This window comes from Variovorax sp. 05L425, assembly GCF_056397705.1.
The window spans coordinates 1-51,179 of record NZ_JBFTNY010000034.1; the positions used below are offsets into that span (position 1 = coordinate 1).

At 63.3% G+C, this 51,179-nt stretch carries 48 protein-coding genes and 1 tRNA gene; 17 read left to right on the forward strand and 32 right to left on the reverse strand.

The window, feature by feature from the left end:
* Window positions 1–319: 319 nt before the first annotated feature.
* From queF to yaaA, 4 genes are read right to left on the reverse strand one after another with little or no spacing between them, the layout of a single operon-like run.
* Complete coding sequence (gene queF, locus AC1DN9_RS27055) at window positions 320–1,177, reverse strand: NADPH-dependent 7-cyano-7-deazaguanine reductase QueF (protein ID WP_478105091.1); 858 nt, start codon at window positions 1,175–1,177, stop codon at window positions 320–322.
* Window positions 1,174–2,067, reverse strand: a complete 894-nt coding sequence (locus AC1DN9_RS27060) for an alpha/beta fold hydrolase (RefSeq protein WP_478105093.1) — start codon at window positions 2,065–2,067, stop codon at window positions 1,174–1,176. The genes queF and AC1DN9_RS27060 overlap by 4 nt, the downstream gene beginning before the upstream one ends.
* 40 nt (window positions 2,068–2,107) lie before the next feature.
* On the reverse strand, window positions 2,108–2,953 hold the full coding sequence (locus AC1DN9_RS27065) for a 2OG-Fe(II) oxygenase (protein ID WP_478105094.1): 846 nt from the start codon (window positions 2,951–2,953) through the stop codon (window positions 2,108–2,110).
* The gene (yaaA, locus tag AC1DN9_RS27070; RefSeq protein ID WP_478105095.1) at window positions 2,950–3,759 is read right to left on the reverse strand and encodes a peroxide stress protein YaaA; all 810 of its coding nucleotides are present in this window, start codon (window positions 3,757–3,759) and stop codon (window positions 2,950–2,952) included. The genes AC1DN9_RS27065 and yaaA overlap by 4 nt, the downstream gene beginning before the upstream one ends.
* A gap of 169 nt (window positions 3,760–3,928) precedes the next feature.
* On the opposite strand from yaaA, the gene AC1DN9_RS27075 reads away from it, so the two are divergent.
* Together AC1DN9_RS27075 and galU are read left to right on the forward strand one after the other, a co-directional pair.
* On the forward strand, window positions 3,929–6,799 hold the full coding sequence (locus tag AC1DN9_RS27075; protein WP_478105097.1) for a valine--tRNA ligase: 2,871 nt from the start codon (window positions 3,929–3,931) through the stop codon (window positions 6,797–6,799).
* Window positions 6,800–6,888: 89 nt separating this feature from the next.
* Window positions 6,889–7,779 carry a UTP--glucose-1-phosphate uridylyltransferase GalU gene (galU, locus tag AC1DN9_RS27080; RefSeq protein WP_478105098.1) on the forward strand — a complete coding sequence of 297 codons (891 nt, stop codon included), beginning with the start codon at window positions 6,889–6,891 and terminating at the stop codon, window positions 7,777–7,779.
* Between the two features lie 11 nt (window positions 7,780–7,790).
* Here the strand turns inward: galU and AC1DN9_RS27085 are convergent, their stop codons facing one another.
* Genes AC1DN9_RS27085 through cysM form a run of 5 tightly spaced genes read right to left on the reverse strand, consistent with a single transcriptional unit; the run spans window position 7,791 to window position 11,809 of the window.
* Window positions 7,791–8,888, reverse strand: a complete 1,098-nt coding sequence (locus AC1DN9_RS27085; protein WP_478105100.1) for an SGNH/GDSL hydrolase family protein — start codon at window positions 8,886–8,888, stop codon at window positions 7,791–7,793.
* 2 nt (window positions 8,889–8,890) lie between these two features.
* Window positions 8,891–10,114, reverse strand: a complete 1,224-nt coding sequence (locus AC1DN9_RS27090; protein ID WP_478105101.1) for a glycosyltransferase family 61 protein — start codon at window positions 10,112–10,114, stop codon at window positions 8,891–8,893.
* 1 nt (window position 10,115) lies between these two features.
* On the reverse strand, window positions 10,116–10,343 hold the full coding sequence (locus AC1DN9_RS27095) for a sulfurtransferase TusA family protein (RefSeq protein ID WP_478105102.1): 228 nt from the start codon (window positions 10,341–10,343) through the stop codon (window positions 10,116–10,118).
* A 26-nt stretch (window positions 10,344–10,369) separates the two neighbouring features.
* On the reverse strand, window positions 10,370–10,900 hold the full coding sequence (locus AC1DN9_RS27100) for an NUDIX domain-containing protein (RefSeq protein WP_478105104.1): 531 nt from the start codon (window positions 10,898–10,900) through the stop codon (window positions 10,370–10,372).
* 6 nt (window positions 10,901–10,906) lie between these two features.
* Window positions 10,907–11,809: a cysteine synthase CysM gene (cysM, locus tag AC1DN9_RS27105; protein WP_478105106.1), complete on the reverse strand. Its 903-nt coding sequence runs from the start codon at window positions 11,807–11,809 to the stop codon at window positions 10,907–10,909.
* Window positions 11,810–11,849: 40 nt separating this feature from the next.
* On the opposite strand from cysM, the gene AC1DN9_RS27110 reads away from it, so the two are divergent.
* Window positions 11,850–11,934 (forward strand) — tRNA-Leu (locus AC1DN9_RS27110).
* 43 nt (window positions 11,935–11,977) lie between these two features.
* On the opposite strand, the gene AC1DN9_RS27115 is transcribed toward AC1DN9_RS27110, so the two are convergent.
* The 4 genes from AC1DN9_RS27115 to AC1DN9_RS27130 form a co-directional block, all read right to left on the reverse strand.
* Window positions 11,978–12,763, reverse strand: a complete 786-nt coding sequence (locus tag AC1DN9_RS27115; RefSeq protein ID WP_478105108.1) for a methyltransferase, TIGR04325 family — start codon at window positions 12,761–12,763, stop codon at window positions 11,978–11,980.
* A 170-nt stretch (window positions 12,764–12,933) separates the two neighbouring features.
* Window positions 12,934–13,230: a hypothetical protein gene (locus AC1DN9_RS27120; RefSeq protein ID WP_478105109.1), complete on the reverse strand. Its 297-nt coding sequence runs from the start codon at window positions 13,228–13,230 to the stop codon at window positions 12,934–12,936.
* Window positions 13,231–13,237: 7 nt separating this feature from the next.
* Window positions 13,238–13,492: a hypothetical protein gene (locus tag AC1DN9_RS27125; protein WP_478105111.1), complete on the reverse strand. Its 255-nt coding sequence runs from the start codon at window positions 13,490–13,492 to the stop codon at window positions 13,238–13,240.
* Window positions 13,493–13,577: 85 nt separating this feature from the next.
* Entirely contained in the window at window positions 13,578–14,507 is a 930-nt protein-coding gene (locus tag AC1DN9_RS27130) for an SDR family oxidoreductase (RefSeq protein ID WP_478105113.1), read from the reverse strand.
* Between the two features lie 38 nt (window positions 14,508–14,545).
* Here AC1DN9_RS27130 and AC1DN9_RS27135 point away from each other — a divergent pair, with 38 nt between their 5' ends.
* Together AC1DN9_RS27135 and AC1DN9_RS27140 are read left to right on the forward strand one after the other, a co-directional pair.
* A complete protein-coding gene (locus AC1DN9_RS27135) occupies window positions 14,546–15,610 on the forward strand; it encodes a CDP-6-deoxy-delta-3,4-glucoseen reductase (protein ID WP_478105114.1) in 1,065 nt (354 codons plus the stop codon).
* A gap of 41 nt (window positions 15,611–15,651) precedes the next feature.
* Window positions 15,652–16,623, forward strand: a complete 972-nt coding sequence (locus AC1DN9_RS27140; RefSeq protein ID WP_478105116.1) for a Bug family tripartite tricarboxylate transporter substrate binding protein — start codon at window positions 15,652–15,654, stop codon at window positions 16,621–16,623.
* A 29-nt stretch (window positions 16,624–16,652) separates the two neighbouring features.
* Here the strand turns inward: AC1DN9_RS27140 and AC1DN9_RS27145 are convergent, their stop codons facing one another.
* The 8 genes from AC1DN9_RS27145 to AC1DN9_RS27180 all read right to left on the reverse strand — a co-directional run bounded on the left by AC1DN9_RS27145 (window position 16,653) and on the right by AC1DN9_RS27180 (window position 25,713).
* A complete protein-coding gene (locus tag AC1DN9_RS27145) occupies window positions 16,653–17,369 on the reverse strand; it encodes an ABC transporter ATP-binding protein (RefSeq protein ID WP_478105118.1) in 717 nt (238 codons plus the stop codon).
* A 1-nt stretch (window position 17,370) separates the two neighbouring features.
* Window positions 17,371–18,141: an ABC transporter ATP-binding protein gene (locus AC1DN9_RS27150; protein ID WP_478105120.1), complete on the reverse strand. Its 771-nt coding sequence runs from the start codon at window positions 18,139–18,141 to the stop codon at window positions 17,371–17,373.
* Window positions 18,142–18,158: 17 nt separating this feature from the next.
* Window positions 18,159–19,340, reverse strand: a complete 1,182-nt coding sequence (locus tag AC1DN9_RS27155; RefSeq protein ID WP_478105121.1) for an ABC transporter permease subunit — start codon at window positions 19,338–19,340, stop codon at window positions 18,159–18,161.
* A 10-nt stretch (window positions 19,341–19,350) separates the two neighbouring features.
* On the reverse strand, window positions 19,351–20,280 hold the full coding sequence (locus AC1DN9_RS27160; protein ID WP_478105123.1) for a branched-chain amino acid ABC transporter permease: 930 nt from the start codon (window positions 20,278–20,280) through the stop codon (window positions 19,351–19,353).
* A gap of 259 nt (window positions 20,281–20,539) precedes the next feature.
* Window positions 20,540–21,832, reverse strand: a complete 1,293-nt coding sequence (locus tag AC1DN9_RS27165; RefSeq protein WP_478105124.1) for a replication-associated recombination protein A — start codon at window positions 21,830–21,832, stop codon at window positions 20,540–20,542.
* Window positions 21,833–21,868: 36 nt separating this feature from the next.
* A complete protein-coding gene (gene lolA, locus AC1DN9_RS27170; protein ID WP_478105125.1) occupies window positions 21,869–22,501 on the reverse strand; it encodes an outer membrane lipoprotein periplasmic chaperone LolA in 633 nt (210 codons plus the stop codon).
* A 22-nt stretch (window positions 22,502–22,523) separates the two neighbouring features.
* On the reverse strand, window positions 22,524–24,908 hold the full coding sequence (locus AC1DN9_RS27175) for a DNA translocase FtsK (protein ID WP_478105127.1): 2,385 nt from the start codon (window positions 24,906–24,908) through the stop codon (window positions 22,524–22,526).
* A 130-nt stretch (window positions 24,909–25,038) separates the two neighbouring features.
* On the reverse strand, window positions 25,039–25,713 hold the full coding sequence (locus AC1DN9_RS27180) for a Crp/Fnr family transcriptional regulator (RefSeq protein ID WP_478105128.1): 675 nt from the start codon (window positions 25,711–25,713) through the stop codon (window positions 25,039–25,041).
* A gap of 163 nt (window positions 25,714–25,876) precedes the next feature.
* Between AC1DN9_RS27180 and trxB the strand changes: the two genes are divergently transcribed.
* The 3 genes from trxB to rpmG all read left to right on the forward strand — a co-directional run bounded on the left by trxB (window position 25,877) and on the right by rpmG (window position 27,534).
* On the forward strand, window positions 25,877–26,827 hold the full coding sequence (gene trxB / locus AC1DN9_RS27185; protein ID WP_478105157.1) for a thioredoxin-disulfide reductase: 951 nt from the start codon (window positions 25,877–25,879) through the stop codon (window positions 26,825–26,827).
* A 288-nt stretch (window positions 26,828–27,115) separates the two neighbouring features.
* On the forward strand, window positions 27,116–27,349 hold the full coding sequence (gene rpmB, locus AC1DN9_RS27190) for a 50S ribosomal protein L28 (RefSeq protein ID WP_088955402.1): 234 nt from the start codon (window positions 27,116–27,118) through the stop codon (window positions 27,347–27,349).
* Window positions 27,350–27,360: 11 nt separating this feature from the next.
* Window positions 27,361–27,534 carry a 50S ribosomal protein L33 gene (gene rpmG, locus AC1DN9_RS27195; protein WP_007830291.1) on the forward strand — a complete coding sequence of 58 codons (174 nt, stop codon included), beginning with the start codon at window positions 27,361–27,363 and terminating at the stop codon, window positions 27,532–27,534.
* A gap of 131 nt (window positions 27,535–27,665) precedes the next feature.
* Here rpmG and AC1DN9_RS27200 read toward each other — a convergent pair whose 3' ends face one another.
* From AC1DN9_RS27200 to AC1DN9_RS27210, 3 genes are all read right to left on the reverse strand, one after another.
* Window positions 27,666–28,880 carry a DesA family fatty acid desaturase gene (locus tag AC1DN9_RS27200; protein WP_478105130.1) on the reverse strand — a complete coding sequence of 405 codons (1,215 nt, stop codon included), beginning with the start codon at window positions 28,878–28,880 and terminating at the stop codon, window positions 27,666–27,668.
* 130 nt (window positions 28,881–29,010) lie between these two features.
* Window positions 29,011–30,282, reverse strand: coding sequence for an RsmB/NOP family class I SAM-dependent RNA methyltransferase (locus AC1DN9_RS27205; protein ID WP_478105131.1), 1,272 nt, complete (start codon window positions 30,280–30,282; stop codon window positions 29,011–29,013).
* Between the two features lie 27 nt (window positions 30,283–30,309).
* Window positions 30,310–32,169, reverse strand: coding sequence for a M48 family metalloprotease (locus AC1DN9_RS27210; protein WP_478105133.1), 1,860 nt, complete (start codon window positions 32,167–32,169; stop codon window positions 30,310–30,312).
* A gap of 35 nt (window positions 32,170–32,204) precedes the next feature.
* Between AC1DN9_RS27210 and AC1DN9_RS27215 the strand changes: the two genes are divergently transcribed.
* Window positions 32,205–32,441: a DUF1653 domain-containing protein gene (locus tag AC1DN9_RS27215; RefSeq protein WP_478105134.1), complete on the forward strand. Its 237-nt coding sequence runs from the start codon at window positions 32,205–32,207 to the stop codon at window positions 32,439–32,441.
* A gap of 102 nt (window positions 32,442–32,543) precedes the next feature.
* Here the strand turns inward: AC1DN9_RS27215 and purN are convergent, their stop codons facing one another.
* A complete protein-coding gene (purN, locus tag AC1DN9_RS27220; RefSeq protein WP_478105135.1) occupies window positions 32,544–33,131 on the reverse strand; it encodes a phosphoribosylglycinamide formyltransferase in 588 nt (195 codons plus the stop codon).
* Window positions 33,132–33,275: 144 nt separating this feature from the next.
* On the opposite strand from purN, the gene AC1DN9_RS27225 reads away from it, so the two are divergent.
* The 3 genes from AC1DN9_RS27225 (at window position 33,276) to AC1DN9_RS27235 (ending at window position 37,059) form a co-directional block, all read left to right on the forward strand.
* Window positions 33,276–34,457 (forward strand): acyl-CoA dehydrogenase family protein, encoded by a 1,182-nt coding sequence (locus tag AC1DN9_RS27225; RefSeq protein ID WP_478105137.1) that lies wholly within the window; start codon window positions 33,276–33,278, stop codon window positions 34,455–34,457.
* Between the two features lie 24 nt (window positions 34,458–34,481).
* Window positions 34,482–35,597: an acyl-CoA dehydrogenase family protein gene (locus AC1DN9_RS27230; protein ID WP_478105138.1), complete on the forward strand. Its 1,116-nt coding sequence runs from the start codon at window positions 34,482–34,484 to the stop codon at window positions 35,595–35,597.
* A gap of 82 nt (window positions 35,598–35,679) precedes the next feature.
* A complete protein-coding gene (locus tag AC1DN9_RS27235) occupies window positions 35,680–37,059 on the forward strand; it encodes an alpha/beta fold hydrolase (RefSeq protein ID WP_478105139.1) in 1,380 nt (459 codons plus the stop codon).
* On the opposite strand, the gene AC1DN9_RS27240 is transcribed toward AC1DN9_RS27235, so the two are convergent.
* Complete coding sequence (locus AC1DN9_RS27240; protein WP_478105140.1) at window positions 37,053–37,634, reverse strand: HNH endonuclease; 582 nt, start codon at window positions 37,632–37,634, stop codon at window positions 37,053–37,055. The two genes, AC1DN9_RS27235 and AC1DN9_RS27240, sit on opposite strands and share 7 nt — an antisense overlap.
* Window positions 37,635–37,799: 165 nt before the next feature.
* Here AC1DN9_RS27240 and AC1DN9_RS27245 point away from each other — a divergent pair, with 165 nt between their 5' ends.
* The 4 genes from AC1DN9_RS27245 (at window position 37,800) to AC1DN9_RS27260 (ending at window position 44,038) form a co-directional block, all read left to right on the forward strand.
* A complete protein-coding gene (locus AC1DN9_RS27245; RefSeq protein ID WP_478105142.1) occupies window positions 37,800–38,837 on the forward strand; it encodes a bifunctional riboflavin kinase/FAD synthetase in 1,038 nt (345 codons plus the stop codon).
* A 107-nt stretch (window positions 38,838–38,944) separates the two neighbouring features.
* A complete protein-coding gene (gene ileS / locus AC1DN9_RS27250) occupies window positions 38,945–41,788 on the forward strand; it encodes an isoleucine--tRNA ligase (RefSeq protein WP_478105143.1) in 2,844 nt (947 codons plus the stop codon).
* Window positions 41,788–42,285, forward strand: a complete 498-nt coding sequence (gene lspA / locus AC1DN9_RS27255) for a signal peptidase II (RefSeq protein WP_478105144.1) — start codon at window positions 41,788–41,790, stop codon at window positions 42,283–42,285. The genes ileS and lspA overlap by 1 nt, the downstream gene beginning before the upstream one ends.
* A 94-nt stretch (window positions 42,286–42,379) precedes the next feature.
* Window positions 42,380–44,038 carry a Na/Pi cotransporter family protein gene (locus AC1DN9_RS27260; RefSeq protein WP_478105146.1) on the forward strand — a complete coding sequence of 553 codons (1,659 nt, stop codon included), beginning with the start codon at window positions 42,380–42,382 and terminating at the stop codon, window positions 44,036–44,038.
* A 27-nt stretch (window positions 44,039–44,065) separates the two neighbouring features.
* On the opposite strand, the gene AC1DN9_RS27265 is transcribed toward AC1DN9_RS27260, so the two are convergent.
* From AC1DN9_RS27265 to AC1DN9_RS27285, 5 genes are all read right to left on the reverse strand, one after another.
* A complete protein-coding gene (locus tag AC1DN9_RS27265; RefSeq protein ID WP_478105147.1) occupies window positions 44,066–45,049 on the reverse strand; it encodes a quinone oxidoreductase family protein in 984 nt (327 codons plus the stop codon).
* A gap of 24 nt (window positions 45,050–45,073) precedes the next feature.
* Window positions 45,074–45,871 carry an SDR family oxidoreductase gene (locus tag AC1DN9_RS27270; RefSeq protein WP_478105149.1) on the reverse strand — a complete coding sequence of 266 codons (798 nt, stop codon included), beginning with the start codon at window positions 45,869–45,871 and terminating at the stop codon, window positions 45,074–45,076.
* A 16-nt stretch (window positions 45,872–45,887) separates the two neighbouring features.
* The gene (locus AC1DN9_RS27275; protein WP_478105150.1) at window positions 45,888–46,796 is read right to left on the reverse strand and encodes a DMT family transporter; all 909 of its coding nucleotides are present in this window, start codon (window positions 46,794–46,796) and stop codon (window positions 45,888–45,890) included.
* Between the two features lie 2 nt (window positions 46,797–46,798).
* Window positions 46,799–48,412 carry a gamma-glutamyltransferase family protein gene (locus AC1DN9_RS27280; RefSeq protein ID WP_478105151.1) on the reverse strand — a complete coding sequence of 538 codons (1,614 nt, stop codon included), beginning with the start codon at window positions 48,410–48,412 and terminating at the stop codon, window positions 46,799–46,801.
* Between the two features lie 151 nt (window positions 48,413–48,563).
* Window positions 48,564–49,535 (reverse strand): Bug family tripartite tricarboxylate transporter substrate binding protein, encoded by a 972-nt coding sequence (locus tag AC1DN9_RS27285; RefSeq protein ID WP_478105153.1) that lies wholly within the window; start codon window positions 49,533–49,535, stop codon window positions 48,564–48,566.
* A gap of 96 nt (window positions 49,536–49,631) precedes the next feature.
* Between AC1DN9_RS27285 and AC1DN9_RS27290 the strand changes: the two genes are divergently transcribed.
* Window positions 49,632–50,546 (forward strand): LysR family transcriptional regulator, encoded by a 915-nt coding sequence (locus AC1DN9_RS27290; protein WP_478105154.1) that lies wholly within the window; start codon window positions 49,632–49,634, stop codon window positions 50,544–50,546.
* A gap of 81 nt (window positions 50,547–50,627) precedes the next feature.
* On the opposite strand, the gene AC1DN9_RS27295 is transcribed toward AC1DN9_RS27290, so the two are convergent.
* Window positions 50,628–51,179 (reverse strand): tripartite tricarboxylate transporter permease (locus tag AC1DN9_RS27295; protein ID WP_478105155.1); only part of this gene is annotated, 552 nt, incomplete at its 5' end.

Sequence of the window (51,179 nt, forward strand, 5' to 3'; positions counted from 1 at the left end):
CAGCGAAGCCCTCTATTATTACACGCTTTTCAGAAGATCTGAAAAACTTTTTAAGCTTTTCTTTTCCCCCCTCCGCTCACCTCAACCTCGCTCCGAAGAACTCCTTCGAGATCCGTGTTTAGCGGAGCCTGCGATTATGACACGGTTTTCAGAAGAATCGAAAAACTTTTTAAGTTTCCTTTTTCTCCCTCTCCGCCTGACCCAACGACTTTACCCCGAAGAGCCCGTCAAGATCCGCATTCAGCGGAGCCTCAGATTATGGCACTACTTTTCCCCTCACGGCAATATGCCCCGAAACTTCTTTCCCTGGAACCAGTATCTACTGGCGTGCGGTGCGCACGTTCTCAGGCAGCGCCTGAGGCCAGCTTGTGCGGAACGGATTGATGTCCAAGCCACCGCGGCGGGTGTAGCGCGCATAGACAGCGAGTTTCGTCGGACGACAGTGGCGCCAGACATCCATGAAGATGCGCTCAGCACAAGGCTCGTGGAATTCATTGTGGTCGCGAAAGCTCACGATATACCCCAGTAGACCAGCCTGGTCTATCGGCGGGCCACTGTAGCGGATCTGTACGCTGCCCCAGTCCGGCTGTCCCGTCACGAGGCAATTACTCTTGAGGAGCCGGCTGGTGAGCATCTCCGTCACTGGCGCCTGCGTGAGGTCGCTAGAGAGTAGCTCGGGCGCCGGCTGGTACTGCGTGCACTCGATATCGAGCCGGTCAAGGTCGAGGCCATTCAGCTCGTGCACCGGGAGCTGATCGAACACGGCGGGCGCCAGCAGCTTCACGCCAATGCTCGCGGTGCGATCGCTGCCACGCCAGACTGCTTCGCTCAGGTCCGCGCGCAGACGCTCCCGAACGCCCTCCAGGTCGGCAAACACCGTGCTGTTGAAGCTGTTCAGATACAGCTTGAACGACTTGCTTTCGATGATGTTGGGCGTTTCGCAGGGCACCGTGAAGTGAGCAATGGCCAGCTGCGGCTTGCCACGCGTATTGAGCCAGCTTAGCTCGAACGCCGTCCAGAGATCGGCACCAAAGAACGGCAGCACATTGCCACCAATGCCCATGGATTCACGTTGCGCCGCGCGCGGAATGGGAAACAGCAGGCTCGCGTCATAGCGATCGACGTAGGCCGAAGCGTGGCCCAACTGCGACTGTTCCGGAGTGTTGTCGAGGCTCATGGGCGTGTCTCGGCTGTCTGTAGAAAGGGAACCATGTGGCCCAGAAGTATCCGGACCACTTGAGGTGGCAAATCGTGCGCCATGCCGGGTACGGCGACGAAGCGGGCGCCAGGTATGCGCCGCGCGGTGTCCTCGCCGCAAGCCATGGGAACCAGCGGATCGGCGTCGCCGTGCAGCACCAATGACGGGCTGGAGATGCGCGGCAGCACCGCAACGCGATCGCCGTCCGCACCGATCGCCAGCATCTGCCGCACGACGCCTGTCGGGCGGTACGCGCGACGCAATGCGCGAGTGATGCGATCCGTCACCGCGCGGTCGTCCTGCGGGTACGCCGGGCTCGAAATCAGCCGCACCAGCCCCAAGCTGTGCGCGACTAGAGCGGCCTCCGTCCTGCTGGCCGGCCGTCGCATCAGCGCAGCTGCCACGTCAGGGCGCGGCCCGGGGAGATGACGTCCCCCACTCGAACTCATGATGCTCACGAGACTCGCCATGCGCCTTGGCGCACTGGCCGCCAGGCGCTGGGCGATCATCCCGCCCATCGAGGCCCCGACGACGTGGGCGCGCTCGACCCCGAGTGCATCGAGCACCCCGAGCGCGTCGTCGGCCATGTCCTGAAGAGAATAGATCGAACGCACCGGCAACCCGATGCGTTGCCGGATACCCTGCCAGATCAGGTTCCCGGTTCCTGCTTCGTCGAAGCCCTGACTGAGTCCGATGTCGCGGTTATCGTGACGCACGACCCGGAATCCGGCATCGACCAGCGACTGCACGAACTCCTCCGGCCAAGCGAACAGCTGCATGCCGAGACCCATGATGAGCAGGACGACCGGACGACCTTCGCCGCCTGTATCTTCCACCTCGATCTGAATGCCGTTCGCTGTGATTTTCATGGCGCTGTCGGCGAGCCCTGCGGACGCCGTAAGTAAAGGGTCAGATGAATTCGCGTTCGCGCAGCCACTTGGTTGCGACCCACTTTTCGCCCGAGAGCACCGGCGCACCGCCATGCAAGGTCCGCGTGGCAGGATCAGGCCGCTCGTAGCTGAAGAACACCCCGGTTCCCCGCTTGGGCGCGACTTCGAGTCCGACGTCGGGGAAAGTTGTCGCCCCGCCCTGTTCGGGCTCCTGCAAGTACATGACGAGGGTGGCCACGCGCTGCCCGCCTCGTCGAAGAATGACCGGCGTACCGGGCTCGCCCGGGTCGAAATAGTCGTAGTGCGGACGGTACTGAGCACCCGGCGCGTAACGAAGGATCTGCAGGCCTTCGCCGAATTCGAGCGGCCATTGCAACAGCTTGGCGATGCGCTGCTCCAAGCGGGCCACCACAGGGTTCTCGCCGCGCTCGAAGAACATGCCGTCACTGGTTCGGTCGACATTGAGCGCTTCCCCACCGGTCTGGGTCTCGACCGTGAGCGAGCGCGCCAGACGCTGGCGTGCGGCGGCGATCAACGCCTCGCACTCTTCGTCGGACACCAAGTCGCCGAACACAATCACGCGTGGATTGCGCATGGTCTGAAGCACCTGGACACGACGATCGCCAGCGTCGACGTAAAGCGGCGCAGCCGACAGGTCAGGGCCGGGCATGGCCTTGCCTGGCTCGGGAACCGCCGCAATGCCGGCCACTTTCATCTCGACCTCTGACAGCGCGGCGTCTGCCGCGTCGTCGTGCCAACCAGCCGCCCGCATGGAGGCACGCAAGCTCGGTACCGAATGGCCGACCGCCAGCTGCGTGGCGATCCATTCGCGCAATTCCGGGCTGATCGCCTGTCCGTGACTCATGATGATCTCCGTCGAAAAACGAGCCGGTCGGGTTTCGACGCGGCGACGTCGAAACCATAGCCTTCGAGGTCGAACTTCTCCAGCGCCTTGGGCGTGGCCGCCTTGTGAAGGATGGCCCAGCGCGCCATGAGACCGCGCGCCCGTTTGGCGAAGAAGCTCACGATCTTGTAGCGCCCCGGATCGCCCTTGGCGCCGGTGCCGCCTTTCCACTCTTCAAAGACGCACTCGACCACGCGTGCCTTGAGCACGCTCTGATCGACCGACTTGAAATATTCCTGCGAAGCCAGGTTGATGACAACCGGTGTGCGATCAGCGGCAAGCCGCTCATTCAGATGGTCGGAGATACGCGTTCCCCAGAAGGCGTACAGGTCTTTGCCATGACGATTGGCAAGCTGCGTTCCCATTTCGAGCCGGTACGGCTGCAGCAGATCCAGTGGGCGCAGCACACCGTAGAGCCCACTCAGGATGCAGATATGGTCCTGCGCCCAGGCAAGGTGGGTCGGGCTCAGAGTCTTCGCGTCGAGCCCGCCGTAGACGTCGCCGTCAAATGCCAACGCGGCCTGTTTCGCGTTTTTGGCTGTCCCCCTGGACGCCCAGGCCCCGTAGCGCGCCACGTTGAGCGCGGACAGCTTGTCGGACAAATGCATGAGGCCCGCAATGTCCTGAGGGGACTTCTCGCGCAGGATCCTGATGAGTTCCGCCGCCGGGCTTCTCGGTCCTTCAAAGCGCGGCTGCGTGTTGGGTAGGGTTTCGGGCACCGGGGTTTCGTAATCGAGAGACTTGGCAGGGGAGAGCAAAAACAGCATCGTTGAATTATCTGCGGCGCGACGGAAGGCCGCGAAGGGCATCGAGTGCGCCCTGCCCGCCAACGACGAGGCGCCCCATCGAGCACGCCACTCTCTGCTGTCGAATAAAATCCCATCACTTCCACCCACAAGCGGCATCCTGCGGGATGCCGTTCGTCTTTGTACCGCCATGAGCGAAACCTTGCCCCAACCCGGCCTCGAGAGCCTTTCCAAATCCTTCGAACCAGCCGCCATCGAGGCGCAATGGGGCCCCGAATGGGAGCGGCGCGGCTATTCGGCCGCCGGCTTCCGGGGCACGCAGAAACCCAAGGAAGGCGCGCCCTCCTTCGCAATCCAGCTTCCGCCGCCGAACGTCACGGGCACGCTGCACATGGGTCATGCGTTCAACCAGACCATCATGGACAGCCTCGCACGGTATCACCGGATGGCCGGCGACAACACGCTGTGGGTGCCCGGCACCGACCACGCGGGCATCGCGACGCAGATCGTCGTGGAACGCCAGCTCCAGGAACAGAAGATCAGCCGCCACGATCTGGGCCGCAAGAACTTCGTTGCCCGCGTCTGGGAATGGAAGGAAAAGTCGGGCAACACCATCACGAACCAGATGCGCCGCATGGGCGACACGGTCGATTGGAGCCGCGAATACTTCACCATGGACGACAAGCTCTCGAAGGTCGTCACGCAGACCTTCGTGCAGCTCTACAACGAAGGCCTGATCTACCGCGGCAAGCGCCTGGTGAACTGGGACCCGGTGATCAAGACGGCGGTGAGCGACCTCGAAGTCGAGAGCGAGGAAGAAGACGGCTCTCTCTGGCACATCGCCTATCCGCTGGAGGACGGTTCCGGCTCCCTTACGGTAGCGACCACCCGCCCGGAAACCATGCTGGGCGACGTCGCGGTGATGGTGCATCCCGAGGATGAGCGCTACAAGCACCTGATCGGTCACCGTGTCAGGCTGCCCCTGGTCGACCGGCTGATTCCCGTGATCGCCGATGACTACGTGGACAAGGAATTCGGCACCGGCGTGGTCAAGGTCACGCCCGCGCACGACCACAACGACTATGCCGTGGGCTTGCGCCACGGCCTTCAGATCATCGGTGTGTTGACCCTTGACGCCACCATCAACGACAACGCGCCCGCGAAGTACCGCGGCCTCGATCGGTTCGTGGCACGCAAGGCCGTCGTGGCCGATCTCGACGCGCTGGGGCTGCTGGTCGAAACCAAGAAGCACAAGCTCATGGTGCCGCGCTGCGCGCGCACCGGCGCGGTCGTCGAGCCGATGCTGACCGACCAGTGGTTCGTCGCCATGACCAAGCCCGACGGCAACGGCCAGTCCATTGCACAAAAGGCCATCGACGCAGTCCGCTCGGGCGAGGTGACATTCGTCCCGGAAAACTGGGTCAACACCTACAACCACTGGATGGAGAACATCCAGGACTGGACCATCTCTCGCCAACTGTGGTGGGGCCATCAGATCCCCGCGTGGTACGACGAAGACGGCAAGGTCTATGTAGCGAACAACGAAGCGGAAGCGCAAGCGCAGGCACCGGGCAAGACCCTCACACGCGACGAGGACGTGCTCGACACCTGGTACTCGTCCGCTCTTGTGCCCTTCTCCTCGCTCGGCTGGCCCGAGAAGACGCAGGATCTCGATCTGTACCTGCCTTCGACCGTGCTTGTCACTGGTTACGACATCATCTTCTTCTGGGTCGCCCGGATGATCATGATGACCAAGCACTTCACTGGCAAAGTGCCGTTCAAGCACGTCTACATCCACGGCCTGGTCCGCGACTCGCACGGCAAGAAGATGAGCAAGTCAGAGGGGAACGTGCTCGACCCGGTCGACCTGATCGACGGCATCGTGTTGCCCGAACTGCTCGAGAAGCGCACGCAAGGGCTGCGCCGCCCGGAGACCGCGCCGACCGTCCGCAAGAACACGCAGAAGGAATTCCCGGACGGCATTCCGGCCTTTGGCGCCGACGCGCTGCGTTTCACCTTCGCTTCACTTGCTTCGCTGGGCCGCAGCATCAACTTCGACGCCAAACGCTGCGAGGGCTACCGCAACTTCTGCAACAAGCTCTGGAACGCGACCCGCTTCGTGCTGATGAACTGCGAAGGCCATGACTGCGGCCTGAGGGAACACACGAAGGAAGAATGCGCCGTCGGCGGTCCCGCGCACGGCTACCTCAAGTTCAGCCAGGCCGATCGCTGGATCGCGTCCCAGTTGCAACGCGTCGAAGCGGATGTCGCCAAGGGATTCGAGGAGTACCGCCTCGACAACGTTGCCAATGCGATCTACCAGTTCGCATGGGACGAGTTCTGCGACTGGTACCTGGAGATCGCCAAGGTGCAGATCCAACAAGGCGAGGACGCGCAGAAACGCGCGACGCGCCGCACGTTGATCCGAACACTCGAAACGCTGCTGCGTCTCGCACACCCGGTCATTCCGTTCATCACCGAAGAACTCTGGCAAAAGGTGGCACCGGTCGCCGGCCGCGCAGGCGAATCGGTGATGACGGCTGCCTATCCGAAGAGCCAGCCGGAAAAGATCGACGAGGCGGCCGAAGCGCACGTCGCGCGCCTCAAATCGGTGGTGGACGCCTGCCGGACGCTGCGCGGCGAGATGAACGTGTCACCAGCGACGCGGCTTCCGCTTTACGCAGTCGCCGACGACGACGCCGGGAGCGCGTTCCTGCGCGAAGCGGCCCCTGTGCTCCAGGCGCTGGCGAAGCTCAAGGAAGTGAAGGTTTTCGACGACGAGACCGCTTGGGCCGCCGCTGCGGAAGCCGCGCCGGTGGCTGTGGTCGGCGGGGCCCGTCTCTGCCTCCACATGGAAATCGACAAGGCGGCGGAAAAAGCCCGCATCGGCAAGGAGCTTGCTCGCGTCGAGGGCGAAATCGCCAAGGTCAACGGCAAGCTGGGCAATGAAGCCTTCGTTGCCAAGGCACCTCCTGCGGTGATCGAGCAGGAGCGCAAGCGGCTGGCAGACTTCAGCGCCACGGTCGAGCGGCTGCGCGATCAGCTTGTCCGCCTCGGCTGACAGACGAAAGGTATCGAGGGATTTAGTATCAAGGCCTAGCGTCTCGTACGCCGCCCTTTTCCGATTTACTTCGAATTCATCCAAAGCACATGTCCAACTCCCCGACGCGCATTCGCAAGGCCGTGTTTCCTGTCGCAGGCTTCGGCACCCGCTTTCTGCCGGCAACCAAGGCCCAACCCAAGGAAATGCTCCCGGTGGTGGACAAGCCCTTGATCCAATACGCGGTCGAGGAAGCGTATGCCGCGGGCATTCGCGACATGATCTTCGTGACCGGACGCAACAAACGCGCGATCGAGGACCACTACGATGCCGCCTACGAACTCGAATCCCAGCTAGAAGCCAGCGGAAAGAAGGAACTGCTCGCGATCGCGCGGTCGGTCATGCCCGACGACATGACCTGTTCCTACGTGCGCCAGCCGCGCATGCTGGGACTCGGACACGCCGTGCTCTGCGCGGAGCATCTGGTCGGCAACGAACCCTTTGCGGTGCTGTTGGCCGATGACCTGATGGTCGGCCCTGAAGGCGGCGAACCCGTGCTGGCACAGATGACAAGCGCTTTCGCCAAATTGGGAGGATCGTTGCTGGCCGTGCAGGAAGTGCCGTTGGAGCACGTCAGGCGCTACGGCATCGTGGCCGGCGATGCGGTCGAAGACGGCCTGATCAAGGTCAACCGGATGATCGAAAAGCCGAAGCCCGAGGACGCGCCTTCGCGCCTCGGCGTCGCGGGCCGCTACATCCTTACGCCCGGTGTGTTTGCCGAGATCCGCAACCAACCCAAGGGCGCGGGCGGCGAAATCCAACTCACCGATGGCATCGCCGCGCTGATGGCGAAGGAATCGGTCTATGCCTATTCCTACCAGGGCACGCGCTACGACTGCGGCAGCAAGGAAGGCTTTCTGCAGGCATCGGTCGAGTTGGCATTGGCGCACCCCGAAGTCGGGGCGTCATTCCGCGAGTACCTGAAGACCCTGGAGCTCTGAGCGGCGCTGCGCTACTGGGCGGGTACCGCGAGACGCAGCACGAAGGCTGCGACCTCGTCATCGCTGATCGGCGTCAATGGCAATTTGAAGTCCTGGCGCAGTTGCTCGACGAACGACTGCGCCCAGAGCGCGTTCCACGCGAGCCCACCATGAGTATCCTGCACCAGCGCGTTGTGCGGATCATCCCCGAACGTATTGGTGACCGCCAGCGTTTTGCCGATCACGATGGTGTTGTGATAAGGCTTCTTGGGCGAACTGTGCGCAAACCAACGCTTCTCGGCCCAGGCTGCGTCGTCGAAGAAGCTCATGTTCGGAAAGGCCTCGACCACCTTGCGCAGCTGGTTGTTGAACAGGGCATTGGCCGCCTTGAGATTGGCGATCTCCTCGTCCGATTGCCAGCGATCGGTGACGGAGGGATCATCGGAATCGTTGGCGAGCCCCACCACCATGATGCGCGTGGACGGATGGGATGCGCGAATCCGCGCCACTGACTCGCGAATCTGGGTGGCGCAGAAGTCCGCCACGCTGCGCACTTCCGGAGCGTCCGGATGCTGTGCCTGTAGATCGAGCAAAACGTCCCAATCGTTGACACCGATGCGGATCACCACGATGCCGTTTTTCCAGAGCTCCGGGTCGCGGTCCATCATGCTGATCAAACGGGGCACCTGGTGAAATCGCTGCCGCATGCCGACGCCGAGCAAGTTAGTGCAACTGGCGCCGGAATTCGCGAAGTTGTAGAGATAGTCCTGCTTTCTCGGGGCCCGGCCGCCGCTCATTCCGACCAGTTCGCGAGCCCAGGCCACGTCAGGCGGGAATCCCCAATCGACCCAAGGCCCGAGATCAAGCTCCCTGCCGCGCAGCCGCGCGATGATCTCGGTCCATTGGAAGGTGTTCGACCGGAACGCCCCGCCGCGATCCGCAGACCCTGGCGGAAAGGAGATCTGGTCCTGATAGGAGTGACTACCGGAATCACCGACCACCGCCAAGGGGATCGCGCCAGGGCTGGATGGCCGCGCATCACGGCCGGCATCTCCCTGTGGCCACCATGCGAGAGTCAGTAGGCCAGCCGTAGCGAGGACGAAAGCGCCGCCGACGAGCAGCAGCTTCACGCTCATGCAATTGCCCTCGTCCTGACGAGCCCAAGCTCGGTCTCTAGCAAGCGCTGCACGGCCGGGAGGTCAGCTTCCAGCCAGTCGTCCTCGTGGGCTTCGTTGCTGCAGAGGAAATGGTGGCGTTGACCGAGCCCGCAGGCCAGCGAATGAAAGTAGTTGCCCGGGTTGTTGGTTGAGTAGAGGGCGACGAGATCGATGTCGCCTGAGAAAAAGATGGTGCCGAGCCCGGCGCCGTGCGGTCCAACGACGATCTCCGCCCGGTGAAACAGCGCGACCTGCTCCTCGAACGGGAGCTTTTCCAGCTGAACGCTGCGAAAGCCGTAGTCGGCGAGCAGCTCGACCAGCGCATCCTCGTTGCGGACGCGGCGATGGCCCGCGTTGCGCCGGCTGATGTAGAGGCGCTCTGTCTTCATATGCGTCGCCGGCAGACCCAGGCGCTTGAAGATCGGACCGCGGATTGCGTCGTAGTAGTCCTGCGGCAATACACCCATGCACAGGCCCGAAATCATGGAAGCCCAGACAAAGCGTTCCGGCTGTATCCAGGGATCGGTCTCGGGATCAAGGTATACGAGGTGGAAGTTCGGCGGCAGGCTGGACTCCAGCGCAAAGCGCTGAAAGCCGAGCACCGTCGACGGCATGCAAACAGTGAGCGGCTGGCCCGCCATCGCCTGCTCGAGGGTCCGGAGCTTGGGCAGGCAGTCGATCATCCAATGCCAGAAGTTCTCGGAATTGCAATAGGCGAGTGTGGTCCAGGCGCCCTCGACCCGCCGCACCGACCTGGGGCGGCGCTTGCGGAAGGCGGGATAGAGGAAGCGCCGGTGCTCCATGCCCTTGTCCGCGATCAACTTGAAATCGTTGGTGCACACCATGCCGCTGCGCACGAATACGTTGGCGTCGGGTATCTCGCAGACAAAGACATCGGGCCGATCGAACCAGCCGTCGTTGTAGTACTGGGCCACTCGTGCGAACGGATCCTTGTCGCCGGTGCCGATCTGGACCCGAGCCGCGGGCAGCATCACGCGCACGTCGCGGACACCGCCTCCCTTGGCAGCCTCTTCGTCCGCAAGCACGTAGCGGCCGATGAACTTCCTGGGAAAGATGGCGACCACGACGTCGATCGCGACGTTGCGGAGGAAATTGACGACTACGTAGGCGCGCGGAAAGTCCTTGTGAAGCCGGTCCCGGACCGCAACTTCGAATCGACGAATGACCGTCGCGGCCATGTCACCGACGCCGCAACACGTGGATGAATTCGTCTCCGACAGTCTGCTGTTCGATCAGGTCATTGCCTGTCTGGCGCGCAAAGGCCTGAAAGTCGCGCACCGAACCGGGGTCGGTGGCCACGACCCTCAACAGTTCGCCGCTCACCATTTCGTTGAGCGACTTCTTGGCCTTGAGGATGGGCAAAGGGCAATTGAGCCCACGGGCGTCGAGCTCTTTGTGGATCTGCATGGCCATTCCTTGAAAGTCCAACGATTTTAGGAGGCCGGTCTCGGCCATTCCATGAACTGGGGCTCATGCCCTCGCGTGCGCAGCCAGTCGGCCAAGGCGTATCCCGTGCCGGCCGGCCAGCAGCGCAGCGCGGGAAGGTCGTACAGGCGATAGTCCACCAGCTCGGGCGACAGCATCACCTCGCCATCCGCCATCGCATGGTAGGCAATGATGACCTGGTTCATGCGCTGGAAGTCGTAGACGCCGACGAGATTTAGCTCGCTTGCGTCGAGGTTGGTTTCTTCCTTGATCTCGCGCGCGATGCCTTCCTGCGGCGTTTCGCCGGCTTCCATGAAGCCCGTGATCAGCGCATACATCTTGTGAGGCCAGGCCGCGTTGCGCGCAAGGAGCACCTGGCCGCGGTATTCGATGATCGCGGCCAGCACGGGGGTCGGATTGTTCCAGTGCGTCCAATCGCAGGCGGGGCAACGCAGGCGCGACTTCGGGCCGCCATCCTCTCGGGCTTCGATCCAGGTCAGGGGCGTCGCGCAAGAGGGGCAAAAGCGGGGCTCGTTCATCGCGGTTCAGGCCGGAAAGACGCCGGTCGACAGATAGCGGTCGCCACGATCGCACACCACGAAAACGATGGTTGCGTTCTCGACCGTCTTCGCGATCTCGAGCGCGGCCCAGAGCGCGCCCGCTGCCGAGATGCCACCGAAGATGCCCTCTTCCCGTGCGAGCCTGCGGCACATCTCTTCGGCGTTGTCCTGGCTCACGTTGACCACCTGGTCGACGCGGCTCGGGTCGTAGATCTTGGGCAGATATTCCTGCGGCCACTTGCGGATGCCGGGAATGCGTGAGCCCTCTTCGGGCTGCGCGCCGACGATTTGCACCGAAGGATTCTTCTCCTTGAGAAACCGGGACACGCCGGTGATGGTGCCCGTGGTGCCCATCGCGCTCACGAAGTGCGTGATACGCCCGCCTGTATCGGCCCATATTTCGGGCCCCGTCGTCTCGTAGTGGATGCGGGGGTTGTCAGGATTCGCGAACTGGTCGAGCACCCGGCCCTTGCCTTGTTGCACCATCTGCTCGGCCAGGTCGCGCGCGTATTCCATGCCGCCGCTCTTCGGTGTCAGGACCAACTCGGCGCCGAAGGCCTTCATGGTCTGCGCGCGTTCGACCGACAGGTCCTCCGGCATGATCAGCACCATGCGGTAGCCCCTGATGGCCGCCGCCATCGCGAGCGCGATGCCGGTGTTGCCGGAAGTGGCCTCGATCAGGGTGTCGCCGGGCTTGATCTCCCCGCGCTCCTCGGCGCGCTTGATCATTGACAGTGCCGGCCGGTCCTTGACCGACCCGGCGGGGTTGTTGCCTTCGAGCTTGCCAAGGATCACGTTGCCGCGCTTCACGTTCGCGTTCGCGTCAATGCGTTGCAGCGCAACCAATGGCGTTCGACCAATCGCGTCTTCAATCGTCGGATATTGCATGGAAGGCACTGTGCCATAATTTCGGGCTTCCCTCCTCCCTGCCCGGGTGGTGAAATTGGTAGACGCAGGGGACTCAAAATCCCCCGCCGCAAGGCGTGCCGGTTCGATTCCGGCCCCGGGCACCACGGCGCTACGCCCTGGTTCGGACACATTCCCCACGTCAATGACTCAGGCCGCGTTCGTCTGCAAGTCGAAGCAGCAACCGGCGTAGTACGCCTGGTCGCCGCCCTCTACGAAGGGCACCTCGATCGACTTCCCCTCGTTGCGCCAGGCGTCGCGCCGCACGTAGCCCGATTGCACCAGGTCGGCGATCAACTCGTCGTACTTCTGGATCCGGTAAGGCGTGAATCCAAAACCGATGCTGTGGACCGTGAAGATCGTGCGATCGGGATGCACCGTCGTCGTATTGAGGATGATGCGCTTGGGCTTGACTGGCAAGGCAGCCAGGATCTCCGGCATGCGCTCGGGCAGGAACTGCAGGCAGCCCGCAATGAAAAGAATATCGAAGCCGCTGGCTTCCTTGTAGTCGGTGGTGAAGCTCAGTTCGTCACCAATGCCGCGTTCGGCGGCGATCTCGCGGCCGGCCTGGATCACGCCCTCCACATCGCAGGTCCTCCAGTGCATGCCGGGGGGGTAGTGCAGCATGCGCCGGAAGGCGTGGTACTTGATGGCCGCGTGACCGCCGAGGTCGAACACGGTACGCAACCCGTTCTCGAATGAACGGGTCAACCAGAACAAGGCCGGGTAGTCATAGAAGAAGACCTGCGGCGTGAAGAGACGCCTGGCTTCCGCGACATTGTCGAAACCGATCGGCTTTGACGTTGGCGCCGCCGCCAGCGCGGCGTCAAAACTTTCATACGACCCCATGAACAGGTGCTGGTCGACGTTGTCGACAAACTTGCGACGGTACGCTGATTCGCGCAGGCGGCGCAGCGGCGGGAGGTTGGCCAGCATCTTCGAACCTTTGGGTCCGCTTCCGGACCCTCAAATGAATGTGAGCATCAGAAATTTTTGTCAATTTCTGAAAGCATTCATCTTACAAAGAGCGTTTGTAGGTCGCAATCGAAATTCCCCATGGCAAGGGGCCTATGCAGCTTGGCAGATCCGTCCCGCCGAGGAGGCCTTCAAATCGGCGCTTCGGCAGCGCGCCCCACGCGGCGCTCGCGCTCCACCCAGTTGAAAAGCGGCGTGGCCATCAAGGTCGACAGGATCGCCATCAGAACCAGGATCGAAAACAGGCCGGGCAAGATGACGCCGGCCTGAAGCCCGATGTTGATGCGCAGCTTTTCGGTCAGCGCGCCGCGCGGCAGCACCGCACCCAGGAGAAAGCCGCCGAAGACGGCATGGATGCCGATCGCATCCATCGCGAAGGCGCTGAGGCTGAAAAGGGCGAGCACGAGCGCGAGAAGCGACGCGCTCAATGGCGCGTCAGGGCGCACCACCGCGAGAATGCACCACGCTGCCGCATCGTCGATTGCGCCGGCAGTCAGCGCGAGCCGACACCGAGGCGGCACTGCGAAAGCGGCTCTTGAAATGATCGGCGCGGAATTCGGTGCCGACGAGGAACATGTACATCCCCACGCCCAACTGCCCGCCCACATAGAGCATGCCCAGCGTCTCCTTGGGAAAGAGCGCGCGCTGCATCTCAGGAAAGAAAAGCCCGAAAAGCGATGGGCCGAGCAAGACCGCGCCTTTGGGTTGTGGATGTGCTTGCAGGAAGCCCGCGATTTTGCCTCTATCGCGGCGGCACGACTTCCCTGACGTAGGCTCAGGCGCCGGATTGAAGCCCTGACATCACCGTCGAATAGCGCAACCCGACGCGCAACTCTCGCTTGAGACGCGTGTTGTCGAGGCGCCGCGATTCACCCATGAAGCTCAGTAGCGACAGAGGAAGCTGCGCCCGTGCCTCTGCGCGGCCGATGCGCGGCGGGCGGGGAAGACCGTAGATGCCGGCCGCAAGGTCGACGTAGTCACCCATCTTGAGTTCGCTGTCATCGCTCGCATGAAACACGCGCTGAGGGCCGCCCCGCCACAACGCGGCAACGCAGGCGCGCGCCAGATCGTCGGCGTGAATGTGATTGGTGAACACGTCGTCTTCCGCGCGCAATACCGGTGTGCCTTTCAGGAGCCGCTCTCGCGGCGTACCGCCTTCGCGGTCGGGTGCATAGATGCCTGGGATGCGCAGGATGCGCGTCGACACGCCCGCCCGTCCGAGCCACCGCACAGTGCGTTCGGCATCGACGCGCCGGTGCGCGCGCGGCGTGTCGGGGCGCACCGCGCGCGTCTCGCTGATTCGCGCGCCGCCGCAATCGCCATAGACGCCGCTGGTCGAACCGTAGACGAAGGATGAAGGAAGCGAGCGCAGACGCAGCGCGTGCGCAAGCGCCAGCGTGCGAGGATCACGCCACCATTGCGCCCCCTCGGCGCGTGGCGGCGGGGCAAGGTGAAGTACGCGGGTCGCAAGGCCCGAGATGCGACGCAATGTGGCTGCAGCATCTAGATCCGCCACGAGCGGTGCAATGCCGTTCTGTCGCAGCAGGGGCACGCGCCCAGGCGAAGAAGTCAACGCGATCAGATTCACGCGCCCCCGGAGCAGGCGCGCAGCCCGAAGGCCGATGTCGCCGCAACCGACAACAAGCACGCGCTCCCGCCGGAAGCGCGAGGGCCTCGCGCCCAGGGGGCTGTTGATTGAGGGCAAAATCCATCTCCCTTTTGAAGTAGTAGCGAAGAATAACCATGACCAGCGCAGCGCCGAGCGAATCGGGCTTTCACATCACGGTAGAGCCCAGCGGACGCCATTTCGACGCTCATCCGGACGAAACCATTCTCGCGGCCGGCATCCGCCAGGGCATCGGACTGCCTTATGGGTGCAAGGATGGCGCATGCGGCTCGTGCAAATGCAAGAAGCTATCGGGCAAGGTCACGCTGGGGCTGCACCAAAGCAAGGCCCTTAGCGCCGAAGAAGAAATGGCAGGCTTCATTCTCACCTGCTGCGCACGCGCGGAAAGCGACGTGGTGCTCGAATCCCGCCAAGTGACGGAAGCAGGTGCCTTTCCGATCCGCAAGATGCCGGTGCGCGTCCTCGCGCTGACAAGGAGATCCCATGACGTCGTGTTGCTGCGCCTGCAGTTACCTGCCGGCGAGCCGCTGCAATTCCATGCGGGCCAGTACATCGAGTTCATCCTTCGCGACGGCACGCGCCGCAGCTATTCGATGGCCAATGCGCCGCATACGCTGCTGGAGCCGGGCACGGGTATCGAGTTGCACATCAGGCATCTCCCGGGCGGCAAGTTCACCGACCACGTGTTCGGCGCCATGAAAGAGAAGGAGATCCTTCGCGTCGAAGGCCCCTATGGCAGCTTCTTCCTCCGCGAGGAATCCGACAAGCCGCTGGTCTTTCTCGCTTCAGGGACCGGATTCGCGCCAATCAAGGCCGTGCTCGAACACATGAAGCTCAAGGGCATCGAGCGGCCGGTGACCCTGTATTGGGGCGGCCGCCGCCCCGAGGACCTCTACATGGACGACTGGATCCGTGCGCAGATCGCGGAGATGCCCCGTCTGCGCTATGTGCCGGTGATCTCGAACGCGGTGCCGGAGGACAACTGGCGAGGACGAACCGGGTTCGTCCACCGGGCAGTCATGGAAGACTTCAGCGACCTCTCGGGCCATCAAGTCTATGCGTGCGGCGCGCCCGTCGTCGTCGATTCCGCGAAGCACGACTACGTGGCCGAGCGCGGACTGCCCGAAGAGGAATTTTTCGCCGACGCCTTCACGACAGAGGCGGACAAGGCGGTGCCCTGACGCCCACCCGACCGAGAAACCAACCCAGCAAAAACGGATTCATGAACGCCAGACACTTCCTCCTCACGCTCGTCTCCACGGCAGCTATCCTCGTCACAGCACAAGCGACTGCCCAGCAGCGCCCGATCCGCCTTGTCGTCCCTTACGCAGCAGGCGGGCCGATCGACGTCACGGCGCGCATCCTGGCCGAGCGCGTGAAGGACTCGCTGGGCCCCGTCATCGTCGACAACAAGCCTGGTGCGGGCGGCAACATCGGCGCGGACATCGTGGCCAAGGCCCCGCCCGACGGCCTCACGATCGGCATCGCCGCGACGGCGACGAATGCGGTCAATCCCTGGCTGTACGCCAAGATGCCTTACAACGCCGCCACGGATTTCGCGCCCATCACCCAGATGGTCCGCGTGCCCAACGTGCTGGTGATGAATGCGCAGACCGCGCAACGCCTGAAGATCAACAACCTCGCCGACCTGATCGCCTATGCGAAGGCCAACCCTGCAAAGCTGAACTACGGCAGCGGCGGCAACGGGAGCGCCGGACACCTGGCCGGCGAGATGTTCAAGAAGGAAGCGGGCATCTTCGCGGTGCACATTCCTTACAACGGCGGCAATCCGGCGCAACTGGCATTGATCTCGGGGCAGGTCGATTTCAACTTCGACAACCTCGCGACTGCGGCGCCGAACATTCGCTCGGGAAAGCTCAAGGCCATCGCCGTGACGACCGCCGAGCGCAGCATTGCCTTGCCGGACGTGCCGACAGTCGCCTCGACGCTGAAGGGTTTCTCGGTGGACACCTGGTGGGGCCTGGTCGCTCCGGCCGGCACGCCGCCAGAAGTGGTGGCCAAACTCAATCACGCTTTCGTCGACGCGCTCCATGCGCCTGAGACCAAGAGCAAGTTCGGGTCTCTGCTGGCCGAACCTGTCGCAAGTACTCCCGAACAGTTCGGCGCCTTCATGAAGAGCGAACTCGCGAAGTACGAGAAGGTCGTCAAGTCCACCGGCGCACAGGTGGATTGAGCTGATCGCCCCTCCGGGGGCGATCAGCGTTATTCGCCGAGGTAGGCTGCGCGGACCTTGGGGTCGCTCAACATCACCTTGGCGTCGCCGCTCATGGTGATCAGGCCCGACTCCATCACGTAGCCGCGATCGGCCAGCTGCAATGCACGGCTGGCGTTCTGCTCGACCAGCAGCACAGTGACGCCCTGGTCGTAGACCTGCTTCACGACCTCGAAGATCTTGTCGACCATGATCGGCGACAGGCCCATCGATGGCTCGTCGAGCAGCAGCACCTTCGGCCGCGCCATGAGCGCGCGTCCCATCGCGAGCATCTGCTGTTCGCCGCCGGACATGGTCCCGGCGAGTTGCGTTGCCCGTTCCTTGAGACGCGGGAAAGTCGCAAAGACACGCTCGATGTCCTTCGCAATTTCCGCCTTGTCCTTGCGAATGTAGGCACCGATCTGCAGGTTCTCCGTGATCGACATGCGCGCGAACACGCCACGGCCTTCGGGCACCATCACGAGGCCCTCGCCGACCAGGTCCCACGCGCCGCGACCCTTGATGCTCTTGCCCAGGAACTCGATGTCACCGGCAAGAAACGGCAGCGTCCCGGTGATCGCCTTCATGGTGGTGGTCTTGCCGGCGCCGTTGGAGCCGATCAGCGAAACCAGTTCGCCCTCGCGCACCTCGAAATCCACGCCTTTCACGGCCTGGATGCCGCCGTACGCGACCTTCAAGCCGCTGATTTTCAAGAGGGTTTGCGCCATCTCAGTGTGCCCCCGTGCCGAGGTAAGCCTCGATCACTTTCTCGTTTTTCTGTACATCCGCGGGCGTTCCCTCGGCAATCTGTTTTCCGTAGTCGAGCACCGTAACGCGGTCGCACAGGCCCATCACCAGCTTCACATCGTGCTCGATCAGCAGGATGGTGCGATCGTCCTTGCGGATGCGATCGATCAGTTCGCGCAACTGCACCTTCTCGGTCGCGTTCATACCTGCGGCGGGCTCGTCGAGCGCGATCAGTTGCGGATCGGTGGCGAGTGCGCGCGCGATTTCCAGTCGGCGCTGATCGCCGTAACTCAAGGTTCGCGCCTTGTAGTCGGCAAACTTGCCGATGCCGACGTAATCAAGCAACTCATGCGCGCGCTTGGCGATCGCGGCCTCTTCGGCCTTGAAGCCGCCGGTGCGGAAGATCGCACCGAACAAACCCGAATGGGTACGGATGTGGCGACCCACCATCACGTTCTCGAGCGCGGTCATCTCCGCGAACAACCGGATATTCTGGAAGGTACGCGCAATGCCGGCCTTGGCAACCTCGTGCACAGCGGTCGGCTGATAGGGCTTGCCGGCCAGTTCGAACGTGCCGCTGTCGGGCGTGTAGAGACCGGTGATGACGTTGAAGAAAGTAGTCTTGCCCGCGCCGTTGGGGCCGATCAGTCCGTAGACTTGGCCGCGCTCGATTTTCATGCCCACATCGGACAGTGCCTGGAGGCCCCCGAATCGCTTCGAAATGCCTTGGACGTTGAGGACGGTGTCGCTCATGTTCGTTCTCCCATCCCTCACGGATTGATCGACATCGGGCGCGAGGCCACGCCCGGGACTTCGTCGGACGGGACTTCAACCCCCGGTGCCGCGGCCGGCATGCCCGACGCGGGAGCCATGCCCTTGCGCGCCAAGGACTTGCCGTGCTCTGGCGACGGCCAGAGTCCGCGCGGACGCACCAGCATGATGATGATCATCGCGAGCGCAACGAAGAGTTGGCGCAGGATGGAGGCATCAAGCCGGCCGTCGGTCATCGCCTGCAATGGGCCCGCCACGTAACGCAGCACCTCGGGCAGTGCCGACAGAAGCACCGCGCCGAGAATCACGCCCGGCAGGTGCCCGATGCCACCCAGCACGACCATCGCGACGATCATCACGGACTCGCTGAGGGCGAAGGACTCGGGCGACACGAAGCCTTGGAAGGCGGCAAACATCGAACCTGACACACCGCCAAAGCTCGCGCCCATGCCGAAGGCCAGCAGCTTCATGTTGCGCGTGTTGATGCCCATCGCCTTGGCGGCGATTTCATCTTCACGGATCGCCATCCACGCGCGGCCGATGCGCGAAACCTGCAACCGGTGCGAGATCAGGATGGTGACAAGCACCAGCGCCAGGAAGAGGTAGTAGTAGAGCGTGACCGAAGAAATCGTGAAGCCGTTGAACTTCAACGCCTTGCCAAGGTTCAGCCCCCAGAAATGGACAGGCTCAATGGCCGTGATGCCCTTCGGCCCGTTCGTGATGTTGAAGGGCTGATCCAGGTTGTTCAGGAACACGCGGATGATCTCGCCGAATCCGAGCGTCACGATCGCGAGGTAGTCACCGCGCAGCTTGAGCGTGGGTGCGCCGAGCAGCACACCGAACGTCGCGGCGAGGCCTAAGCCCAGCGGTACGACGATCAACAGCGAACTGTTCAGGCCGTTCGGGAACATGGCCTTGAAGGCCGGGAAGGTCTCGCTCAGGTGCGGCGACTCCAAGAGCGCATACATGTAGGCCCCGATGGCGAAGAAGGCCACATAGCCGAGGTCGAGCAGGCCGGCGTAGCCGACGACGATGTTCAAGCCCAGCGCCAGCATCACGTAGAGGAGCGCGACGTCGGCGATGCGGACCCAGGCATTGCCCTGGGACTGCAGCAGCAGCGGAAGCACCAGCAGTGCGATGGCCGCGATCACGATGATCAGGAGATTCTTGCCTTGTTTCATGGCTTTCTCCTCAGGCACGGTCCGCCACACGCTCGCCGAGCAGGCCCGAGGGCCGCAGCGTGAGCATGATGATCAGCACGACGAACGCGATGATGTCGCTGTATTGGCTGCCCAGCACGTCGCCAGTCAGCGCACCGAGATAGCCTGACCCGATGGCTTCGATCACCCCGAGCAGGATGCCGCCCACCACGGCACCGGCGAGGTTGCCGATGCCGCCGAACACCGCGGCCGTGAAGGCCTTGAGACCGGGAATGAAGCCCATCGCGTGCTGCGCGATGCCGTAGTTGGAGGCATACATGACGCCGGCGATCGCCGCCAGCACGGCGCCGATGATGAAGGTGGCCGAAATGACCATGTCGGGGCGGATGCCCATGAGCGCCGCCACCCGCGGGTTCTCGGCAGTAGCCCGCATCGCGCGGCCCAGTTTGGTGTAGTTGACCAGCCAGGTCAGGATCGCGAGGCAAACGGCGGTAACGCTCAGGATCATGACCTGCGTCGGCGAAATCACGGCGCCGCCCAAATGGATCGGTGTTGTCGAAAGCAGGTTGGGGTAGGCCTTGTTGGTCGGCTTCCAGATGATCATCGCGAGCGTCTGCAGCAGGATCGACACGCCGATCGCGGTAATGAGCGGTGCCAGCTTGGGGCTGTTGCGCAGCGGCCGGTAGGCAACCTTCTCGATGACGAAGTTGAGCGCGGCGGCGACCACGCAGGCAATGATGAGCGCGACGATCAGGATGAGCCACCCCGGCGTGCTCGGCATCGATTCCCGCATGAGTCCGATGATGGTCCAACTGGTCAATGCCCCGACCATGAGCACTTCACCGTGTGCGAAATTGATGAGATTGATAATGCCGTACACCATCGTATAGCCCAAGGCTATCAAGGCGTACATGCTGCCCAGTACCAGACCGTTGATGATCTGTTGCAGCAAGATGTCCATAACGAGGATTCCCTTTTTTTGTGGTGGCACCCTTGAGAGGTGCCTCGGCTGACCCGGCGTCCTGAATTGACGCCATAGGCTTCACTTAGCAAAAAACCCGCCAGCATGTGTCGACGGCGGGTTTGTGGGCGGAATTTTAGTCACGGCGGAACGCCGATTTGGTGCATTTACGATCGGGTTTTCCCGCTGGCGCAAGCGCTTCGGACGTCGGAAGCGCAGAAGATTTGCATAAGGGTATAGCCCCTCCTCACTCTACGTATCAGTGGCCAGCGTCGTTGTTGCGTCGGCGCAGTTCACGCAATTTTTCGGCGATGCGGATTTCGAGTCCGCGTTCGACTGGTCGGTAGAACGGCGGCGGGTCGAGACCGTCGGGCATGTACCTTTCGCCGGCTGCGAATCCGCCGTCCTCGTCATGGGCGTATCGGTAGCCCTTGCCATAGTCGAGTTGCTTCATCAGGCGCGTCGGGGCGTTCCGCAAATGCATCGGCACCGGGCGCGTGCCGTCCGACTTGATCAAGGCCTTGACCTCGTTGTAGGCCTTGTAGACCGCGTTCGACTTCGGAGCGATCGCCAGGTAGACCACGCACTCGGCCAGCGCGAGTTCACCTTCGGGCGTCCCGAGACGCTCGTAGACCTCTGCGGCATCGAGCGCCAGGCGCAATGCGCGAGGGTCGGCCAGCCCTATGTCCTCGCTGGCCATGCGCACGAGTCGGCGTGCCATGTATCGGGGATCAGCGCCTCCGTCGAGCATGCGCACGAACCAGTAGAGTGCAGCATCCGGATCGCTTCCGCGCACAGACTTGTGCAGCGCGGAAATGGTGTCGTAGAACTGCTCGCCGCCCTTGTCGTAGCGGCGCATGCGTTCGCCGAGAACGCGCATCAGCCAATCGTCGGTGATGTTGTCGAGCGACTCTGAGCCGGCTGCAATCGATAGCGTTTCGAGTGTGTTGAGGAGCCGCCTCGCGTCGCCGTCAGCGTATGCGATCAGCCGGTCGACGGCCTTCGCCTCGATCGCCGGCACCGCCTGGATGTCCTGTGCGCGCGTCACGATCTGCTTGAGATCGTCCTCGCTGAGCGGCTGCAGCACGTAGACCGCCGCCCTCGACAGCAAGGCAGAGTTCACCTCAAACGAAGGGTTCTCGGTGGTCGCGCCGATGAAGGTGAAAAGGCCCGACTCCACGTGAGGCAGGAAGGCATCCTGCTGGCTCTTGTTGAATCGATGCACCTCGTCGACGAAGACGATCGTGCGCCGCTGCTCAAGGCCATCGCGTGCCGCGATGGCCCGATCGACCGCATCGCGAATGTCCTTCACGCCGCCGAGCACGGCACTGATGCTGAGAAATTGCGCATCAAACGCATCCGCCATCAGCCGCGCAATGGTCGTCTTGCCTACTCCAGGCGGTCCCCACAGGATGCACGAATGCGGTTGTCCGGATTCGAAGGCGATGCGCAGCGGCATGCCGGGGCCAAGCAGATGCTGTTGCCCGATGACCTCGCCCAAAGTCTTGGGGCGAAGGCGTTCTGCGAGAGGTTGATGCGTGGAGGTAGCCATCGAAGAGCCGCCCGCCGGTCCGGCGGGTCGCGGACGTTACTGCCGTACCACGTCGGCGCCCGCAGGCGGCTTGAACACGAAGGTGCCGGCCGGAAGCGACGGGTTGACCTCGACTTTGCCAAACTTCAGCACCGACCGTTGACCGAAGCTGTCGAGGATTTCGAGGGCCGCCAGTGCGTCGCCCTGAAAGCCGATCTGCACGCTCTGGAGTTGGCCGTCCTTGTTCTTGGGGGTGGCCTTGACCCATTGCAATCCGTCGCGCTCGGGCGCACCTTCGAGAGCGAAATCCGCCTGAAGAGCTCGAAGATCGGGGGCGGCCGCGATCAGCGCTGCCGGCGTCGATCCAAGGGCTTGCGACTGTTTGCGCTGCGTGACCTGGTTGAGATCGGCGTCGTAGAGCCAGAGCGTCTCTCCATCGGCGACGATGCTCTGGACGAAGGGCTTCTTGTAGTCGAACCTGAATTTGCCCGGCCGCTGGAATTCGAAGGTGCCGGTAGAGACCTTGTCCCGCGAAGCAACACCTTCCTTCGGCGGCGAGGTCACGGTCTGGGTGAATTCGGCACGCCCGGACTTGGCAGTCTTCACGAACGCCTCGAGGCTTTCCATCCCGCCGGCCCATGCGCCTGCAGCCAAGAGGGTCAGCGCCACACCTGCAATCAACTTCTTCATCGACATACTCTTCTGTGCGGGCTCATTCGGTGCGTGCGGGCACGAGAATCTCGCGCTGGCCGCTGCCGCTCATCGCGCTGACGAGCCCGGCATTCTCCATGTCCTCGACCAGCCGCGCTGCGCGGTTGTAGCCGATCTTCAGGTGACGCTGGACCAGCGAGATGCTGGCTTTGCGGTTCTTCAGCACGACCTCGACCGCCTGGTCGTACATCGGGTCTTTTTCGCCGCCTTCGCCGCCGCCTTCGCCCAGCATATCGCCGTCGCCGTCGACCGTGCCGCCTTCGAGCACACCCTCGATGTAGTCCGGCTCACCCTGCGACTTCAGGTAGGCAACGACGCGATGGACTTCCTCGTCGCTGACGAACGCGCCATGAACGCGGATCGGCAGTCCGGTGCCGCTCGGCATGTACAGCATGTCGCCCATGCCCAGCAGCGCTTCCGCGCCCATCTGGTCGAGGATCGTCCGCGAATCGATCTTGCTCGACACCTGGAACGCGATACGCGTCGGAATATTGGCCTTGATGAGACCGGTGATCACATCCACGCTGGGCCGTTGCGTCGCCAGGATCAGGTGAATACCCGCCGCGCGTGCCTTCTGCGCCAGTCGCGCGATGAGTTCCTCGATCTTCTTGCCGACGACCATCATCAAGTCTGCGAGTTCGTCGATCACCACCACGATATGGGGCTCGCGTGCGAGCGGCTCAGGGCTGTCGGGCGTGAGGCTGAAGGGGTTGTAGATGAACTCCTCGCGCGCCTTCGCCTCGTCGATCTTGGTGTTGTAGCCCGCCAGGTTGCGCACACCCAACTTGCTCATGAGCTTGTAGCGGCGCTCCATCTCGGCCACGCACCAGTTGAGCCCGTGGGCGGCCTGCCGCATGTCGGTCACCACCGGCGCCAAGAGATGCGGAATGCCTTCGTAGACCGACATTTCCAGCATCTTCGGGTCGATCATCAGAAGCCGAACGTCGCGCGCCTCGGCCTTGTAGAGCAGGCTCAGGATCATCGCGTTGATGCCGACCGACTTGCCCGAGCCGGTCGTGCCGGCCACCAGCACGTGCGGCATCTTGGCGAGATCGGCCACCACCGGATTGCCGACGATGTCCTTGCCGAGGCCCATGGTGAGCATCGACTTGCCTTCGTTGTAGATCTGCGAGCCCAGAATTTCGCTCAGCCTGATCGACTGCCGCTTGGCGTTCGGCAGTTCGAGCGCCATGTAGTTCTTGCCGGGAATCGTCTCGACCACGCGAATCGACACCAGCGACAGCGAGCGCGCAAGATCCTTCGCGAGATTGACGATCTGCGAGCCCTTCACGCCGGTGGCTGGCTCGATTTCGTAGCGGGTGATCACCGGTCCGGGCGAAGCGAGCACGACGCGCACGTCCACACCGAAGTCCTTCAGCTTCTTCTCGATCAGGCGTGAGGTCATCTCCAGCGTGTCGGCCGAGACGGTCTCCTGTCGTGCCTGCGCGGCGTCGAGCAGATCCACTTGCGGCAATTTACTGTCGGGCAACTCGCGGAACAACGGCTTCTGCCGCTCTTTCGCGACCCGGTCGCTCTTGGGCACTTCCGCGAGTGCGGGTTCAATCTGGACTGGGGGCGAAGGCGCGCGTCGCTTCGGGCGTGGGACAGCCCGCAGTTCCGCATCGGGTGCTTCGGCATCATCACCCTGGTCAATCGATGCCAGTTCTTCGCGCTCGCGCACGGCCTTCTTGCCCATGGCGATGTCTTGCGCGATTTCACGCCTCTCGCGGCGTGACTCGAACAGCGAATAGAGGCGGGACCCGATGCGCTCGGCGATCTGCCCCCAGGAAAACCGGAACACGAGCGCCGACCCGATCACACCGCCGGCAATGGCGATCAATGCCGAGCCGGTGAACCCCATCCATTTGACGCTCGCTGGTCCGACCAGATAGCCCAACACGCCGCCGCCGTGCCCCGGCAACCGAAATTCGAGTCGATAGAGACGCGACCATTCAAGTACCGCGCTGGCGCACAACAACAGGATGAGACCGAACCAGAACGTAAGCCTGTTGCGATTGAACGGACCGCGCGGAGGCTCGTCCGGGATCGCGGCACCACCCCCGCGCATCCAGCCAGCCAGGGAGGAAAGCCAGACGCGCAAGCCAGCGGCCAGGCACCACCAAACCGAATAGCCCGCGAGGAAATAGCTGGCATCGGCGAGCCACGCACCGATGCGCCCACCCCAGTTCTTGATCTCACCCCCGGTACCTGATGTGGACCAGGCCGCATCCGATGGGGTGAAGCTCAGCATTGCCATAAGCCAGAACAGCAGTGCGACGAACCCCGCGATGAGCGTGATCTCATGCGCGAAGCGCATCGCGCGCAACCGTACCGGCTGCCCCTCGGCCGAGGAAGACGATTGGAGAGTGTTGAGCGAATAAGTCATGAAAGGCACAGCGACCGGCCGTCATCGATGGACCAGTGGCCTGAGGAAACTACAACGAATACCATCGCAGCCGCGTTGTCAGGGCCGTCGATGCAGGGGCCGGTGCGCCGCAGCAGTCCCGGCCGGACGATCAGGCAAGCGATGAAAGCCGTTCCTTGATGATCATGGCGCCATCGGGCAACGTCTGCACGAATCCGCGCTCTTCGAGGTCCTTCATGACGCGGCTGACCATCTCGCGCGAAGCCCCCACCATTTTGGCCAGGTCCTGCCTCGAAATCTTGTCGCGCACCTTGAGGTTGCCCGCACCATCATCCACGGCAAACTCCAGCAACGAGCGCGCGACGCGTCCGTAGACATCCATCAGCGCCAACGACTCGATCTTTCGATCAGCGTGTCGCAGCCGCGCAACCAAGCCTCGCATGATGTTGTACGACATCGAGGAGCTTTCAGGCAGGCAGCGGGCAAAGGCCTCGCGGCCCAGCATCAGCACATCCGTCTGGATCTCGGTACGCACCGTGGCCGAATGCGGTTCGTCGTCGATCATGCTCATCTCGCCGATGTAGTCGCCCGGCTGCAAGGTCGCCAGGATGACCTCGCGGCCTCGACTGTCGGTGCTCATCACCCGGGCACGTCCGGTCAGAATGATGTAGAGGGCGTCGGACTTCTTGCCTTGTTCCACGATCACCTCGGCGCGCTTGAAGCGCTTCTTGACGATCGCATCCGCGATGCTCGCGGACTGCGTAGGCGTCAGTGCCGCGAACAGTGGTACGCGGCGGAGCAATTCAAGATTGGACAGCATCGACATTCATCAATTCCCGGATTCCGCACGATTCACAAATCCATGGATTAATACAATCGCGCGCATTGAAAACAGCCCCCGCCCGGTCTTGAACCGAACGGTGATACTCCATATCTATCACCCTGAAAATGTACACGCTGCCGCAGCGTCAATCTTAGGTTTTCTACTCATGTCCTCCCCACGCCACGCGAAGGTTCTCATTCTCGGCTCCGGCCCGGCCGGTTACACCGCCGCAGTCTACGCTGCCAGAGCCAATCTCGAGCCCATGCTCATCACCGGCATCGCCCAGGGCGGCCAACTCATGACCACGACCGATGTCGACAACTGGCCGGCCGATGTCCACGGCGTGCAGGGTCCCGATCTCATGCAGCGCTTCCTGGAGCATGCAGAACGGTTCAAGACCCAGATCGTCTTCGACCATATCAACAAGGTCGACTTGAGCAAACGTCCTTTCACACTGACAGGCGACAGCGGCACCTACACCTGCGATGCGCTCATCATTGCCACGGGCGCGTCGGCCAAGTACCTCGGCCTTGACTCCGAGCAGCACTTCATGGGCCGCGGCGTATCGGGATGCGCCACGTGCGACGGCTTTTTCTACCGCGAACAGGAAGTGTGCGTAATCGGCGGAGGCAACACCGCGGTCGAGGAGGCACTCTACCTCTCGAATATCGCCAGCAAGGTGACGCTGGTGCATCGTCGCGACAAGTTCCGCGCGGAGCCGATCCTGATCGACAAGCTCCATGAAAGGGTCGCTGAGGGCAAGATCGAACTCAAGGTACACAACACCCTGGATGAAGTTCTGGGGGATGACTCCGGCGTCACGGGCATTCGCCTCAAGAACACTCAGACTGGCGCCACCGAGCAGCTGGATCTGAAGGGGTGCTTCATCGCGATCGGACACCATCCGAATACCGACATATTTCAGGGCCAAGTCGAAATGAAGGACGGGTACATCTTGACCCGGTCGGGGTTGCAGGGCTTCGCGACCATGACGAGCGTTCCGGGTGTCTTCGCCGCCGGCGATGTGCAGGATCACGTTTATCGCCAAGCCATCACCAGCGCCGGCACCGGCTGCATGGCGGCATTGGATGCCCAGCGGTTTCTAGAGCAAGAGTAAGGCTCGCCCCCAAGCTGCGCGCACTTCGTGTCGCTTCGCCACCCCCCGACCGGGGGGCGACACCAGCGGCCCGGCAAAGCTGGTTCCGCAGTGTTTCTCTTTTTCCCCAATCAAAGCATGCGAGCGGGCTATAATCGATGGCTTTGCTGAATTTGTCTGGTCTGTTTAGGACTGGGTTTTCTGCAGCAAGTCGGGGTACCGCCACCCGTTTCTGGCGAGGTCAAGCTGCAAACCACCTCGCAACCTCCGTTGCGCCTAGGTGCCAGCTGTTCAAGAAAGAGTGTCCAAATGGCACGCGTATGCGAAGTAACGGGCAAAGGCCCGATGGTCGGAAACAACGTTTCCCACGCCAACAACAAAACCAAGCGCCGGTTCCTGCCGAACCTGCAATACCGCCGTTTCTGGGTCGAATCTGAAAATCGTTGGGTTCGCCTTCGCGTTTCCAGCGCTGCCCTGCGCCTGATCGACAAGAATGGCATCGACGCCGTGCTCGCAGACCTGCGTGCGCGCGGCCAAGCTTAAGGAGCTGAATCATGGCAACGAGCAAAGGCGGACGCGAAAAGATCAAGCTGGAATCCACTGCGGGTACCGGCCACTTCTACACGACCAGCAAGAACAAGAAGACGATGCCTGAAAAGATGTCGATCATGAAGTTCGACCCGAAGGCACGCAAGCACGTCGAGTACAAGGAAATCAAGCTGAAGTAATTCGGCCCTGCTTCCAACAAAAAACCCGCTGAGACCCAGCGGGTTTTTTGTTGCCTGCGCAATTTCACGAGGCGCAAAAAAGCCGGCTCGACGGCCGGCTTTTGAATCGGCATTGCCGACGCTGTTGACTCTTAGGCGCGCGCAGCTCGCAGACGTGTCGAGAATTCGCGCAGGCCCGCAATGCCGCTGGCTTCAGCGCGATGGCACCAGGCAGCGAGGTCCGCAGCAAGCTGCTCACGCGACTGCGAAGTGTTCAGCCAAAGCTGGCGAAGCTCCTCACGCATGGTCATCATCTTGTCGAGCACCGGATGAGCAGCACGTGCCTGCACCAACTGCGAACGGGCGGCTGCAGGCACCTTGTCGTCGTCGCGATGCAGCCAGCGCTTGGCTGCCTTCAGGACCGACAGGTCAGCGCCCTTCGCCTTGAGTAGCGCCAATTCGTCGCGGGTTGTGCGGCGCATTTCACGCGCGTAGCCAGCCATGACCTCGTAGCGATTCGCGATGACAGCTTCCAACGTCTTTGCGTCGGCCACGGGGCGCACATCGCCAATCTGCAACTTCGGCGGGACCTTCTTGACCTTGGCCCAGCCGATTTTCTGCATCAGGCTGATGTAGACCCAGCCGATGTCGAACTCGTACTTCTTGACCGAGAACTTCGCAGAAGTCGGATAGGTGTGGTGGTTGTTGTGCAACTCTTCGCCACCAATGATGATGCCCCACGGAATCAGATTGGTACTCGCGTCGGTGGCCTCGAAGTTTCGATAACCCCAGAAGTGGCCAATGCCGTTGACCACGCCCGCAGCCCAGAACGGAATCCAGAGCATCTGCACAGCCCAGACCGTCAGGCCAATACCACCGAACAGCGCCAGGTTGAGGATGAGCATCAGGCCGACGCCCTGCCAGCTGTAGCGCGAATAAAGATTGCGCTCGAGCCAGTCGTCCGGCGTGCCATGGCCGAAACGCTCCATCGTTTCCTTGTTCTTCGATTCCTTGCGATAGAGCTCGGCGCCGCGCCACATGACTTCGTCGATACCCTTGACCTGCGGGCTGTGCGGGTCTTCTTCGGTTTCGCACTTTGCGTGGTGCTTGCGGTGAATGGCCACCCATTCCTTGGTGACCATGCCGGTGCCGAGCCAGAGCCAGAAGCGGAAGAAATGAGAAGGAATCGGGCCCAGATCCATGGCCCGATGCGTTTGCGTGCGGTGCAGGAAGATCGTGACTCCTGCGATCGTGATGTGCGTAGTGACGAGCGTGTACAGCACGATCTGCCACCAGGTGAGGTCCCACAAGCCGTGTCCGAGCCAATCGATGGCCGCGCTCAGTACGGCAGAGTCAGGAAGCAACATTGAAATTCATACTCCATGGCCGCACGAAGGTGCAGCCTCCAGGTAACCCGTGATTTTAAGGGTCCGGCCCTGAAAAGGGGGCTAAAGCCTTGATATATCGCAAGTTTTGACCTTCTTTGGAGCTTTGTGCCTATTTGCGGTTCCAGACCGCCGCAAAGAAGCCGTCGGTCGCATGGCGATGAGGCCAGAGGCGGAGGAAACGGCCGCCGCTTTCGCCTCCAGCGCAAAGGGATTCGGCATTCGCGACCTTGAGTCCTTGCAGCAATTCGGAGGTGTCCTGCGCCACGAAATCGGGATTCGCGGCGCCAAAAGCTTCGGCAATGGCTTCGTTCTCCTCGGGCAGGATGCTGCAGGTCGCATAGACAAGCCGTCCTCCCGACTTCACGAGCCGCGCCGCGCTTTGCAGAATCGCAGCCTGTTTGACGGTGAGTTCTTGTACGGATTGCAGCGACTGGCGCCACTTCAGATCGGGATTGCGCCGCAGAGTACCAAGGCCTGAGCAAGGCGCATCGACCAGTACGCGGTCGATCTTGCCCGCCAGGCGCTTGATGCGGTCATCCCGTTCGTGGGCAATTGCCGCTGGGTGGACGTTGGAAAGCTTGCTGCGCGCCAGCCGGGGCTTCAGGGCGTCGAGACGGTGCGCCGAGGTGTCGAGGGCATAGAGGCGGCCGGTATTTCGCATCGTCGCGCCGATCGCAAGCGTCTTCCCGCCCGCGCCCGCACAAAAATCGACCACCATTTCGCCACGCTTTGCGTCGAGCAAGAGCGCGAGCAATTGAGATCCCTCGTCCTGGACTTCGACTGCGCCTCGGGCAAAAGCGTCTAGCTTGGTGAGCGCCGGCTTCCCTTCGATTCGAAGCCCCCAGGGCGAGAACGGCGTCGCAACAGATTTGATGCCGGCCAGCGCCAGTTCTTTCTGCACGTCCGGGCGCTTGTCCGTGAGCGCGTTGACTCGCAGATCGAGCGGGGCCGGCTGCTGCAAACTTTCCACCAGTCGCCAGAACTGACCACCGAGCTGCGCCTTGAGCGGCGCGACAAGCCATTCCGGCAGGTTGTGCCGATGGCGTTCGAGCAGATCGTCTTGCTTGACGGCATCGCAGTTGTCGAGCCATCGCCTTTCGGTGTCGTTCAACGCACTCTTGAGGAAGTCGCGAGGACCATGAAAGCCCAGGATCGCCATCCGGCGCTCCTTGGAGCCGCTGCCGGAGGGTGACAAATGGTCGAACAGCAGCTTTTTGCGTAGAACGGTATAGACGGTCTCCGCCAGCGTGGCGCGCTCGCGCGGCCCCAACTCGCGATGATCGCGAAAGAACCGGGAAACGACCTGATCGGCCGGATGATCGAATTTCAGGACGAGGCCGACCAGGTCGGCGCTGGCCTCAAGCAGGGCTTTGGGATGCATGCCCCATTGTCTCAGCCGAAGCCGACATCAAGCGGATGCGCGTGTCCAAACCTCTCCGTAAGCCTGTCGCTCGATCTCTGCAAGCGTCGGCGAGTGCCCGGCCCACAGAACCAGCGCCGCGCCGGGAATGCTCAACGTGTGTTCAAGTTCGCGGCACAGATTCCAGCGCTCTTCGTCCGCGAGTGTTGGCAGTTCGACAAAGATGACATAGGCGCGGCGCCATGGAAACTCGCGCAGGTTCTTGCGGACCACCCAGGCCCGCGTGATTGCGCTGCAACGGACGAAGTCCGCCCTCAGTTCGCCGAGTTCGAACTCGCTCAGGTCGTGGCGTGCGATCTGGCTGAAAAACGGCGTCTCGGTGATTTCTTCCCAGGCGCGTTGCTCGGCGGCCTCCGCGGTCTTGGCTCGTTCACGCCAGAGCCTGAGCGCCCGGTCGTCGTGCGCTCCGGTGTCCAGGTCCTCGAGGGCCGCCACCGCCGTCTTGGCGGCCCACCACCGACTGGCTGTGCTCGATTCGTGCAAGCGCTCCAGCAAGGCGAGGCGAGCCTGGCGATCACTGGCAGGAAGCACCTGGGCCAGACCGCGCAGCGCCCCGGGGTGGTTCGCCGTGATCTCCAGTGCGCGCTCATACAAACGCCGCACATCAGCGGCCCGATCGATTCGCCGCGCGCAATCGGCCCACTCGACCATCTCGTCGGCATTGTTCCGGCCGGCGCTGGCTGAGAGCGCCTCAACGCGTTCGCGGACGCGGACCAGGTAGGCGTGATGCTGCTTCCAGTCGCTCGCGTGATCGCTGCACCATTCACTGTCGAAATGCTTGATCCATTTCGGCGCGTCGGCCAAGAGTCCAAGCGCCGAGTTCTCCGACCAGGACGGCATGGCGGATTTTTCGTCCAGCGCTTCGAGGCGATCGCGCAATACGGGGTGGGTGTCGTCGACGTCACTCACGCTGCGGAGCGCATCACGCAACGCAGCGCGGGCAAAGTCCTCTTCGACAGGTGCGCAAAACCTGGGGGCCATCGCGGAGAAAGGCCCGACCGGCAAGGAATCATCGACTGCGCGTCCCCAGTGCGCGGGCCAGAATTGCTCCGCGTACCAAGCGCTCTTGACGGCAATCTCCTTCAACGCACTGGCGACCACGCGCGTACCCAGGAGTCGGGCGGCGACGCGGTCGGCCTCGTATTCATCCTGTCGCGCCAGCGCGAAGGTCTTTGCGGCAAAGCGCGGAAAGTACCAGCGAAAAAAGGCCTGCGATGCGAATGCCATCACGCCGTCGTCGCGCTGGAAGTTCGCGTCCAGCCGCAGCCACGAAAGGCGCGTACGGTAGATCCACGCGCTCAACTTGCCATGGTTTCCGCGCAGGTGACCATATTCATGGGCCAGGACAGAAAGCACGCGTCGCCGGTCGAGCGCCATGAGGAGCGGCAGCCCCACGCTGAGATAGTTGATGGCGCCGCCGAACAGGCCGAATCGCGGCAACTGGCGGATGCTCGCGTTGAATTCGCTGTCCAGATAGACGCGATGCACTTGCGGTCCGTCGATCTTCTGCCGGATGCGATCGAGCGATTCGAAGAGGCCTGGCGCGTCTTCGCGCTCCAGCACGATCCCCTCGGGTTCTTCGAGACGCACCCACAGGGCGCGCAGCGTGGCCCAGAGCAAACCGAGCGCGAACAGCAGAAGCCAGCCTCGCGTCACGCCAAATCGCCCGCCCGCCCCGAAAGAACCGGCGACCCAGACGATGATGCCAATTGCGAGCGCCAAACAGGCGATCACCCACAGATACCCGAGCGCGGCAAATACGGCGACGCCGCGCCGGTAGCCCGTGCTGTCATCCGCGCTGGCGTGCTCGCTCAGTCGCACGAGATGAACAAAATCTGCCCGATTCATCCTGACCTTTTAGCCTATCGAAGGAAACAAACCACGTGACAGACGAAAACCTGCCGCCCCTGATCGAAACACCGCCGGGGCGGTATCGCCACTACAAGGGCGGTGAATACGAAGTGCTTGGCACCGTGCGCCACAGCGAGACGCTGGAGCCAATGACGCTCTATCGGGCGCTTTATGGCGAGCGCGGGCTCTGGGTGAGACCCGCGGCCATGTTCGGCGAAACAGTGGATGTCGAGGGGTCGTCACGGCTGCGCTTCGTCAAGCTCGACTAGGCGAGAAAGCGCATACGCGACGGGCCCGGGTCGACCGAGGCCATGAGCGACGAGAACTTTTCAATCCAACACTCCCCCGAGCACACGAGATGCTCGATTGTGTCAGTTTGTTTCCAGTTCTAGCCAGCTTGCGATGGCTTGAGGGTAAACCCTGTGTTCTTGCGCCAACACCCGGGCGGCCAATGTTTCAGGCGTGTCGTCGGGCAGCACCGGCACCGCGGATTGGGCCAGGATCGGCCCATGGTCCAGTTCGACGGTCACTTCATGCACGGTCACCCCGGCCACCCGGCAGCCAGCTTCGATGGCCCGCCGATGGGTATGAAGTCCCGGAAAAGCCGGCAAGAGCGATGGGTGGATATTGAGAAGCCGGCGTTCGTAGTGCGCAACGAAACCCGGCGTAAGAATCCGCATGAAGCCCGCGAGGACGACCAGGGTGGGCGAATGAAGGTCAATCGCGCGGGCGAGCGCCACGTCGAAGTCCTCACGGCTCGAAAAATCCGTGTGCGAAACCACGGCCGTGCGGATTCCGTGCTCGCGGGCAATCAGCAGTCCCTGGGCGTCCGGCTTGTTGCTGATGACGGCCGCGACGCGCGCGCCGAAACGCGCGGCCCAGCGACCACTCTCGGCAGCCCGCACGATGGCCGCCATATTGGAGCCGCTGCCGGAGATCAGGATCACAATGTTCTTCATGGGACGCGGGATTATCTGTGCTCGTTCGGCGGGTCCGGGCCTTGTCGCCGCGCGGACACCTCGAACTAGCACGACCGTGCTAAAACCGCCGATTCCGGAGACACGCCGCCCCCTGCGGCGTTCGATCAACACAGCGAGGCACGCATGGATTTGAGCTTCACGCCCGAAGAACAGAAGTTCCGCGAAGAGATTCGCGCCTGGGTCAAAGAAAACCTTCCCGCAGAGATTTCCCATAAGGTGCATCACGCGCTCGAACTGACGCGCGACGATCTGCAGCGCTGGGCCAAGATCCTCGGCAAGAAGGGCTGGCTGGGCTATGGCTGGCCGAAGGAATTCGGCGGTCCGGGTTGGACCGCGGTCGAAAAGCACCTGTTCGAAGAAGAGGCCGCCCTCGCCGGCGCGCCCCGGATCATTCCCTTCGGCCCTGTCATGGTGGCGCCGGTGATCATGGCCTACGGCAACGCTGAACAGCAGAAGCGCTTCCTGCCCGGCATCGCCAGCGGCGAAGTCTGGTGGAGCCAGGGCTACAGCGAACCGGGTTCCGGCTCGGATCTGGCCTCGGTCAAGACCAAGGCCGAACGCAAGGGTGACAAGTACATCGTCAACGGCCAGAAGACCTGGACCACGCTCGGCCAATATGGCGAATGGATCTTCTGCCTGGTCCGCACCAGCAATGAGGGCAAGCCCCAGACCGGCATCAGCTTCCTGCTGATCGACATGAAGTCGCCCGGTGTCACGGTGCGCCCGATCAAGCTGCTCGACGGCGGCTACGAGGTCAATGAAGTCTGGTTCGACAACGTCGAGGTGCCAGCCGAGAACCTCATCGGCGAAGAAAACAAGGGCTGGACCTACGCCAAGCACCTGCTCTCGCACGAGCGCACCAACATCGCCGACGTGAACCGCGCCAAGCGCGAACTGGAACGCCTCAAGCGCATCGCGAAGAGCGAAGGCGTCTGGGAAGACCAGCGCTTCCGCGACGAGATCGCCAAGCTCGAAGTCGACGTCGTCGCACTTGAGATGCTGGTGCTGCGCGTTCTCTCGGCCGCCACGTCGGGCAAGAACTCGCTCGACATCGCCGGTCTGCTCAAGATCAAAGGCAGCGAGATCCAGCAGCGCTATTCCGAACTGATGATGCTGGCAGGCGGCCCCTACGCGCTGCCGCTGATTCGCGAAGCGATGGAAGCCGGCTGGCAAGGCGATTTCCCCGGCGGTCATCCGCAACTGGCACCTCTTTCGTCGACCTACTTCAACATGCGCAAGACCACCATCTACGGCGGCAGCAACGAAGTGCAGCGCAACATCGTCGCGCAGACGGTCTTGGGTTGAACGCGGGCTCACAAGGATCAGGCAATGGACTTCAATTTCAGCGACGACCAGCAACAGCTTCGCGACGCGGTCGCCAAGTGGGTCGAAAAAGGCTACGGCTTCGAGCGCCGCCGCGCCACCGAGGCAGCGGGCGGCTTCTCTCGTGAGGCCTGGGACGAACTGGCCGAACTGGGCCTGGGCGGTCTCTACATCCCCGAAGACGAAGGCGGATTGGGCATGGGCCCGGTCGAGGGCATGGTCGTCATGGAAGAACTCGGGCGCGGCATCGTGCTGGAGCCGCTGGCGCAATCGTTCATCGCAGGCGCGGTGCTCGCAGGCCATGCGGACGAGGACACCAAGGACAACTGGCTGCCGCGCATCGCGGGCGGTCAGGCGATGGTCGTGCTGGCCTACCAGGAACGGAAGGCACGCTACCGCGTCGACGTTTGCGACGCACAGGCCACGAAGGCCGGTGACGGCTGGAACTTGAGCGGCACCAAGAGCCTGGTGCCCGCAGGCGACGAGGCCGATGCCTACATCGTGCCCGCACAGCTCGACGGCAAGATCGCCCTCTTCCTCGTCGAACGTGCGGCCGACGGCGTCGCGGCCCGTGGCTACGGCACGCAGGATGGCAGCCGTGCGGCCGAAGTCGTGTTCGACAAGGCGGCGGCCACGCTGATCGCCAAGGACGGGCTGCCGGCCCTCGAACATGCGGTCGACATCGGCATCGCCGCCACCTGTGCCGAGGCTGTCGGCGTGATGGACAAGACGCTCGCGATCACTGTCGAGTACATGAACACGCGCAAGCAATTCGGCGTGGCGATCGCGACCTTCCAGGCGCTGCGCCATCGCATTGCCGACATGAAGATGCAACTCGAACTGGCCCGCTCGATGAGCTACTACGCCAGCCTGAAGCTCAACGCACCGCCTGCCGAGCGTCGTCAGGCACTGGCGCGGGCGAAGTACCAGCTGGGCGTTTCCATGCGCTTCGTCAGCCAGCAGGCCGTGCAACTGCATGGCGGCATCGGCGTGACGGACGAATACATCGTGAGCCACTATTTCAAGAAGCTCACGCAACTGGAAATGACCTTCGGCGACACGCTGCACCATCTGGGTGAAGTGTCGGCCCGCATGCAGGACACGGCCGGCGTATTTGCGTGAGTAGCCACTGCCCTCTTCGCCCGTAGCGAAGCGCCCGCCGGCCTCGAGCTCGCGGGCGCTTTTTCTTGAATCGGAGATTGCCGTGCACACTCGTCGGTCATTGATCCTTGGCACCCTCGCCACAACCATGCTCGCCGCCTGTACCAGCGTACCGCCGTCCAAAGATCGGCCACCGATCGTGTTCATGCACGGCAACGGAGATTCGGCTGCGCTCTGGCAGACGACGATCTGGCGGTTCGAATCGAACGGCTGGCCGCGTGATCGGTTGTTTGCGATCGACCAGCCCTTTCCTCTTGCTCGGGACGATGACACCGTCCCGCAGCCGGGACGCAGTTCCAGCGCCGAATCAATGGCCTTCCTGAAGCAGGAAGTCGAGCGCGTCCTGAAATCGACCGGTGCCAGCCAGGTCGTCTTGATCGGCAATTCGCGCGGGGGCAACGCGATCCGCAACTACGTGCAGAACGGCGGCGGCGACCGCGTTGTCAGCCATGTGGTCCTGGGCGGCAACCCGGCGCACGGCATCTGGGCCATCAAGGGGCTCCGCGAAGGCAATGAGTTCTCCGGGCTGAGCCCCTTCCTGCAGCAGCTCAATTCAGCGAAGAACGGCAATGGCGACGAAGTCACGCCCGGCGTGAAATGGCTGACGCTGCGCTCCGACAACAACGACAAATACGCGCAGCCAGACGGCATCTGGATCGGTGCCAAAGGCACGCCGACCCACATAGGGTTCGACGGACCGGCACTCAAGGGCGCGGTCAACGTCGTGTTGCCGCGCGTCGATCACCGTGAAACCTCCTTCTCGCCGGCTGCATTCGCAGCGACTTGGCGCTTTCTGACCGGAGAAGCCCCGAAGACCTTGCAGCCAGTCCCCGAGGCGCAAGTGAGCTTGTCAGGCAGGGTCACAGGGCTGGGGCTCGACCCGCAGGATCCGACAAGCGGCACATTCGTCAACAACCTGCCGCTGACCGGCGCCCGCCTCGAAATCTTCCCGATCGACGCCGCGACGGGCAAGCGACACGGCCCTGCGGTTTGGGCGCAGACCATCGGGCCGGACGCGAGATGGGGGCCGCTCGCCGCCCAACCGGACACAGCCTACGAGTTCGTCCTGAGCGCAGCGGGCTACGCAACGACTCACATCTACCGCAGCCCGTTTCCACGATCGAGCACCGTTGTGCAACTGCGGCCTGAGCGGATCCCGGAAGCCGACCGCGACGCCAAGGCGCTGGTGATCTTCACCCGGCCGCGGGGCTATTTCGACGCAGAGCGTGACACCATGCGCTTCGACGGCCACGCGGTACCGCCCGGAGTCCCCCTTCAGGGCTCGGGCGTCTCGACCTCGACCATCAGGCTGACCAGCGATTCGCCTCGCACGGTGGCGGCCGAATTCAATGGCGAACGCGTTGCAGGCCTTTCCTGGCCCACGGCGCAAAACAAAGTGAGCGTGCTCGAATTGACCTATTGAACGCGAAGCGCGAAAAGCTCGCCGTGCAAACGCGAGGTCTGTGGCAGATGCGCCATCAGGAATTCCATCTGATCCGCGAGGATGCGGCGATTGCGCAGGATGAAGTCTTCCCAAAGGCTGGGCACGTAGGGCGCATACAGCAGAGGCATTCCGGCCTGCTCCGGCGTCCGGCTGCTCTTGCGGTGGTTGCAAGGCCGGCAGGCCGTCACCACGTTCATCCAGGTATCGATTCCATTCTGTGCAAAGGGAATGATGTGCTCGCGCGTCAGTTCTTCCTCGTGGAAGTGACCGCCGCAATATGCGCAGACATTGCGATCTCGCGCGAACAGCTTGCTGTTGGTCAGTCCAGGCCGCTGGGTGAAGGGGTTGATGCGAGGCACGCCCTTGGTGCCGATGATGCTGTTGATGGCGATCTGCGACTGCTGGCCCGTGATCGCGTTGTGACCGCCCCGGAAGACCGCGACCTGCCCGCCCACCTCCCAGCGCACCTCGTCGGAGGCGTAGTGGATCACCGCCTGTTCAAGCGAAATCCACGACTGGGGCAGCCCTTGGGCCGACAGCTTCAAGACCTTCACCACACGCCTCCTCAAGCAAAGAGAACCACGGAAAGACCTGCACACAACGCTCGCCCAAAAGGGCTTGCGCATGACGCACTGCGTCACAATATACCGGCTTTGTGACAAAACGCCCTGATGTGCCCATTCCACGGGCGCAAAGTGCTATCAAAAAGATACCGACCAATGCAGATTTTCCGGGGTTTTCGGCATCCGGGCGTGGCACCGGCCTGCGCCCTGACCATTGGCAATTTCGACGGTGTCCACCGCGGTCACCAGGCGATGCTCGGGCTGCTGAACACCGAGGCGCGCCTGCGCGGCCTGCCCAGTTGCGTGATGACCTTCGAGCCTCATCCGCGCGATTATTTCGCAGCGATCACCAAGCGCCCGGAACTGGCCCCCGCCCGAATTGGCACGCTGCGCGACAAACTGACCGCGCTTGCCGCCGGCGGCGTGGCGCAGACGATCGTGCTGCCTTTCGACACTGCCCTCGCCTCGCAGACGCCCGACGAATTCATCCAGCACGTGTTGATCGAGGGCCTGGGCGCGCGCTACGTGCTGGTCGGGGACGATTTCCGCTTCGGCGCCAAGCGCGCCGGCGACTACGCCATGCTCGATCGGGCCGGCGACCAACACGGCTTCGACGTGGCGCGCATGAATAGCTATGAGGTCCACGGCCTTCGCGTCTCGAGTTCCGCGGTCAGGGAGGCCCTCGCCGAAGGCCGGATGGCCGACGTGCAGGCTCTGCTGGGCCGGCCTTACGCCATCTCCGGGCACGTAGTCCACGGCCGCAAGCTGGGCCGCGCGCTGGGTGCCTCCGCACCGGGCCGCGACGACGGGTTTCGCACCCTCAACCTGCGCTTCAAGCATTGGAAGCCGGCGGCCAATGGCATCTTCGCGGTGCTTGTGCATGGCCTGGCCGAAGCCCCGCTTCCCGGCGTCGCCAACCTCGGCGTGCGCCCTTCCCTGGACGCCAACGACGTCAACGCCGGCCGGGTCCTGCTCGAGACCCACTGTCTCGACTGGCCTGCCCATCTCGGTTCCGAGGGGGCCTACGGTAAAATCGTCCGCGTGGAACTGCTGCACAAATTGCACGACGAATTGCGCTACACCAGTCTCGAGGCCCTCACGGCGGGCATCGCGAAGGATGGCCGCGACGCGCGCGCATTCTTTGCTTCCACCCACGCCGAGACCCATCGCCAGACCACGCGCGACCGAATTTAAAGCGGAACCTTCGCTTTCCGCCGCGTCCGGCCGCGCCTTCATTGCAACGGCCGCACGCTCCCGATCCCCTCGCGCGTTGCAAGGCAGCGCAGATTTCTGGAACTTCCATGGCTGACAACAAGACCGACGGCGGCACCGATTACCGCGCCACGCTGAACCTGCCCGACACCCCCTTCCCGATGCGCGGCGACCTGCCCAAGCGTGAGCCGGGATGGGTCAAGGAATGGAACGAACAAGGCATCTACCACCGCCTGCGCGACGCACGCCACGGCGCGCCCAAGTTCATCCTGCACGACGGACCGCCCTATGCCAACGGACAGATCCACATGGGTCACGCCGTCAACAAGATCCTGAAGGACATGATCAGCAAGGCGCGCCAGCTCGAAGGCTATGACGCGCTGTACGTGCCCGGCTGGGACTGCCACGGCCTGCCGATCGAGAACGCGATCGAAAAGAAGTACGGCCGCAACCTGAGCCGCGACGAGATGCAGGCCAAGAGCCGCGCCTACGCCACCGAACAGATCGCGCAGCAGATGTCCGATTTCCAGCGCCTGGGTGTGCTGGGCGAATGGGACCACCCCTACAAGACAATGGACTTCGCCAACGAGGCCGGCGAAATCCGTGCCTTCAAGCGCGTGATCGAGCGCGGCTTCGTCTACCGCGGCCTCAAGCCGGTGTACTGGTGCTTCGACTGCGGTTCTTCGCTGGCTGAATTCGAAATCGAGTACGCCGACAAGAAGTCGCAGACACTCGACGTCGCCTTCAAGGCGCACGACCCGGCAAAGCTCGCGGCCGCCTTCGGCCTGCCGGCACTGACCAAGGACGCCTTCGCGGTCATCTGGACCACCACCGCATGGACGATCCCCGCCAACCAGGCGATCAACCTGAACCCCGAGCTCGACTACGCGCTGGTCGACACCGAGCGCGGCCTGCTCGTGCTTGCCGCCTCGTTGGTCGAGATGTGCATGACTCGCTATGCGCTCGACGGCAAGGTTCTGGCCACCGTCAAGGGCGAGAAGCTGGGTGGCCTGGAGTTCGAACATCCGCTGTACGACGTGGATGCGGGCTACCGCCGCCTGTCACCGGTCTACCTGGCCGACTACGCGACGGCGGATGACGGCACCGGCCTGGTCCACTCGTCACCGGCATATGGCGTGGACGACTTCAATTCCTGCATCGCGCACGGGGTCGCCTATGACGACATCCTGAATCCGGTGCAAGGAAACGGGTCGTACGCGCTCGACTTCCCGCTCTTCGGCGGCCAGAACATCTGGAAGGCCGTGCCGGTCATCATCCACGCGCTGCGCGATGCGGGCCGCCTGATGACGACCGAGCAGATCACCCACAGTTACCCGCACTGCTGGCGTCACAAGACGCCCGTGATCTATCGCGCCGCGGCGCAGTGGTTCATCCGCATGGACGAAGGCGAAGGCGTCTTCACCAAGGACAAGGCGCCCAAGACACTGCGCCAAACGGCACTCGAAGCCATCGAGCAGACGAGCTTCTATCCGGAGAACGGCAAGGCGCGCCTGCACGACATGATCGCCAACCGGCCCGACTGGTGCATCAGCCGCCAGCGCAGCTGGGGGGTGCCGATCCCGTTCTTCCTGCACAGGGATTCGGGCGAGCTGCACCCGCGCACCATGGAAATCCTCGACCAGGCCGCCGACATTGTCGAGAAGGGCGGCATCGAGGCCTGGAGCCGCGTCACTGCCGAAGAAATCCTCGGCGATACCGACGCGCCGCATTACACCAAAAGCACCGACATCCTCGAAGTCTGGTTCGACTCCGGCTCGACCTTCTTCCATGTGCTGCGTGGCACGCACCCCAACGTGCACCACGAGACCGGACCCGAAGCCGACCTCTACCTCGAAGGCCACGACCAGCATCGCGGATGGTTCCACTCGTCGCTGCTGATTGCCGCCGCACTCGAAGGCCGCGCTCCCTATCGCGGCCTGCTCACGCACGGCTTCACGGTCGACAGCCAGGGCCGCAAGATGAGCAAGTCGCTCGGCAACGGCATCGATCCGCAGGACGTGAACAAGAAGCTCGGCGCCGAGATCACCCGCCTCTGGGTGGCCGCGAGCGACTACTCCGGCGACATCGCCGGCGACGACAAGATCCTCGCGCGCGTGGTGGATGCCTATCGTCGCATCCGCAACACGCTGCGCTTCCTGCTCGCCAACACCAGCGACTTCGACATCGCGAAGGATGCGGTGCCGCTCGATCAATTGCTCGAGATTGACCGCTACGCGCTGAGCCGGGCCGCGCAATTCCAGGCCGATGTGCTCGCGCACTACAAGGTCTACGAGTTCCACCCGGTGGTGGCCAAGCTGCAGGTGTATTGCTCGGAAGACCTGGGCGCCTTCTACCTCGACGTGCTGAAGGACCGCCTCTACACGACCGCACCGGGCTCGCATGCGCGCCGCAGCGCCCAGACGGCGCTCTGGCACATCACGCAGGCGATGCTGCGCTGGATGGCGCCTTTCCTGAGCTTCACGGCTGAAGAAGCCTGGAAGTTCTGCGGTGACGGGCAATCGATCTTCGTCCAGACCTACAGCGATCTCGGCACGCCCGACGAAGCGTTGCTCGCCAAGTGGACCCGCATCCGCGAAGTCCGCGACGCGGTCAACAAGGAGATCGAGACCGTGCGCACGGCGGGCCAGGTCGGCTCGTCGCTGCAGGCCAACGTCACGATCATCGCGCCCGCCGATGACCATGCGCTGCTCACGTCGCTCGGTGATGACCTGAAGTTCGTCTTCATCACCTCGGCGGTCGCCCTGGCCACCGGCGATGCGCTGTCGGCGACCGTGACGGCAAGCACCGCGACGAAGTGCGAGCGCTGCTGGCACTGGCGCGACGATGTCGGGCACGACGCCACGCACCCGGGTCTGTGCGGACGTTGCACGAGCAATCTCTACGGCGCTGGCGAAGCAAGGAACGTCGCCTGATGGCCCGCCGGTCTTCAGGCTCGCAGGGCCTCGGCATCTGGCCCTGGCTCGGCCTTGCGCTCGTCATCGTCATCATCGACCAGTTCACCAAGACACTGATCCTCGGCTACTACAAGTACGGCGACGCCACCTACGTCACCAGCTTCTTCAACGTCGTGCGCGCCCACAACACCGGCGCGGCCTTCTCGTTCCTCGCGGATGCCGCGGGCTGGCAGCGCTGGTTCTTCATGGCCATCGGCATCGCCGCGGCGCTCTTCATCATCTGGATGCTCAGGTCGCACGCGGGGCAGAAGCTCTTTTCGTTTTCGATGGCGGCCATCCTCGGCGGCGCCATCGGCAATGTGATCGATCGCATGATGCACGGCTATGTCGTCGATTTCCTCGACTTCCACCTCGCGGGCCGGCACTTTCCCGCCTTCAATGTGGCGGACAGCGCCATCACGATCGGCGCGATCTGCCTGATCATTGACGAGTTGCGGCGCGTCCGAAAAACCTAGCTCTCACCGGGGGCAACACCAGCGGCCCGGCGAAGCCGGTTCCGCGGTGTTTCTCGTATTCGCGCAGGTGGGTGCTCTATAGTGCTTCCATTCCATGAAGCACTTGTTGAATTTGCTGGCGGCCATCGCGCTGCTGGTGTGGGGTACCCAACTCGTTCGCACTGGCGTCCTGCGTGTCTTCGGCGCCAATCTGCGCAGGATCCTCGTGCACAGCATGCGCAATCGCTTCACGGCGGCGTTGTCGGGCGTTGGGGTGACGGCACTGGTGCAGTCGAGCACGGCAACTTCGCTGATGACTTCGTCCTTCGTCGGCCAGGGATTGGTCACGCTGCCGGCGGCGCTCGCCGTGATGCGCGGCGCGGACATCGGTACGGCGCTGATGTCGGTGCTGTTCTCGGCGGATCTTTCATGGCTCTCCCCGCTTTTCATCTTCGTGGGCGTGGTGCTGTTCATCACACGCCCTTCCAGCATGGCGGGGCGCGTCGGTCGTGTGCTGATCGGGCTCGGACTGATGTTGCTCGCGCTGCAGCTCGTGGTCGAGGCCACCGGTCCGCTGTTCGAAAGTCCGGCCATGCGCGCCGTGCTCGAGTCGCTCAACAGCGACGTGCTGCTGGAGATCACCATCGGCGCCGCGCTCGCCATCCTGGCTTATTCAAGCCTTGCGGTCGTGCTGCTGGTCGCCGCCATGGCGAGTTCGAACGTGGTGCCGCTCGATGTGGCGCTCGGGCTGGTGCTTGGCGCCAACCTTGGCAGCGGCTTGCTGGCAGTGCTCACCACGGCGAAGTCGTCGGTCGCGGTGCGGCAGGTGACTGTCGGCAATCTGATGTTCAAGCTGCTGGGCGTGATCATCGCGGGGCCTTTCGTCGGACTGTGGCTGCGCGAGGTCAGGCCATTCATCAGCGATGCGACGCAGCTGGTCGTTCTCTACCATCTGGCGTTCAATATCGTGATGAGCGTCGCCTTCATCGGCCTGACCGACATCGTGGCCCGGCTGGCCACCCGCCTGCTGCCCGTACCCGAGGAACCCGCGGCCATGCGACGCCCGCAGCACCTCGACCCTTCGGCGCTGTCGACACCGACGCTTGCCATCTCCAACGCCGCGCGCGAGGCATTGCATCAGGCTGACGTGGTGGAAACGATGCTGATCGGCGTGCTCAACGTGATCAAGAACAACGACCTCCGGCTCGCCCAGGAGCTGCGCAAGCTCGACGACACGGTGGACGAGCTCTATTCAGCCATCAAGTACTACCTGACCAAGATCTCACGCGAAGCCCTGGGAGAGGAAGAGAGCCGTCGCTGGACCGACATCATCAGCTTCACGATCAACATGGAGCAGATCGGCGACATCATCGAGCGGGTGATCATCGACATAGAGGACAAGAAGATCAGGCCGCAGCGCAATTTCTCGGAAGCCGGCATGCGCGAGATCGTCGAGCTGCACGAACGTCTGGTGGCGAACCTGCGGCTGAGCATGAGCGTGTTCCTGAACGGCAATGTGCGCGACGCCCAGAAGCTGCTCGAAGAAAAGGCGCGCTTCCGCGACCTGGAGCGCGCCTACGCCACGACCCATCTCGGCCGGCTGACCGACCAGACCGCGTTGAGCATCGAGACCAGTTCGCTGCACATCGACCTGATCAGCGATCTCAAGCGCATCAACTCGCACATCTGCTCGATCGCCTATCCTATTCTCGAATCCGCCGGCGCACTGGCACCGACGCGTATGCGGCAATCACGCCTGGGCCAGTTGCAGTAAGGGCAACAGAGGCGGCGCGCGCCGTTCTCACAGCGTCAGGATGGTGCAGCCAGTGGTCTTGCGCGCCTCGAGGTCGCGGTGCGCCTGCTGCACATCGGCCAGCGGATAGCGCTGGTCGATCGGGATCTTCACCGTACCGCTCTCGACCACGGCAAAGAGGTCGTCGGCCATCGCCTGAGTGCTTTCACGGCTGGAAGTGTGCGTGAACAGCGTGGGTCGCGTGACGTAGAGCGAACCCTTCGAGGCCAGCAAGCCGAGGTTGAAGGGTGGAACCGGGCCCGATCCATTGCCGAAGATCGCCAGCAGGCCGAAAGGTCGCAGGCAGTTCAGGGAGCCTTCGAAGGTGTCCTTTCCCACCGAGTCGTAGACAACCTTGACGCCCTTGCCACCAGTGATTTCCTTGACGCGCTCGGCAAAGTTCTCGGTGCTGTAGTTGATCGCATGCGCCGCGCCGTGAGCCAGCGCGATCTTGCACTTGGCGTCGCTGCCTGCGGTGCCGATCAGTTGCAACCCGAGCGCCTTCGCCCATTGGCATGCAATCAGCCCCACGCCACCGGCGGCCGCGTGGAACAGGATGAAATCGCCGGGCTGGAGGCCTTCGGCCGGAAGCGTCTTCTTCAACAGGTACTGCGCGGTCAGGCCCTTGAGCATCATCGCCGCGCCGGTCTCGAAGGAAATCGCATCCGGCAGCTTGCAGACGAACTTGGCGGGCATCACGCGCGCTTCGCAATACGCGCCCGGAGGCTGGCTGGCATACGCCGCACGGTCGCCGACCTTGAGGTGCGACACGCCTTCGCCCACCGCCTCGACGACGCCTGAAGCTTCCATGCCGAGTTGCAGCGGCATCGGGAAGGGGTAGAGACCGCTGCGCTGGTAGGTGTCGATGAAATTGAGACCGACTGCCTTGTGGCGAATGCGGATCTCGCCGGGTCCCGGGTCGTCGACCTCGACGTCGACGATCTTCAGTTCCTCGGGACCGCCGTTGCGGTCGATGCGGACGGCTTTGCTCATGGATGGCTCCTTGTCGTGGTTGGCCTAGTAAGTCCCCGGGTACGCGCCGCCATCGGCCAGCACGTTCTGCCCCGTCATGTAGGCTGCGTGCACGCTGCACAGGAACGCGCAGATCGCGCCGAACTCGGCCGGATTGCCGAAACGGCCCGCGGGAATGCCCTTCTGCCGGCTGGCGCGGATCGCATCGATGTCCTGCCCCGTCTTCTTCGCGGCGCCGATCATGGTGCCCTTGAGCCGATCGGTATCGAACGATCCCGGCAGCAGGTTGTTGATGGTCACGCCCTTGCCCGCGATGCCCGAGCGCGCGACGCCCGCCACAAACCCGGTCAGCCCGCTGCGCGCCCCGTTGCTCAGGCCCAGGATATCGATCGGCGCCTTGACCGAACTCGACGTGATGTTGACGATGCGACCGAAGCCGCGCTCCGCCATGCCATCCACCGTCGCCTTGATCAGTTCGATCGGCGTCAGCATGTTCGCGTCGAGCGCCTTGACCCACGCTTCGCGGTCCCACTCGCGGAAGTCGCCGGGCGGCGGACCGCCGGCATTGGTGACCACGATGTCGAAGTCCTTGTGCACCGCGAAAGCGGCCGCGCGGCCATCGACAGTAGTGATGTCTGCGGCCGCATGCTTCACGAACGGCTTGGCCGCGCTCGTGGCGGCCGTCACCTGCAAGCTCTTCGCCGCAGCCTCCAGCGCTTCGGCGCCGCGCGCCACGATCACCACGTTGACGCCTTCGCGCACCAGCGCCTCCGCGCAGCCGTAGCCCAGGCCCTTGCTCGCGCCGCACACCAGGGCGGTCTTGCCTGCAATTCCCAAATCCATGTTCAGTCCTCCGGGCTCAACGGCCCATGCGTGTGAATACAAAGATGCCGGCGATCACCAGCACGGTACCGGCTGCGATCCACGGGGTAAAGGGTTCGCCGAGGATCACCACACCCATCAGGATCGTCGACATCGGCCCGACCATACCCGTTTGCGCGGCCAATGCGGGGCCGATGCGCTCGATCGCCATCATGACGGCGAGGACCGGCAATGCCGTGCACAACGTGGCGTTGAGGATCGACAGCCAGATCACCTCCGGCGCCACCTCGAAGGCTGCGCTCATCGGCCGCAGGAGCATGAACTGCACGATGCAGAGCAGACACGCCACGCTGGTCGCCAACCCCACGAGGCGCAGCGAGCCCAGCCGCTTGACGAATTCCCCACTCGCAATGAGATAGATGGCGTAGCTCACGGCACTCAGGAACACCAGGAGCGCGCCCCATGCCGCGGATGCGCTCTGCCCCAGGCTGACTTCGTGGCCGAACACCAGCAACACACCGGCGTAGCTGATCATCATGCCGGCGACCTGGCCGCGCGTGATGCGCCGCCCGTAGACGATCCAGCCGAACAGCAAGACCAGCGTCGGGTTGAGATAGAGGATGAGCCGTTCCAGGCTCGCAGTGATGTAGGCCAACCCGGCGAAGTCCAGGAAGCTCGCCAGGTAGTAGCCCGAGAAGCCCAGCCCGATCACGCCCATCCAGTCGCGCCGAGTCAGCGGCGGCTTGCCCCGGCCGGCCCACCACGCCATCACGACGAACAGCGGCAGCGCAAACAGCATGCGCAGCATGATGAGCGTGACCGCATCCACGCCATAGCGGTAGGCCAGCTTGACGATGATCGCCTTGCCGCTGAATGCGATCGCACCGAGCGTCGCGAGTGCGAGGCCCGGCGCGAGATTCTTGTGCGTGTGGTGCTCCGGCAGCACCTCTAGAAACCGGCCGCGAGGCCGTCGCGTCGCGCATCGCTTGCGGCCACGTAGCCCTCGACCGCCGGATCGCCCGCACGCCAGATGAACTGGCCCGCGCCGAAGTCCTGGTAGGAGTCGTTGATCACGTCCACCTTGTGACCGAGATCGGTCAGGCCCTGCACGGTCGCCGGGTTCATCGCCGCCTCGACGTTGATCTCCAGCCCCGAATTGAAGCGCCAGCGCGGCGCATCGCAGGCGGCTTGCGGATTCTGCTTGTAGTCGAGCATCCGAACCAGCGTCTGCATGTGACCTTGCGGCTGCATGTTGCCGCCCATCACGCCGAAGCTCATCACCGGCGCGCCGTCCTTCGTGAGGAAGGCCGGGATGATCGTGTGGAAGGGCCGCTTGCCCGGCGCCACGATGTTCGGGCTGCCGTCCTTCAGGCTGAAGCCGTGGCCACGGTTCTGCAGGCTGATGCCATATCCGGGCTCGACGCAACCCGAGCCGAAGCCCATGTAGTTGCTCTGGATGAAGCTCACCATCATTCCGCTCTCGTCGGCGGCCGTGAGGTAGATCGTGCCGCCCTTGACCGGGTTGCCCGCCTTGAAGTCCTGCGCCTTGTTCACGTCGATGAGTTTGGCACGCGAAGCGAGGTAGGCGTCATCGAGCATCTGCAGGGGTGTCACCTCCATTGACGAAGGGTCCGACACATAGCGGTAGGTATCGGCAAACGCGAGCTTCATGGCCTCGATCTGCAGGTGCTGCGATGCGACCGAGTCGACGGGGATCGATTCGATGTCGAAGTGCCGGAGGATGCCCAGGGCGATCAGCGCCGCAATGCCCTGCCCGTTCGGCGGGATCTCGTGCAGCGTGTGGTTGCGGTAGTCCTGCGCGATCGGCTCGACCCATTCGGGCTTCCAGTCGGCGAGGTCACGCACCTTCAGGCTGCCGCCGTTCTCGTTGGAGAATTTCTCCAGCGCCTCGGCAATCTCGCCGCTGTAGAACGCTTCGCCCTTGGTCGCCGCGATGGCCTTCAACGCACGGGCCGCGGCCTGGAAGCGAAACAGTTCCCCGACTTCGGGCGCACGCCCCCACGGCAGAAAGCTCTGCGCAAACCCCGGTTGCGATTGCAGGACCGGCGTGGCAGCGGCCCATTTCTGCTGCACGACCGGCGGCATGAGGTAGCCACGCTCGGCGATCTCGATCGCCGGTGCCATCAGGTCTGCAAAGGGCAACTTCCCGAAGCGTTCGGACAGCGCGACCCAACTCCCCACGGCCCCCGGCACCGTGACCGAGTCCATGCCGCGCTGAGGCGGGGTAGCGGCACCGGCGCCGTACTTGCGACGGAAGTAGTCAGGCGTCCAAGCCGCAGGCGAGCAACCGGAGCCGTTCAACCCGTGAAGCTTCTTGCCGTCCCACAGGATGCAGAAGGCATCGCTCCCAAGCCCATTGCTGACCGGCTCGACCAGCGTCATCGCAGCTGCAGTCGCAATCGCCGCATCCACCGCGTTCCCACCCTGCTGAAGAATGCGCAGCCCAGCCTGGGCGGCCAAGGGATGCGAAGTCGAAACGACATTGCGAGCAAAAACCGGAATCCGCGTCGAGGTGTAGGGATTGGCGTAGTCGAATTTCATAAATACCTTCAATTCAAAACCAGTACAAACACCGGCCGGCGAAGCCTGGCCTCTTCCAGAAACACCGCGGAACCGGCTTCGCCGGGCCGCTGGTGTTGCCCCCGGCAGGGGGTGGGCGGCTACACGAAGTAAGCCAACCTGGGGGCGAGCCCTAGTCCCCCGTGATCTTGCGATCGACGATGATCTTTTTCCACTTGGCCGCGTCCTCGGCCACCATGCTTGCGAACTGTGCGGGTGTACTGGTGGCCGGCGAAATTCCCAGCTTGGCCAGCTTGTCGCGCACTTCAGGATCGCTCAGCGATTGATTGGCGGCCGTGTTGATGCGCGTCACCAGATCCGCCGGCATGCCCTTGGGCCCGTAGAGGCCGAACCAGGTGTTCGACTCGAAGCCCGGCAGCGTGTCCGCGATCGGCGGCAGGTCGGGTGCCAGCGGGCTGCGCTTGAGCGACGTCACGCCCAGTGCGCGCAAGCGGCCATCGCGCACATGCGGCATCCCGGTCGGCAGCGCATCGAACAGGACGTCGATCTTTCCGCTGATCAGGTCTGGAATGGCGAGCGCCGTCCCCTTGTACGGAATGTGCAGCACCGAGATCCCGGCCTGCGACTGGAAGAGTTCGGCCGTGAGCTGCACGATGGTGCCGTTGCCGCTCGACGCATAGTTGAGCTTGCCGGGGTTCTTCCTGGCGTAGTCGATCCATTCCTGCACGGTCTTGGCCGGCGAATTGTTGGGCACCAGCATGATGCTCGGGGCGTCGCCGACATGAACGATCGGCGTGAAGTCGCGCACCGTGTCATAGGGCAGCTTGCTGTAGATGGCCGGGCCGATCGAGTGGGTGCTGGTCGTCGCCAGGAGCAGCGTGTAGCCGTCGGGGGTGGACTTTGCGGCGGCATCGGAGCCGATCGCACCTCCCGCGCCCGGCTTGTTGTCGACGATCAGCGTCGTGCCGAGCTTCTCGCCCATCTTCTGCGACAGCGTGCGCGCGAACAGATCCGTGGCGCCTCCCGCCGGGAAAGGCACGATCAGCCGGATCGGTTTGGTCGGGAAGCTGTCCGCCAAGGCGGCGGGCGACGCGGCCACGCAAAGTGCGGCAGCCATGGCCTGAAGGAACTGGATTCGATTCATGGTGCTGGATTGTGTCCCCTGTGATGGTCTCGAATGCTATTCAGCGCCAGGGCATCAAACCAGATAATCTGCCTTATCCAACTATGAGTCAGGCTTATGACAAAGGTCGCCTCGGAAGAGATCTCGCTGCAGCAGCTCCGGGCCTTGGCGGCGGTCGCCGAGTCAGGCAGCTTCACGCTGGCGGCAGAGACCTTGCAGCTCACGCAGCCCGCCATCAGTCATCTGATCAAGCGCATGGAGCACGAGCTCGGTCAGCCCCTGGTCGTGCGCGGGCGCCGCATCCGCATGACCAGCGCGGGTCAGATGATGGTCGACACGGCCGTTCGCGCGCTTCGGCTGATCGATGAATCCGTCGGCGCTTGCCGGTCGCAATCCCAGCTCCGGGAAGGGCGCGTGGTGCTGGCAGTGGGCCATCTCACAGCCGGCGCACTGATGCCGCCATTGCTGAGTCGCTTCTCGCAACAGCACCCCGCGCTGGCGACCGCGCTGCTGGACAGCACGGCCGAGCAGATGATTTCGCGGATCCTTTCGCAAGAGGCCGACCTCGGCTTCGGCTCCGACATCGGCCAGAAGCATTCGGAACTCGCGACGGAACCGCTCTTCAGCGAGCGCATGGCCCTGTTTGCGCGGGACGACCATCCGCTGGCGCAGCGGGTCGTGATCGATGCCAGGCACCTGGACGGGCTGCCTTTCATTCACGTCAATCCGGACGCCAACATCTGGCGTTCCGTCAGCCGCCAGCTTTCGAGCATGGCCAACGTGTACCCGCGCGTGGTCCACCACGTGTCGATGCTGTCGACTGCCTTCGGCCTCATCCAGGCCGGCGCCGGTGTCGCGCTGCTGCCTCGCTACGTGGAGGTGCTCATGCCCGCCAACCTTCGCGCGGTGGCCGTGACGCGCCCCACGCTCGAATACCCGGTGGTTGCCGTGCGTCTGGCCAAGCATCCGCTCAACCCTGCCGCCATGGCATTCCTCGCGATGGCGCGGCAGCACATGAAGCCAAAGAAATGAACTCACGCCCAGCCTCGGCCATTCAAAGGAAACGGCACCCGAAGGTGCCGTTGGAGGGGTGAAGAGGCGGTAGGCCCGCGATCAGGCCTCTTCTTCGTGGAAGGCTTCTTCCCGCTTGGACTTGACGGCCGGGAGCAGCACGATCACCAGCAGCAGCAGCGCAGCAGCCAGCAGGCCCGCCGAAATCGGCCGCGAGACGAAGACGGCCCAGTCACCACGCGACAGCAACAGCGCGCGGCGCAGGTTCTCTTCCATCATCGGCCCCAGGATGAAGCCCAGCAGCAGCGGCGCAGGCTCGCAGCCCAGCTTGAAGAAGCTGTAGCCCACGAAGCCGAAGATCGCGACCATCCAGATGTCGAAGGTGTTGTTGTTGGTCGAGTACACCCCGATCGCACAGAACAGCACGATGGCCGGGAACAGGTACTTGTAAGGCACCGACAGCAGCTTGATCCACATGCCGATCAGCGGCAGGTTCAGGATGATGAGCATCGCGTTGCCGATCCACATCGAGGCGATCAGGCCCCAGAAGAGCTCGGGGTTGCTGGTCATCACCTGCGGGCCGGGCTGGATGTTGTGGATGGTCATCGCGCCCACCATCAGCGCCATCACGGCGTTGGGCGGGATGCCCAGCGT

What these genes read in the sequence shown, in the direction of transcription:
- queF (WP_478105091.1), bottom strand. Translation starts at nt 1,177, where the DNA reads ATGAGCCTCGACAACACTCCGGAACAGTCGCAGTTGGGCCACGCTTCG.
- AC1DN9_RS27060 (WP_478105093.1), bottom strand. Translation starts at nt 2,067, where the DNA reads ATGAAAATCACAGCGAACGGCATTCAGATCGAGGTGGAAGATACAGGC.
- AC1DN9_RS27065 (WP_478105094.1), bottom strand. Translation starts at nt 2,953, where the DNA reads ATGAGTCACGGACAGGCGATCAGCCCGGAATTGCGCGAATGGATCGCC.
- yaaA (WP_478105095.1), bottom strand. Translation starts at nt 3,759, where the DNA reads ATGCTGTTTTTGCTCTCCCCTGCCAAGTCTCTCGATTACGAAACCCCG.
- AC1DN9_RS27075 (WP_478105097.1), top strand. Translation starts at nt 3,929, where the DNA reads ATGAGCGAAACCTTGCCCCAACCCGGCCTCGAGAGCCTTTCCAAATCC.
- galU (WP_478105098.1), top strand. Translation starts at nt 6,889, where the DNA reads ATGTCCAACTCCCCGACGCGCATTCGCAAGGCCGTGTTTCCTGTCGCA.
- AC1DN9_RS27090 (WP_478105101.1), bottom strand. Translation starts at nt 10,114, where the DNA reads ATGGCCGCGACGGTCATTCGTCGATTCGAAGTTGCGGTCCGGGACCGG.
- AC1DN9_RS27095 (WP_478105102.1), bottom strand. Translation starts at nt 10,343, where the DNA reads ATGCAGATCCACAAAGAGCTCGACGCCCGTGGGCTCAATTGCCCTTTG.
- AC1DN9_RS27100 (WP_478105104.1), bottom strand. Translation starts at nt 10,900, where the DNA reads ATGAACGAGCCCCGCTTTTGCCCCTCTTGCGCGACGCCCCTGACCTGG.
- cysM (WP_478105106.1), bottom strand. Translation starts at nt 11,809, where the DNA reads ATGCAATATCCGACGATTGAAGACGCGATTGGTCGAACGCCATTGGTT.
- AC1DN9_RS27115 (WP_478105108.1), bottom strand. Translation starts at nt 12,763, where the DNA reads ATGCTGGCCAACCTCCCGCCGCTGCGCCGCCTGCGCGAATCAGCGTAC.
- AC1DN9_RS27135 (WP_478105114.1), top strand. Translation starts at nt 14,546, where the DNA reads ATGACCAGCGCAGCGCCGAGCGAATCGGGCTTTCACATCACGGTAGAG.
- AC1DN9_RS27140 (WP_478105116.1), top strand. Translation starts at nt 15,652, where the DNA reads ATGAACGCCAGACACTTCCTCCTCACGCTCGTCTCCACGGCAGCTATC.
- AC1DN9_RS27145 (WP_478105118.1), bottom strand. Translation starts at nt 17,369, where the DNA reads ATGGCGCAAACCCTCTTGAAAATCAGCGGCTTGAAGGTCGCGTACGGC.
- AC1DN9_RS27150 (WP_478105120.1), bottom strand. Translation starts at nt 18,141, where the DNA reads ATGAGCGACACCGTCCTCAACGTCCAAGGCATTTCGAAGCGATTCGGG.
- AC1DN9_RS27155 (WP_478105121.1), bottom strand. Translation starts at nt 19,340, where the DNA reads ATGAAACAAGGCAAGAATCTCCTGATCATCGTGATCGCGGCCATCGCA.
- AC1DN9_RS27160 (WP_478105123.1), bottom strand. Translation starts at nt 20,280, where the DNA reads ATGGACATCTTGCTGCAACAGATCATCAACGGTCTGGTACTGGGCAGC.
- AC1DN9_RS27165 (WP_478105124.1), bottom strand. Translation starts at nt 21,832, where the DNA reads ATGGCTACCTCCACGCATCAACCTCTCGCAGAACGCCTTCGCCCCAAG.
- lolA (WP_478105125.1), bottom strand. Translation starts at nt 22,501, where the DNA reads ATGAAGAAGTTGATTGCAGGTGTGGCGCTGACCCTCTTGGCTGCAGGC.
- AC1DN9_RS27175 (WP_478105127.1), bottom strand. Translation starts at nt 24,908, where the DNA reads ATGACTTATTCGCTCAACACTCTCCAATCGTCTTCCTCGGCCGAGGGG.
- AC1DN9_RS27180 (WP_478105128.1), bottom strand. Translation starts at nt 25,713, where the DNA reads ATGTCGATGCTGTCCAATCTTGAATTGCTCCGCCGCGTACCACTGTTC.
- trxB (WP_478105157.1), top strand. Translation starts at nt 25,877, where the DNA reads ATGTCCTCCCCACGCCACGCGAAGGTTCTCATTCTCGGCTCCGGCCCG.
- rpmB (WP_088955402.1), top strand. Translation starts at nt 27,116, where the DNA reads ATGGCACGCGTATGCGAAGTAACGGGCAAAGGCCCGATGGTCGGAAAC.
- rpmG (WP_007830291.1), top strand. Translation starts at nt 27,361, where the DNA reads ATGGCAACGAGCAAAGGCGGACGCGAAAAGATCAAGCTGGAATCCACT.
- AC1DN9_RS27200 (WP_478105130.1), bottom strand. Translation starts at nt 28,880, where the DNA reads ATGTTGCTTCCTGACTCTGCCGTACTGAGCGCGGCCATCGATTGGCTC.
- AC1DN9_RS27205 (WP_478105131.1), bottom strand. Translation starts at nt 30,282, where the DNA reads ATGCATCCCAAAGCCCTGCTTGAGGCCAGCGCCGACCTGGTCGGCCTC.
- AC1DN9_RS27210 (WP_478105133.1), bottom strand. Translation starts at nt 32,169, where the DNA reads ATGAATCGGGCAGATTTTGTTCATCTCGTGCGACTGAGCGAGCACGCC.
- purN (WP_478105135.1), bottom strand. Translation starts at nt 33,131, where the DNA reads ATGAAGAACATTGTGATCCTGATCTCCGGCAGCGGCTCCAATATGGCG.
- AC1DN9_RS27225 (WP_478105137.1), top strand. Translation starts at nt 33,276, where the DNA reads ATGGATTTGAGCTTCACGCCCGAAGAACAGAAGTTCCGCGAAGAGATT.
- AC1DN9_RS27230 (WP_478105138.1), top strand. Translation starts at nt 34,482, where the DNA reads ATGGACTTCAATTTCAGCGACGACCAGCAACAGCTTCGCGACGCGGTC.
- AC1DN9_RS27245 (WP_478105142.1), top strand. Translation starts at nt 37,800, where the DNA reads ATGCAGATTTTCCGGGGTTTTCGGCATCCGGGCGTGGCACCGGCCTGC.
- ileS (WP_478105143.1), top strand. Translation starts at nt 38,945, where the DNA reads ATGGCTGACAACAAGACCGACGGCGGCACCGATTACCGCGCCACGCTG.
- lspA (WP_478105144.1), top strand. Translation starts at nt 41,788, where the DNA reads ATGGCCCGCCGGTCTTCAGGCTCGCAGGGCCTCGGCATCTGGCCCTGG.
- AC1DN9_RS27260 (WP_478105146.1), top strand. Translation starts at nt 42,380, where the DNA reads ATGAAGCACTTGTTGAATTTGCTGGCGGCCATCGCGCTGCTGGTGTGG.
- AC1DN9_RS27265 (WP_478105147.1), bottom strand. Translation starts at nt 45,049, where the DNA reads ATGAGCAAAGCCGTCCGCATCGACCGCAACGGCGGTCCCGAGGAACTG.
- AC1DN9_RS27270 (WP_478105149.1), bottom strand. Translation starts at nt 45,871, where the DNA reads ATGGATTTGGGAATTGCAGGCAAGACCGCCCTGGTGTGCGGCGCGAGC.
- AC1DN9_RS27280 (WP_478105151.1), bottom strand. Translation starts at nt 48,412, where the DNA reads ATGAAATTCGACTACGCCAATCCCTACACCTCGACGCGGATTCCGGTT.
- AC1DN9_RS27285 (WP_478105153.1), bottom strand. Translation starts at nt 49,535, where the DNA reads ATGAATCGAATCCAGTTCCTTCAGGCCATGGCTGCCGCACTTTGCGTG.
- AC1DN9_RS27290 (WP_478105154.1), top strand. Translation starts at nt 49,632, where the DNA reads ATGACAAAGGTCGCCTCGGAAGAGATCTCGCTGCAGCAGCTCCGGGCC.